Annotated in this window: 42 protein-coding genes and 1 pseudogene; 22 read left to right on the forward strand and 21 right to left on the reverse strand. The window is 69.4% G+C overall.

Translation table 11 applies throughout. From position 1 onward, the window contains the following. Window positions 1-61: 61 nt before the first annotated feature. The 3 genes from ACFYPC_RS25950 (at window position 62) to ACFYPC_RS25960 (ending at window position 2,641) form a co-directional block, all read left to right on the forward strand. Window positions 62-1,321 carry a permease gene (locus tag ACFYPC_RS25950; protein ID WP_388680565.1) on the forward strand — a complete coding sequence of 420 codons (1,260 nt, stop codon included), beginning with the start codon at window positions 62-64 and terminating at the stop codon, window positions 1,319-1,321. A 9-nt stretch (window positions 1,322-1,330) separates the two neighbouring features. Continuing rightward, window positions 1,331-2,029, forward strand: a complete 699-nt coding sequence (locus ACFYPC_RS25955) for a maleylpyruvate isomerase family mycothiol-dependent enzyme (protein ID WP_388680567.1) — start codon at window positions 1,331-1,333, stop codon at window positions 2,027-2,029. A gap of 165 nt (window positions 2,030-2,194) precedes the next feature. Then, complete coding sequence (locus tag ACFYPC_RS25960) at window positions 2,195-2,641, forward strand: NUDIX domain-containing protein (RefSeq protein WP_388680690.1); 447 nt, start codon at window positions 2,195-2,197, stop codon at window positions 2,639-2,641. On the opposite strand, the gene ACFYPC_RS25965 is transcribed toward ACFYPC_RS25960, so the two are convergent. After that, window positions 2,638-3,105: an ATP-binding protein gene (locus ACFYPC_RS25965; RefSeq protein ID WP_388680570.1), complete on the reverse strand. Its 468-nt coding sequence runs from the start codon at window positions 3,103-3,105 to the stop codon at window positions 2,638-2,640. The genes ACFYPC_RS25960 and ACFYPC_RS25965 overlap by 4 nt on opposite strands. Window positions 3,106-3,277: 172 nt before the next feature. Here ACFYPC_RS25965 and ACFYPC_RS25970 point away from each other — a divergent pair, with 172 nt between their 5' ends. The 5 genes from ACFYPC_RS25970 (at window position 3,278) to ACFYPC_RS25990 (ending at window position 6,600) form a co-directional block, all read left to right on the forward strand. Then, window positions 3,278-4,192, forward strand: a complete 915-nt coding sequence (locus ACFYPC_RS25970) for a Scr1 family TA system antitoxin-like transcriptional regulator (RefSeq protein ID WP_388680692.1) — start codon at window positions 3,278-3,280, stop codon at window positions 4,190-4,192. Then, a complete protein-coding gene (locus ACFYPC_RS25975; protein WP_388680695.1) occupies window positions 4,155-4,283 on the forward strand; it encodes a DUF397 domain-containing protein in 129 nt (42 codons plus the stop codon). Before ACFYPC_RS25970 ends, ACFYPC_RS25975 begins: the two co-directional genes overlap by 38 nt. 286 nt (window positions 4,284-4,569) lie before the next feature. Then, window positions 4,570-5,451 (forward strand): hypothetical protein, encoded by an 882-nt coding sequence (locus ACFYPC_RS25980; protein ID WP_388680573.1) that lies wholly within the window; start codon window positions 4,570-4,572, stop codon window positions 5,449-5,451. A gap of 116 nt (window positions 5,452-5,567) precedes the next feature. Beyond that, on the forward strand, window positions 5,568-6,224 hold the full coding sequence (locus tag ACFYPC_RS25985; RefSeq protein ID WP_388680575.1) for a DUF433 domain-containing protein: 657 nt from the start codon (window positions 5,568-5,570) through the stop codon (window positions 6,222-6,224). Then, a complete protein-coding gene (locus ACFYPC_RS25990; RefSeq protein WP_388680578.1) occupies window positions 6,214-6,600 on the forward strand; it encodes a toxin-antitoxin system, toxin component, PIN family protein in 387 nt (128 codons plus the stop codon). Before ACFYPC_RS25985 ends, ACFYPC_RS25990 begins: the two co-directional genes overlap by 11 nt. Before the next feature lie 86 nt (window positions 6,601-6,686). Here the strand turns inward: ACFYPC_RS25990 and ACFYPC_RS25995 are convergent, their stop codons facing one another. The 6 genes from ACFYPC_RS25995 to ACFYPC_RS26020 all read right to left on the reverse strand — a co-directional run bounded on the left by ACFYPC_RS25995 (window position 6,687) and on the right by ACFYPC_RS26020 (window position 12,859). Beyond that, a complete protein-coding gene (locus ACFYPC_RS25995; protein WP_388680581.1) occupies window positions 6,687-7,241 on the reverse strand; it encodes an HPP family protein in 555 nt (184 codons plus the stop codon). 265 nt (window positions 7,242-7,506) lie between these two features. Then, window positions 7,507-8,970, reverse strand: a complete 1,464-nt coding sequence (locus ACFYPC_RS26000; protein ID WP_388680584.1) for an acyltransferase family protein — start codon at window positions 8,968-8,970, stop codon at window positions 7,507-7,509. Window positions 8,971-9,113: 143 nt separating this feature from the next. Beyond that, complete coding sequence (locus ACFYPC_RS26005) at window positions 9,114-10,934, reverse strand: APC family permease (RefSeq protein WP_388680587.1); 1,821 nt, start codon at window positions 10,932-10,934, stop codon at window positions 9,114-9,116. Window positions 10,935-11,084: 150 nt separating this feature from the next. Next, the gene (locus ACFYPC_RS26010) at window positions 11,085-11,825 is read right to left on the reverse strand and encodes a cation transporter (RefSeq protein ID WP_388680589.1); all 741 of its coding nucleotides are present in this window, start codon (window positions 11,823-11,825) and stop codon (window positions 11,085-11,087) included. After that, window positions 11,825-12,160 (reverse strand): ArsR/SmtB family transcription factor, encoded by a 336-nt coding sequence (locus ACFYPC_RS26015; protein WP_388680591.1) that lies wholly within the window; start codon window positions 12,158-12,160, stop codon window positions 11,825-11,827. Before ACFYPC_RS26015 ends, ACFYPC_RS26010 begins: the two co-directional genes overlap by 1 nt. 201 nt (window positions 12,161-12,361) lie before the next feature. Further along, window positions 12,362-12,859 (reverse strand): MarR family transcriptional regulator, encoded by a 498-nt coding sequence (locus tag ACFYPC_RS26020; protein ID WP_388680594.1) that lies wholly within the window; start codon window positions 12,857-12,859, stop codon window positions 12,362-12,364. A gap of 96 nt (window positions 12,860-12,955) precedes the next feature. Here ACFYPC_RS26020 and ACFYPC_RS26025 point away from each other — a divergent pair, with 96 nt between their 5' ends. The 5 genes and pseudogenes from ACFYPC_RS26025 to ACFYPC_RS26045 all read left to right on the forward strand — a co-directional run bounded on the left by ACFYPC_RS26025 (window position 12,956) and on the right by ACFYPC_RS26045 (window position 18,837). Next, window positions 12,956-13,330 (forward strand): HGxxPAAW family protein, encoded by a 375-nt coding sequence (locus ACFYPC_RS26025; protein ID WP_388680596.1) that lies wholly within the window; start codon window positions 12,956-12,958, stop codon window positions 13,328-13,330. 467 nt (window positions 13,331-13,797) lie between these two features. Then, window positions 13,798-14,532 (forward strand): annotated as a pseudogene (locus ACFYPC_RS26030) (response regulator transcription factor); the annotation flags it as partial. A gap of 197 nt (window positions 14,533-14,729) precedes the next feature. Beyond that, window positions 14,730-16,289, forward strand: coding sequence for an ATP-binding protein (locus tag ACFYPC_RS26035; RefSeq protein ID WP_388680599.1), 1,560 nt, complete (start codon window positions 14,730-14,732; stop codon window positions 16,287-16,289). Between the two features lie 211 nt (window positions 16,290-16,500). Further along, window positions 16,501-17,703 (forward strand): acyltransferase family protein, encoded by a 1,203-nt coding sequence (locus tag ACFYPC_RS26040; RefSeq protein WP_388680601.1) that lies wholly within the window; start codon window positions 16,501-16,503, stop codon window positions 17,701-17,703. A gap of 51 nt (window positions 17,704-17,754) precedes the next feature. Next, window positions 17,755-18,837, forward strand: coding sequence for a protein kinase family protein (locus ACFYPC_RS26045; RefSeq protein WP_388680603.1), 1,083 nt, complete (start codon window positions 17,755-17,757; stop codon window positions 18,835-18,837). 20 nt (window positions 18,838-18,857) lie between these two features. Here the strand turns inward: ACFYPC_RS26045 and ACFYPC_RS26050 are convergent, their stop codons facing one another. The 6 genes from ACFYPC_RS26050 to ACFYPC_RS26075 form a co-directional block, all read right to left on the reverse strand. Beyond that, window positions 18,858-19,472: an SMI1/KNR4 family protein gene (locus ACFYPC_RS26050; RefSeq protein WP_388680605.1), complete on the reverse strand. Its 615-nt coding sequence runs from the start codon at window positions 19,470-19,472 to the stop codon at window positions 18,858-18,860. Between the two features lie 129 nt (window positions 19,473-19,601). Next, on the reverse strand, window positions 19,602-20,315 hold the full coding sequence (locus ACFYPC_RS26055; protein ID WP_388680608.1) for a potassium-transporting ATPase subunit C: 714 nt from the start codon (window positions 20,313-20,315) through the stop codon (window positions 19,602-19,604). 25 nt (window positions 20,316-20,340) lie between these two features. Continuing rightward, complete coding sequence (kdpB, locus tag ACFYPC_RS26060) at window positions 20,341-22,437, reverse strand: potassium-transporting ATPase subunit KdpB (protein ID WP_388680611.1); 2,097 nt, start codon at window positions 22,435-22,437, stop codon at window positions 20,341-20,343. 110 nt (window positions 22,438-22,547) lie between these two features. After that, on the reverse strand, window positions 22,548-24,212 hold the full coding sequence (gene kdpA / locus ACFYPC_RS26065) for a potassium-transporting ATPase subunit KdpA (protein WP_388680613.1): 1,665 nt from the start codon (window positions 24,210-24,212) through the stop codon (window positions 22,548-22,550). Window positions 24,213-24,220: 8 nt separating this feature from the next. Beyond that, window positions 24,221-24,310, reverse strand: a complete 90-nt coding sequence (gene kdpF, locus ACFYPC_RS26070; RefSeq protein ID WP_388680616.1) for a K(+)-transporting ATPase subunit F — start codon at window positions 24,308-24,310, stop codon at window positions 24,221-24,223. Window positions 24,311-24,407: 97 nt separating this feature from the next. Further along, on the reverse strand, window positions 24,408-24,608 hold the full coding sequence (locus ACFYPC_RS26075) for a hypothetical protein (protein ID WP_388680619.1): 201 nt from the start codon (window positions 24,606-24,608) through the stop codon (window positions 24,408-24,410). Window positions 24,609-24,890: 282 nt separating this feature from the next. Here ACFYPC_RS26075 and ACFYPC_RS26080 point away from each other — a divergent pair, with 282 nt between their 5' ends. After that, window positions 24,891-25,382, forward strand: coding sequence for a peptidylprolyl isomerase (locus ACFYPC_RS26080; protein ID WP_388680622.1), 492 nt, complete (start codon window positions 24,891-24,893; stop codon window positions 25,380-25,382). 318 nt (window positions 25,383-25,700) lie between these two features. Next, the gene (locus tag ACFYPC_RS26085; protein ID WP_388680624.1) at window positions 25,701-27,659 is read left to right on the forward strand and encodes an amino acid transporter; all 1,959 of its coding nucleotides are present in this window, start codon (window positions 25,701-25,703) and stop codon (window positions 27,657-27,659) included. A 153-nt stretch (window positions 27,660-27,812) separates the two neighbouring features. On the opposite strand, the gene ACFYPC_RS26090 is transcribed toward ACFYPC_RS26085, so the two are convergent. Further along, the gene (locus tag ACFYPC_RS26090) at window positions 27,813-29,267 is read right to left on the reverse strand and encodes an ATP-binding protein (protein WP_388680698.1); all 1,455 of its coding nucleotides are present in this window, start codon (window positions 29,265-29,267) and stop codon (window positions 27,813-27,815) included. Between the two features lie 94 nt (window positions 29,268-29,361). After that, entirely contained in the window at window positions 29,362-30,087 is a 726-nt protein-coding gene (locus ACFYPC_RS26095) for a response regulator transcription factor (RefSeq protein ID WP_388680701.1), read from the reverse strand. A 209-nt stretch (window positions 30,088-30,296) separates the two neighbouring features. Here ACFYPC_RS26095 and ACFYPC_RS26100 point away from each other — a divergent pair, with 209 nt between their 5' ends. After that, window positions 30,297-30,782 carry a hypothetical protein gene (locus ACFYPC_RS26100; protein ID WP_388680627.1) on the forward strand — a complete coding sequence of 162 codons (486 nt, stop codon included), beginning with the start codon at window positions 30,297-30,299 and terminating at the stop codon, window positions 30,780-30,782. Between the two features lie 10 nt (window positions 30,783-30,792). Here the strand turns inward: ACFYPC_RS26100 and ACFYPC_RS26105 are convergent, their stop codons facing one another. The 3 genes from ACFYPC_RS26105 to ACFYPC_RS26115 all read right to left on the reverse strand — a co-directional run bounded on the left by ACFYPC_RS26105 (window position 30,793) and on the right by ACFYPC_RS26115 (window position 33,283). Next, window positions 30,793-31,449, reverse strand: coding sequence for an FMN reductase (locus ACFYPC_RS26105; protein WP_388680630.1), 657 nt, complete (start codon window positions 31,447-31,449; stop codon window positions 30,793-30,795). Then, window positions 31,446-32,549: an LLM class flavin-dependent oxidoreductase gene (locus ACFYPC_RS26110; protein ID WP_388680633.1), complete on the reverse strand. Its 1,104-nt coding sequence runs from the start codon at window positions 32,547-32,549 to the stop codon at window positions 31,446-31,448. The genes ACFYPC_RS26105 and ACFYPC_RS26110 overlap by 4 nt, the downstream gene beginning before the upstream one ends. A 251-nt stretch (window positions 32,550-32,800) precedes the next feature. Beyond that, on the reverse strand, window positions 32,801-33,283 hold the full coding sequence (locus tag ACFYPC_RS26115) for a hypothetical protein (RefSeq protein WP_388680703.1): 483 nt from the start codon (window positions 33,281-33,283) through the stop codon (window positions 32,801-32,803). A 159-nt stretch (window positions 33,284-33,442) separates the two neighbouring features. On the opposite strand from ACFYPC_RS26115, the gene ACFYPC_RS26120 reads away from it, so the two are divergent. Beyond that, entirely contained in the window at window positions 33,443-33,778 is a 336-nt protein-coding gene (locus ACFYPC_RS26120) for a YnfA family protein (protein WP_388680636.1), read from the forward strand. A 73-nt stretch (window positions 33,779-33,851) separates the two neighbouring features. Here ACFYPC_RS26120 and ACFYPC_RS26125 read toward each other — a convergent pair whose 3' ends face one another. Continuing rightward, on the reverse strand, window positions 33,852-34,286 hold the full coding sequence (locus ACFYPC_RS26125) for an ester cyclase (protein ID WP_388680638.1): 435 nt from the start codon (window positions 34,284-34,286) through the stop codon (window positions 33,852-33,854). Between the two features lie 163 nt (window positions 34,287-34,449). Here ACFYPC_RS26125 and ACFYPC_RS26130 point away from each other — a divergent pair, with 163 nt between their 5' ends. Both ACFYPC_RS26130 and ACFYPC_RS26135 read left to right on the forward strand, forming a co-directional pair. Next, window positions 34,450-35,217: an SDR family NAD(P)-dependent oxidoreductase gene (locus ACFYPC_RS26130; protein WP_388680640.1), complete on the forward strand. Its 768-nt coding sequence runs from the start codon at window positions 34,450-34,452 to the stop codon at window positions 35,215-35,217. Further along, complete coding sequence (locus ACFYPC_RS26135) at window positions 35,214-35,375, forward strand: hypothetical protein (RefSeq protein WP_388680643.1); 162 nt, start codon at window positions 35,214-35,216, stop codon at window positions 35,373-35,375. Before ACFYPC_RS26130 ends, ACFYPC_RS26135 begins: the two co-directional genes overlap by 4 nt. A gap of 81 nt (window positions 35,376-35,456) precedes the next feature. Here the strand turns inward: ACFYPC_RS26135 and ACFYPC_RS26140 are convergent, their stop codons facing one another. Together ACFYPC_RS26140 and ACFYPC_RS26145 are read right to left on the reverse strand one after the other, a co-directional pair. Next, window positions 35,457-35,642 carry a hypothetical protein gene (locus tag ACFYPC_RS26140; RefSeq protein ID WP_388680645.1) on the reverse strand — a complete coding sequence of 62 codons (186 nt, stop codon included), beginning with the start codon at window positions 35,640-35,642 and terminating at the stop codon, window positions 35,457-35,459. Window positions 35,643-35,788: 146 nt separating this feature from the next. Then, window positions 35,789-36,982, reverse strand: a complete 1,194-nt coding sequence (locus tag ACFYPC_RS26145) for an RtcB family protein (protein ID WP_388680648.1) — start codon at window positions 36,980-36,982, stop codon at window positions 35,789-35,791. Between the two features lie 203 nt (window positions 36,983-37,185). On the opposite strand from ACFYPC_RS26145, the gene ACFYPC_RS26150 reads away from it, so the two are divergent. The 3 genes from ACFYPC_RS26150 (at window position 37,186) to ACFYPC_RS26160 (ending at window position 40,598) form a co-directional block, all read left to right on the forward strand. Continuing rightward, a complete protein-coding gene (locus ACFYPC_RS26150) occupies window positions 37,186-38,022 on the forward strand; it encodes a DUF3558 domain-containing protein (protein ID WP_388680651.1) in 837 nt (278 codons plus the stop codon). Window positions 38,023-38,179: 157 nt separating this feature from the next. Further along, window positions 38,180-39,049, forward strand: coding sequence for a DUF3558 domain-containing protein (locus ACFYPC_RS26155; RefSeq protein ID WP_388680653.1), 870 nt, complete (start codon window positions 38,180-38,182; stop codon window positions 39,047-39,049). 169 nt (window positions 39,050-39,218) lie between these two features. Then, window positions 39,219-40,598: a DUF2637 domain-containing protein gene (locus ACFYPC_RS26160; RefSeq protein ID WP_388680655.1), complete on the forward strand. Its 1,380-nt coding sequence runs from the start codon at window positions 39,219-39,221 to the stop codon at window positions 40,596-40,598. The last annotated feature ends 146 nt before the right edge of the window (window positions 40,599-40,744 follow it).

Raw genomic sequence — 40,744 nt, forward strand, 5'->3', positions numbered from 1 at the left:
TACCCCCTAGGGGGATACTCGCCGGAGGCAACCGCCGCCACCTCGGGAAGGGTGCATCTTCGTGGACGCCATCGGGCATGCCTTGTCCATCGCAGGGTCGATGACCTGGGAGGTCACCTGGGCACTGATTCTCGGGTTCACGCTGTCCGCCGTCGTGCAGGCCGTGGTGCGCCGCTCCACCGTCGTACGGCTCCTCGGCGACGACCGGCCGCGCACGCTCGCCGTGTCCGCCGGGCTCGGGGCGGCCTCGTCCTCCTGCTCTTACGCCGCCGTGGCCCTCGCCCGCTCGCTCTTCCGCAAGGGCGCGGACTTCACGGCGGCGATGGCCTTCGAGATCGCCTCCACCAACCTGGTGATCGAACTCGGCGTGATTCTGGCCCTGTTGATGGGCTGGCAGTTCACGGCGGCCGAGTTCGTCGGCGGCCCGATCATGATCGTCGTACTCGCCGTGCTGTTCCGGGTGTTCCTGCGCGAGGGGCTCCTGCGCCAGGCCCGTGAGCAGGCCGAGCGCGGGGTGGCCGGGTCGATGGAGGGCCACGCGGCGATGGACATGTCCGTGGGTGGTGAGGGCGGCTTCGCGCGCCGACTGTTCTCCCGGGACGGCTTTACGTCCGTGTCGCACATCTTCGTCATGGAGTGGGCGGCCATCCTGCGCGACCTGGTGGCCGGGCTGCTGATCGCCGGTGCGATCGCCGCCTGGGTGCCGGACGAGTTCTGGCAGGCGTTCTTCCTGGCGGACCATCCGCTCGCCGCCAAACTGATCGGACCGCTCGTCGGGCCGCTGGTGGCGATCGCGACGTTCGTCTGCTCCATCGGCAACGTGCCGCTGGCGGTGGTGCTCTGGAAGGGCGGGATCAGTTTCGGCGGGGTGATCGCCTTCATCTACGCCGACCTTCTGATCCTCCCGATCCTGAACATCTACCGGAAGTACTACGGCGCCCGCATGGCCGCCTTCCTGCTGGTCACGTTCTTCGCGGCGATGGCTGTCGCCGGGTACGTCGTCGAGTTCGCATTCGGCGGCCTGGGACTGATTCCGGACCAGGCCGATGCCACGATCCCGGAGGAAGGCATCACCTGGAACTACACGACCTGGCTCAACATCGTCTTCCTGCTGCTGGCGGCGTCCCTGCTCGTACGGTTCTGGCGCACCGGCGGCCCGGCGATGATGCGGATGATGGGCGGCGCACCCGATCAGCCCGATCAGCCCGATCAGCCCGATCAGCCCGATCAGCCCGATCAGCCGGATCAGCCCGATCAGCCGGACCAACGGGACCAGCTGGACCCGCCGGACCACTCTCACCACCCCGATCGGTCGGGATAGGTTCGCGGTATGGATTCCGCGTCTCTACTCCTCCATCTACGCCGCGAGTTGGACGGCTTTCGAGCCTGCCTGGACGGCGATCTCGCCGCACGGGTCGAGCACTGTGGCGACTGGACGCTGTACGACCTGGCGGACCATCTGGGCGGCCAGAACCTCTGGGCGGCCGCCGCCGTCACCGAGGGACACGGTGACTTCAAAGCGGCGGCGGCGCCGCGGGAGCCGGCGGCACTGGGGCGATGGTTCGACGACACGTCCGAGACCCTGCTCGCGGCCCTGGACACCGATCCGTCCACCGCGGCCTGGACGTTCCATCCGCCACACACGGTCGGGTTCTGGCAGCGAAGGCGTTGCATGGAAACGCTCGTGCACCGGTGGGACGCCGAGAGCGCCCTCGGGGTACCCGGGCCGCCGCTCAACGCCGAGCTGGTCGACGACGGGGTGTCCGAGGTCTTCGACACCATGGCCCTGCGGATGATCTCGCGCGGCCTGGCGGTCCCGCCCACGGTCGCTCTCCGGCTCGAAGCCACGGACACCGGCTCGACCTGGACGTACGGTCCGGGAGACCCGGTCGCCGTGCTCTCCGGCACGGCGGAGAATCTGCTGCTGACGCTGTGGGGGCGGCGGCTGCCGCGTGCCGAAGACGGGTTGACATGGGAGGGCGACCGGCCGGCCGGGCAATGGGTGTTGGACGGTCCGCTGGTTCCCTGACACGTCACTCATCCCCCGCCCGACGAACGGATCACCGTGGCTCAGCCGCACTCCAACGCCCAGCCCGACGCCCAGGCCAACGTCCAGCCCAACGTCCAGTCCGAGGTCCAGTCCGAGGTCCAGTCCGACGCCCAGCCCGACGTCCTCAAGCCCGCCCTCGGCTCCATGACCGTCCTGGTCGCCGCCGTCATCGTCCACGACCGGGCCACCGACCGCGTCGTCCTCCTCCAGCGCGGTGAGAACGCCAAGTTCGGCCAGGGGATGTGGGACCTCCCCCTCGGCAAGAGCGAGCCCGGCGAGCCGATCACCGGAACCGCCGTACGCGAGCTGTACGAGGAGACGGGTCTCACGGTGAAGGCGGAGTCGCTGAAGTTCGTGCACGTCATCCACGGGGCGTCGGGCGTCCAAGCACCGAACGGTTTTCTCACCGTCGTCTTCGCCGCCCACGAATGGAGCGGCGAACCCGTGAACCGCGAGCCGCTCAAGCACGCCCAGGTGCGCTGGACCGACATCGGCGACCTCCCCGTTCCCTTCGTGAAATCCAGCGCCGGCGCCCTCCGCCGATACCTCACCGCCGACACTCCCGAAGTCTCGCTCCACGGCTGGACCTAGAGCCGGTGCGGCGGGTCCGCCACCACCTCCGCCCACACCGTCTTCCCGACGGGCATACGGGGCGCCGTCCCCCAGCGTGCGGCGAGCACCGCCACGAGGAGCAGGCCTCGCCCCGACTCGTCCTCCGGCCCCGCGACGGTTTCCGAGCCGAAGCGTGGCTGGTCCGTGGAGGCGTCCGCGACCTCGATACGGATCAGTTGCGTGCGTACGTCGAGGGCGATCCGGAGGTGGAAGTCCCGGCCCGGCGTCCGGCCGTGCTGTACGGCGTTGGTGGCCAGTTCCGCGACCAGCAGGGAGACCGTGCCGGAGGCGTCCGAGGCAGGCGGATAGCCCCACTCCGCCATACGGCGCACCGTCAGATGCCGGGCGAGCCGGGCTCCCCGGGGTGACGACGTGAACTGCATGGTGAACACGAGGCTTTCGGTCGCCGCTGGTTCCTGTTCCTTCGACGCAGTGCCGTCCATCGCATCCCTTTCGTCGCCGCGAGCACGACCAGCACTTCGTGTGTGAGTCGTGACGTTCCGTACACAAGGGTCGTCATGCGGGCCTACGCTCAAAAGGTGATCGAGCCTTACCGTTCGGACCGTAAGGAATGGAAGTAGCGCCTTGGCCAAGGAAATTGACCCGGGATCATCGATGGCAGCGCTCTTCGGATCACGCGTTCGCAGACTCCGTACGGCGGCGGGGCTGACCCAGGCGGAACTGGGCGAGAAGGCTCATGTGGTCGCCTCGCGGATCACGCAGGTCGAGCGCGCGTCGGGAGCGAAGCCGACCCTGGAACTGGCCCGCATTCTTGATGAAGTCCTGGGCGCGGACGGGCTGTTGGTGGAGCTGTGGCCGTACGTCTACCGGGAGGCATTCCCGGACTGGTCACGGGCGTTCATCGCGTACTCGGAGAGGGCGGTATCAATCCGGCAGTACTCGGCGCACCTCGTGCCCGGCCTCTTACAGACGGAGGATTACGCACGTGCGGTGCTGCGCGTCGGGCTGTCCCTCCAAAGCGAGGAACATCTGGAGGAACGCGTGTCGGCGCGACTCGGTCGCCAATCGAGGCTCACCGCTACCGACCGCCCCGAGCTGTGGGTCGTACTGGACGAGGCGGTGCTACGACGGCCGGTCGGCGGATGGACAGTCATGCACGGCCAATTTGCGCGGGTGCTGGATGCCGCCTCCGACCGTCACATCACCGTGCAGGTGCTGCCGTTCGAACAGGGCGAGCACGACGTGATGGGCGGGTCGCTGACCATCCTGGAGCTGCCGGACGGCAGCGAGGTCGCCTATACCGAAGGCGCCCACTACGGCCAACTCGTCGAGGATCCGGCCGAAGTCAAGCGCTTCAGTCTGTTTTACGATCGGCTCCGGGCAGCAGCCCTGCCCCCGCTCATGTCGCTCGACATGATCCGATCAGCGATGGAGGGCATCCACCATGGCGCGAACATCCCATCCCGAACTGAACGGCGCCGTCTGGCGCAAGAGCAGCTACAGCAATCAGGAGGGAGGCGACTGCGTGGAGGTGGCGGACGGAATCACCGACCTCGTCCCCGTCCGTGACAGCAAAGCCCCCGATGGCCCGGCGCTGGCCTTCGCCGCAGCCTCCTGGGCCTTGTTCATAGGCGAGTTGAAAACCCGTCACCGCAGCTGAGCCGACCGAATCCGAGCCGACCAGGTACCGGCCGCGGACGGCGTTCCAGATCCACCGGGCCCTCGTCTGCGACGGCCCGGTGGGCCACGGCCCTCCCCCAAGGACTTTAAGGAAAGAACCAACTACCCACCTCCTCCCACCCGTTCACCCTCAGGAGTGACCCGGTTGCGGAAGGTAGCGACAGGGAGTTACCTTCGCCGCGACAACCCACACAACAGAAGACGGCCCCCGCCAGGACGGCAATCCTGAACGAGGGCCTGACCAAGCAGGAAGAACCCGCTTCCCGATGGCTCAACCGCAGTCTAACGCGCCCTCGCGCGCCGGAACCGGCGCTCCGACCTCCGGCGTGATCCACGTCCGCACCCGCCTCACCGCCAACTTCACCGTGATCGCCAACGCCCTTGCGCAGCGGCGCGGAAGCGCGGTCACCGTCGGCGTCGCGGCCTACATCCTCTCGTTGCCCGACGGCTCGATCGTCAGCATCGCCGCACTCTGCGCCCACTTCGACGAGGGCGAGATCCTGATCTCGCGGGCGCTGAGGGAGTTGGAGGCCGCCGGGTACCTGGTGCGGCGGCGCGAGCGCGGGCCGGACGGCCAGGTCCGCACGCGGACGTTCTTCTACGACGTACCGCACGGTGAGGAACAGCCCACCCCGCCGTCCAACACGCCCAACCGGCCTGCCCAGTCACGGAAGTCCGCAGAGAGAGCCGCTCCGGCACCTTCACCCGCCGAACCACCGTCACCATCACCGTCACCCGAGGCCGAGGCCGCGCACCCGTCACCCCCTCCTCCACTCCAGCTCGACGACGCCGACCCTCAGGCCGTCGTCATCCTCGCCTCCCTCCGGATCGCCGACCGTAGGCTGATCCTGTCCCGCCGCGAGGTCGCCGAACTGGCCCCGCACGTCAGCGAATGGCTCGCGCGAGGTCTCCGACCCGAGGAGATCACCGGCCTGCTCACCGCCGGACTCCCCCCACACTTCCGCTCCCGCCCAGCGCGTGTCCTCGCGCACCGACTCCGCGAAGTCCCCCTCCCGGCGCCACCAACCCCGTACACACCGCCTACACAGCGTTCCGTCGTCCTGCCCTGGCAAACCTGCGACGGCTGCGAGCGCGCCTTCCGGGCCCCGGAGCCGTCCTCCTGCCGCGACTGCCGGGAGGCGGCCTGATGCCTCAGAAGGCCCGCGCTCAAGCACGGCACGCTACAGAGGCACGCGGTCGCGGTACGCAAGCGACGAGCCGCGTATGCGAGCATGCGAAACCTGGGAACAGCGGGAGGAGGGTCATGGTCGACCGGTTCAATGACGGGCTTCTGACGCCCACAGAGACGGCTTCGCACCTTGAGGTCCCGTTGTCGACGCTCACCAGTTGGCTGAAGGGGACGGCGGCCGGCGCACCGCTCGTGCACCGGGTGGAGCCGGTACGCAGCGGGCAGCCGTCGGTTCCCTTCATCGCCGTGGCCGAGGCTCATGTCCTGCGTTCTCTTCGCTCGCTCGGTCTGCGCATGAGTGAGATCCGGGAGGCTGCGGCGGCCGTACGAAAGGCGTTCGACACGCCCTACGGCCTGGTCTCGAAGCGCATCGCCACCGACGGGGTGGACATCTTCGTCGAGCACGGATTCGGGGATCTGCGCAGGGCCCGGGACGGTCAGGCCCCCATCCAGGAAGTAGTGGCCGGCTACCTCCGATACCTGAACTGGGAGGGCGACGACGACTACCCGGCGAGCCTGCGGCTGAGGCAGTACGGGGAATCGGTTCCCGTCGTCATCGACCCGCGGTTCGGTCACGGACTTCCCGTCATCGCCACCAACCGTGTCTCGGTGAAGGCGGTCACCGACCTCTGGGAGGCCGGGGAGAGCGTCGAGGACATCGCCTACGAGTACGGCATGACACCCGAGCAGGTCGACGCACTCTGTCACGCAGTGGTGCGCCTTGCCGCCTGAGTTCTTCCTCGATCGGAACCTGGGGCGCCGTGTAGCGGAGGAACTCAGAGATCGCGGCTGGGCGGTACACCGGATCGTCGATGTCTTCCCGGAGGACGCGCAGGACATCCCCGACGAAGAGTGGATCTCGTACGGACTCGACCGTTCGTGGGTTCCGCTGTCGAAGGACGGCCGCATCAAGACACGGGACCTGGAGATCCAGCCTGTCCTCGACCGCTGCGCTGTGCTCTTCTACCTCGACAACCAGCAGCTCCGCAGCCTGGAGATGGTGGATCGCCTGGATGCCCACCGCAGCGCGATCCACCGAGCCGTCGAGAAGGGCGGTCCGGCCGCCTACGCCGTACGACAGGGCGGCCTCGACCGCACCTGGCCATGACAGCCCGCTTCGGAGCCGAGAGGAACGTGCAAGGACTCGCGAGTTTCGTCAGAGCTTCCGCGCGCCCCTCGGACACAGACGGCGGCTCACCACCACGACGTGGGATACACCTGCCGCTGAAGGCGGGCCGAGACCATCTGTATCGCGATGAGCAGTGCCGCGCCGAGGGCGAGGAGGGGTACGAAGTGGGTGGCCGGGGGGCGGGTGAGCGTGATCATGACGGCGGTGGCCATGGCCGGTGGGTGGGCCGCTTTGAGGAGGAGTACGAGTCCACAGGCGATGCCGGCGGCCACTGCGGCGCCCCAGGGGCCGTGCCAGCCGAGGGCGAGTACGGCGTAGGCGACCAGGCAGGACAGCAGGTGGCCGCCGATGACGTGGCGGGGCTGTGCGAGAGGTGATTGGGGGGTCGCGGTGACGATGGCCATCGTGGCGGCGAGCGGTGGTACGAGCGCCGTCTGGTGGGTGAGTGCCCCCACGGCCGCCAGCACGGCCAGCCCGAGCGTCGTGGTGATGGCCGACGATGCGACGGTGCGGCGGGGTGGCCGGGGCTCGTCGGGTTTCCACCAGCGGTTCGTGGGCGGTTTCGCCGGGTGAGCCTGGACGTCCACGACTTCCGGTATCCCGGGCGCGTCAGAGGCCATGAAGGCGAGATTCTGCTCGGGCGGTGGGGTTGACGGCGGCAGAGCGGCCCGGCTCAGGCGGGTCGCACAGGGTCAGGGCGCGCGGAAGCAGCACAGGAACTCCTCGGAGGGTCCCCGCTTCCGGCCCACGGCGGCTCGTCGTCCGTGAAGACGGGGATCATCCCTGGCATCCTGACCTTGCCGGGCAAAGACCGTCCAAGACCGCCTCCCTATCGCCCGATCGAGGGCCTCTATCGAAACCCGCCTCCCCGTTGACCGACGGGGTTCAGGACTGGGCCGTTCCCGGGCCCCGGCTCGCGCGCATCCCGAAAAGGAAACGGGTCAGCCTCGTCCGCCGTACGAGGAGTTCGTACGCGGCCAGGGTCAGGGACAGGGAAGCGGCCACGATCAGGACGTACTTGACCGGGATCGGGGCGTCCAGGCCGACCACCGCGTACGCGACCGCCACGACGATCGGCTGGTGCAGGACGTACAACGGCAGTGCGCCGACGGCCAGGTAGCCGAACAGACGACGGCGCCCGCCAACCGATGCCGTGGCCGGCGGCACGGGAGGCCGGTCACGGCGGTCCAGCAGCCCCACGATGCCCACGATCCAGCACCAGCCCGCCGCCCCGTACAGCGCGCGCGAGACCGTCGCGAGGGCCGTCGGGTCCGTGAAGGCGTCGTCCGCCGTCATGAAGCCGGGCGCGCAGGCGGCGAAGAGGAGGGGGCCGAGGACGGCCGCCACCGCCGCATCCCGGCGTATCGCCGCGCGGAGGCGGTCGTCGATGGCCACGACGAAGCCGTAGAGGAAGAAGAGGAGGTACGCCCAGCGGCCCCAGCCCCCGTAGTCCTCCTCCAGGCCGCTCAGCGCGCTCATCGCGGCGAGCGGCAGGGCGGGGAGCAGCACCACGCCACGCCGCTCGCACGCCCTCGCGAGAGCGTCGCGGAGGCGCTGGGCGTGCGCTGCCGGAAGCCATCGGGCCAGCGGCACCAGGAACAGCGAGAACGTGAGCAGCAGCACCACGAACCACAGGTGACCCGTCTCGAAGTACTCGCCCTGCACGACGAACGGGAACGCGGAAAGGTCCAGGTGGACGTCGAAGAAGCGGGGCAGGAAGCGGAGGTAGGACTCGTCGTGGCCGCGGTCGGCGGCCCGCTCGCGCAGCCACTGCGGCAGCGGCAGCAGGGCGGCTGTCGCGAAGAGCAGCGGTACGCCGAGCCGCAGCAGCCGTTCCGTGGCGAAGCCGCCGGGGCCGCGGCGGCGCAGCGAGTGCCAGGAGCCGAGCCCCGCGACGAAGAACAGCATCGGCATCGCCCACACCACGCCGAACCCGGCGATGACCAGGATCGCGTCGGTGGTGTCCCGGTTCTCGACGTAGAAGTCGGTGTCCGTGGCGAAGACCAGCGCCGAGTGGAAGAAGACCAGCCCGATGACGACGAGGATGCGGATCGCGTCCAGCTCGGTACGCCGTCCGGACGGGGCGCTCGCGGGCTTCGCGCCTTCCCCGGACGCGTAGCCGGAGCCCGCGGCGTTCCCTGACGCGAAGCCGGAGCCCGTGACTTCCCCCGACGCGGAGCCGGAGCCCGTGACTTCCCCTGACGCGGAGCCGGAGCCCGTGACTTCCCCCGACGCGTAGCCGGAGCACGCGCCTTCCCCTGACGCGGAGCCGGTTACTTCCCCTGATCCTGGGACCCCTCCCGGCCCGGCACGCCTCCCCGGGCCCGGCGCGGTTTCCGGCTCCGTCATGCCGCCTCCCCCATGGCGTGTGGCATGTCGCTCGTGGCGGCACCAGTGTCCGGCCTCCGAAGCGGTGACGCCAGGCGTACGCCCGGCCGGGCCTCACTCGGGGCGGCACCGTGAGCATCGCATCGGCCCGCAGTCGGGGCTCGTCACAGGCTCAGCCTGTACGGCACCACGCACACGACGACATCGGTACGAGCCCTCAGCGCGGCCGCGAGCAGCAGGCCGCGCTGGTTCTGGAGGATCTGGTAGCGGCGGTGGAGGGGCTCCACCTCGGGGATGAGGACGGCGATCTGCCGGCCGCCCTCCGCCGCCCGCTGGACGTAGTCGACGATGGGTTCGACCAGGGAGCGCTTCGGGCTGTCGATGATGTCGAGCCGTACGCCGGGATCCCAGCGGTCCCAACTCTCCTTCAGGGCCTGGGCCCTTTCCTGGTTTCCGTGTACGGCGACGGCGACGACCTCCGCCGAGCCGAGGGCGCGGGCGGCCGTCAGCGCGTGCTGTGCGAGTCTGCTGACCTCGCCGACCGGCACGATGACGAGGGAGCCTGCGATGGCGCGCACCGGCGGCGGGATCTCGCCGAGCCCCAACTCCCGGCCCACTTCGGCGTAGTAGCGCTGGACGCGGGCGAAGAGCAGCATCAGCAGCGGAACCGCGACGACGACCACCCAGGCGCCCTCGGTGAACTTGCCGGCCAGCAGCACCACGCACGCCACGCTCGTCAGCACCGCGCCGAACCCGTTGAGCACCGCGCGCTGCAGCCAGCCGGGCGGCCGCTCTTTCGCCCAGTGCCGTACGAGTCCGGCCTGGCTGATGGTGAACCCGATGAAGACACCGATCGCGAACAGCGGGAGCAGGCGGTGGGTGTCGGCGTCCACGGCGGCCAGCAGCAGCGCGGCGAGCAGGGCGAGGGCCACAACTCCCCAGCGGTACACGGGGCGTTCGGTGCGCAGCGCGAACAGGTGCGGCAGCCGGTTGTCCTTGGCGAGCAGGCTCATCAGCACCGGGAGGCCGCCGAAGCTGGTGTTGGCGGCGAAGAGGAGGACCGTCGTGACGATGAGGTTGGTCGCGTAGTACGCCCACCCCGTCCCGTACGAGCCCGCCGTGAGCTGCGCCAGCACGGTCACGCCGCCGCGCGGGGCGACATGGTCGCGCTGGATCAGCACGGCAAGGCCGATCAGCATCACCCCGAGCAGTCCGCCGAGCATCAGCTCGGTGCGCTGGGCCCGCTTCACGCGCGGCTCACGGAACGCGGGGACTCCGTTGGCGATGGCCTCCACCCCGGTCAGCGCGGAGCAGCCGGAGGCGAACGCCTTCAGGAGCAGCACCACTCCCAACGCCTCGGTGGCTTCGACGGGTTGGGCGGTCCCGACGACCGCGGCCGGGTGGCCGCGCAGCAGCCCGAGCACGATGATGCCGAAGATGCTCACGATGAACAGCAGGGTCGGCAGCATCAGCACCCGCGCGCTCTCCGCGACGCCCCGCAGGTTCACGGCGGTGAGCAGGGCCAGCCCGACTAGGCAGATCTCCAGCAGATGCGAGCCGAGGGAGGGGAACGCGGACGCGAGACTGGCCGCGCCCGCCGCCAGACTGACCGCAACGGTCAGCACGTAGTCCACGACGAGACTGGCCGCCGCGAGCAGGCTGACCCGCGGCCCGAGATCCTTCTTGGCCACGGCGTACGCGCCACCGCCGTCCGGATGGACGGCGATCACCTGCCCGTACGACACCACGAGCACCGCGAGCAGCGCGGCGATGACCAGCGTCACGGGGAGCGTCGCGGTCAGCGCCCCGGTGCCGGCGACGATCAGCACCAGCACGATCGCCTCGGGGCCGTACGCCACCGAGCTCAACGCGTCCAGCGACAGCGCGGCCAGCCCTTCGAGACTGGTCAGATGCTGTTTGTCGCCCTCCCCGTGACGCAACGGAACTCTCGGCTTCAGTTCGCGGCGGGCCAGTCCGTACGCCATGGGGGACCTCGCGGGGCAGGGTGCGTGGGCGAGGTCAGTGTGACCGGCATGCGGTACCGGGAGGGGTCAAGGACGCGCCAAGGCGGGGCGGGCTTGGGCAAAGAGTGGCGGGGTGGGTGGAAGGTCTGGGGGGAAGAAGGGTGTGGTGGGTCAGGCGCAGCAGTCGCAGCCAGGCTTGCAGCCACAGGCATCCGCCTTGGCTTCGGCGGGCGTCGGCGTGCCCTCGGCTTCACCTGCCGTGGGCAGGGCGGCGGACGCCGGAGCGCAGCATCCCTCCCCCCGCCACGCGTCACACCCCTCCTTGACCGCTACGGCCGCGATCACAAGGGCGGCGACCGGGTCGGCCCACGACCAGCCGAGGGTGGCGTTGGCGACGAGACCGACCAGCAGTACGGCCGACAGGTAAGTGCACAGCAGCGTCTGCTTGGAGTCGGCCACCGCGGAGGCCGACCCGAGCTCTCGCCCGGCGCGACGCTGCGCGGCCGACAGGAACGGCATGACCGCCAGCGACAGCGCCGCCAGCACGATCCCGGGTACGGAGGGCTCCGCTTCCCCGCCCTGCACCAGACCACGTACGGCGTCGACGGCGACGTACGCCGCGAGTACGAAGAACGACCCCGCGATGATCCGCAGCGTGGCCCTCTCCCTGGCCTCCCGCACGGCGTGCTCCCGCGCGGAGAACTGCCAGGCGACGGCGGCGGCGGACGACACCTCGATCACGGAGTCGAGCCCGAACCCGATGAGCGCGCTGGAAGAGGCGAGCGTCCCCGCGATGATCGCCACGACGGCCTCGACGACGTTGTAGGCGATCGTCGCGGTGACCAACAGCCGTATCCGCCGGGCCAGCGCATCCCGGCGGCCGGACGACGGCCCAAGGGATATCGAGACCATCAGCAGCAGCCCTTCTCGTCGGCGTCCGGGCAGTTGCGGTCCGCTTCGACGGCCACCACGGCCGCACGCAGGTCGTCGATCGCGTGACCGAGCCGCGGGTCCGCCAGCTCGTACCGCGTACGGCGCCCGACCGGCACCGCGACCACGAGGCCGCAGTCCCTCAGACAGGCGAGGTGGTTCGACAACCGGGTCCGCGAGATCCCCAACCGGTCGGCAAGGTCGGCCGGGTGCGCCGGGGCCTCGCGCAGTTCGAGCAGGAGGCGGCAGCGGATCGGGTCGGCGAGGGCCCGGCCGAAGCGGGTGAGGGCGTCGAGATCGGTTGCGAGCTTCAGCATGAACCTGAGAGTACAGATTTTCCTGAATCCAGGGAATCATGAATCCAGGGAATCATGAATGCAGGCGGCAAGCGTGAATCCAGAGATTCAAACCGGAGAGGCATGCACCGGGAGACGGGAGAAGGGCGTTCCGGCGTTACTGCCACACAGGGCTCCGGCCGAGCCGCCACCCGGGCTCAAGAGCCCCAGGCGCATGAGTGGTCACGCCTCACCTTCCGCGCCACCCTGGCGGATCTCGTCCAACGACTCCTGCAGCACCCCCTTCGCGCGGGCGAACCAATCCGCCAGCACAGCGATCTCGTCCGGGGTGTAGTCGGCGAACAGAGCACCGATCCGCTCGTAGAACGGGCCGTAGACCTCGAGGATGCGGGCCTGGGCGGAGGTCTCCATCACCACTCGCACCCGGCGGCGGTCCCCGGGATCAGCCTGCCGATGGGCGTAACCGGCCTTCTCCAGCCGATTGAGCACGCCGGTCACCGCGCCGGTGGTGAGACGTGCCCGGTCTGCGAGGTCGCCGGCGGCGAGCGGCTCACCGGCCAGGGCGGCCTCGATGACGAAGCCGAGGCAGGTGAGGTCGGTGGGGTTGAGCCCGAGCCGGTTCGCGATGTCCTGCTGCCCGAAGTGGGCGAGCGCGATCATCCGGTCCATCGCGTACAGCGCCTGTTCGGCCGTCGCCTCCGGGCGCGCCTTGCCGTCCACCAAAAATCCCCTTACGATCTAAACTACTTAGACGCTAAGACATCTCGGCCCGAGTCCACGTCGGCCGATGAACCCATCGCACCCCGAGGGGCCGACATGAGTGCACACGGCGACCATGACATGGGCCACACCGCCGCCGGCTGGACCGGCACCGCCATGGCTACCACGGGAAGCACCATCCTGGGCGTGGCGTTGGCCGCCGGATCACCGGCCGGACTGTGGTCAGGTGGGGCCCTCGTCATTCTCGCCGTGCTCACCACCTGGTTGCTGCACCTGGCGGGCTGGGGCAAGGCCGGCGGACCACGCCCGGTCGGCCGCCGCCATTGGCGCACCCGCGACGCCGCCGCCCGGCGGGGCCACCCCGGCTGCCTCGGCTGCCGCCTGGCCGGCCGCAGGCCGGGCAGTACCGTGGCCGCCCCGGCGACCACCCCCGTCCGCGCCGAAACGGCGCCTGCGGATCAGACGGCCTGACCAGGACCCGGCGATTGGGCACGATTGGCAGGTCTGTCCCAGGCGCCATGGCCGTGAGCAGGCATTACCAGGGCCTCTGCTGGTACGGATCTGCCAATCGCCGCGGTGCCGCCCGATCCGCCGGGGTTCAGCCTCACGTACAGGGCGTCCACATCGATCTCTCAGCAGTCGTCCCGGGGACTCCCAGATGGCCTGCCTACCGTACGAGGGACCGCGTGGAGCCACGTCTCTTGCAGAGCGGGGTCTCAGTCAGACACGAGGTGGCCTCGGACTCCCTCAGTGGAGGAGTCCGGGGTCTTTCATCACGGGCGGGCCTTTCGTCAAGGGCGCGCGCCTTTCATCATCGGCGGGCCTTTCATCATCGGCGGGCCTTTCGTCGCGGGCGGGTCTTTCGTCATGGGCGGCTCTCAGCCAACCCCCAGCTTTCCCCAAGCCGACGCTCATGAAGAGGGTGGAGAGTCGGCGTCATGGCCGAGCACCCCGAGCCCCACGCCCCCCACAGGCTCCTCGTCGTCGAGGACGAGCCGAGCATCCGTGCCCTGCTGGAGTCCACGCTGCGGCTCAGTGGCTACTCGGTGAGCAGTGCGGAGTCCGGCGGTGCCGCGCTGCTGGAGATCGAGAGGTTCTGCCCCGATCTGGTGCTGCTCGACGTGATGCTGCCGGACCTGGACGGCTTCGAGGTGACCCGTGCGATGCGGGCGGGCGGCAAGAAGACCCCCGTACTCTTCCTGACCGCGCGCACCGACCTGTCCGACCGTATCGACGGGCTGCGGGCCGGCGGCGACGACTACGTCACCAAGCCCTTCAGCCTCGAAGAGGTGCTGCTGCGGATCCAGGCGATCCTGCGCCGCACCGGCGTCGCGGAAACGCCCTCCGACCAGGCGGCCGAGGACGACGAGAGCATCCTGCTCTTCGCCGACCTGCGGCTCGACGAGCGAGCGTACGAGGTGCACCGCGCGGAGCGGTACGTGCCGCTGTCGCCCACCGAGTTCCATCTGCTCACCTACCTGATGCAGAACGCCAACCGGGTACTGACCAGGGCGCAGATCGTGCAGCGCGTCTGGGGGTATGACTTCGCCGGTGACGTGCGCATCGTCGAGACGTACGTGAAGTACCTGCGCAAGAAGATCGACTGCGTCGAGCCACCGCTGATCCACACGGTGCGCGGGATCGGCTATTCGCTGCGGCTGCCGCGCGAGCACGAGCGCGACCATGCCGTCGTCCCCCAGACCGGCGAGCGCGACCATGCCGTCGTCCCCCAGACCAGCGAACGCGACCATGCCGTCGTCCCCCAGACCAGCGAACGCGACCATGCCGTCGTCCCCCAGACCAGCGAACGCGACCATGCCATCCCTCAGACCGGCGAGCGGGCCGAAGCCGCCGAACGGTGAAACGGCCCGTGCCTTTGCGCGGCCGGCCCCTGCCCCTGCGCGGCCGGCCCGTCTCCCTGCGGGGCCGGCTCGTCCTCGGTCTCGCGGTTGTCGCCACCACCGCGGTACTGGCCGCCGAGGTCGCCGGCTTCGTCGTACTGCGGGCCTGGCTGATGGACGGACTCGACGAGCAGCTCGCGCACTTCAGCATGCCCAGGAGGGCGTACCAGGACGCGGTGAGCGAGGAGGGGTTCCCGAGCAGGTTCACCACCCCCGGGGCGCTGCCCTCCGACTTCCGGGTCTACTTCTACGACGCCGACGGCCACCTCCTGAGCGCCTCGCTCGGAGACTACGACCAGGCCACCGGGCCCGAGCTGGCGTCCACCGCCGACGCCCTCGGCCTGACCGCGGGCCATCCCGCCACGGTGCCCGCCACCTCGGGCGACACCCGCTGGCGGATCGTCCTGCGCAAGGGCACCGACGGCATGAAGGCGGTCGTCGCGCTGCCCCTCGCCACCATCGACGGCGCCACCTCCAAGATCCTCTACCTGGACGGCACCGTGCTCGCCCTCACGGTCACCGGCGTCGTGCTCTTCGGCCGCTGGGTCGTACGCCTCGGGCTGCTCCCCCTCACCCGCATGGAACGCACCGCCCAGGGCATCACCGACGGCGATCTCGACCTGCGGCTGCCGGACACCGACGCGCGCACCGAGACCGGGAGGCTCGGCCGGGTCCTCAACACGATGCTCGAACGGCTCCAGGGCGCCCTGCGCGAGCGTGAGACCTCCGAGGCCCGGCTGCGCCGCTTCGTCGCCGACGCCGGCCACGAACTGCGTACGCCGCTCACCGCGATCCAGGGCTTCGCCGAACTGGCGCTCCGCCACGAGCAGCAGTCCGCCGCGGGCCGCCGCGAGGCGAACCGGCTCATCGCCCAGAACGCCGGACGCATGGGCCTGCTCGTGGACGACCTCCAGCTCCTCGCCAAACTCGACCACGAGCCGTCGTACGGCTGTGAACCCGTCGATCTGCTGTCCCTGGCCGCCGACGCGGTGAGCGCGGCCGCGCTGGGTGACTCCGGCCGCCTGATCGACCTGGAGCCGTTGCGTACTTCGAAGGCCGACGAGGGAGCGGAGGAACTGGAGCTGGTGGAGGCCCTCGGCGACCCGCACCGGCTACGGCAGGTCGTCGAGAACCTGCTGTCCAACGCGCGCATCCACACTCCCCCGGGAACCCCGATCCACGTCCGCGTGGGCACCGCTCTGGTCGCCCCGGACACCGGCGGCGCGAACCGTCCCGGACGTACCAGCGCCTCCCCGCCCCTCGCCCACGGCACCGCCGTCGGCGTCCTGGAGATCGCCGACGGCGGTCCGGGGCTGGCTCCCGAAGAGGCCCAGCGGGTCTTCGAGCGCTTCTACCGCGTGGACCGCTCCCGGTCCCGCTCCCACGCCCATGACCAGGGCGGAAGCGGACTCGGACTCGCCATCGCCGCGGCCATCGTGCAGGGGCACGGGGGCCGTCTGGAGCTGGACACCGCGCCCGGGGAGGGCTGCACGTTCCGGATGGTGCTCCCGGGGTCGGGCCGTGCTTGAGGGTTTTACGACGTGATTGCAGGGCAGACGCGGTAATTCCGAGACCGGCGGCAGGTGAAGAGCGATCCTTTTCATGACGAGTACTACGACGAGTGCGGCGAATTCCACGGCTACGGCTACAGCCAGCGCGACGGCTACGGCTACGACTACAGCGAGCGCCGGGACCACCGCGGGCCGGGGTTTCCCCTCCGCGGTGCAGCGTGCCGGCCGCGTGAACGGGCTCGACGGGCTGCGCACCCTCGCCGTGGCCATGGTGCTCGTCTACCACGTGCGACCCGACATACTGCCCGGCGGCTCGGTCGGGGTCGACGTCTTCTTCACCATCAGCGGCTTCGTGATCACCCGCCTGCTGCTCGCCGAGTACGCCCGCACCGGGACCGTCGGCATGTCCGCGTTCTACCGGCGGCGCTGGCGGCGGCTGGTTCCGGCGCTGTTCGCCCTGTGCGCGGTGTGTGCGGTGCTGGCGCTCACCACGTCGTTGCGGAGCTTCGACGGCCACCTGCTGGCCGTCCTGCTGGCGGCGACGTTCGTGATGAACATCGTGCGGGGCGCGCAGCCCGGCGTGTACTCCGACGTGACGGGGCCGCTGGCGCACACCTGGTCGCTGGGGGTGGAGGAGCAGTTCTACCTGGTCTGGCCGCCGGTGATGATCCTGCTGCTGAAGCGGCTTCGGGCGCGCACGGTGCTGATCGCCACGGCGGTGCTCTGTGCCCTGCCGGTGGTGTGGCGCCTCTCCCTGTGGGACCCGGACGCCGCGCACCACATCTACAACGGCACCGACACCCGCGCCGACCAACTGCTCGCCGGAGCCCTGGTGGCCGTGGTGCTGGCCCGGCTGCCCGCGGGCGACCCCCGGCTGGAGCGCCTGCGCCTCTGGGCGGGACGGCTGGCCTGGCCCGCCCTCGCGGCACTGGCCCTGACCGCCTGGCAGGTCCCGATCACCGGCGACGCGGGCTGGTGGACGCCGGCCTGGTACACCGTCGGATTCCTGGCCGTGGCGGTGGCGTCGGCCGCCCTGGTCGCGGGACTCGAACTGCGCCCCCACGGAACGCTGTCCAGACTCCTGTCCCTGCCCCCACTCGCCTGGACGGGCCGCAACCTCAGCTACGGCATGTATCTCTGGCACTACCCCATCGCCCGCATCCTGGGCCTGCTCGGCGTGGACACCTGGCAACTCCCCGCCACCGCCGCCCTGACCATCGTGGCCGCCCTGCTCTCGTACTACGCCATCGAACGCCCCTTCCTGCGCCGCGGCCAGAAGAAGCCGGCGGCCGTCTCTGCCCCTGCCGCCGACCCGGCCGTCGCGACTTCTCCGGCTTCCCCTGCTTCCCCGGCTTCCCCGGCTTCCCCGGCTTCCCCTGCTTCCCCTGCTTCCCCTGCTTCCCCTGCTTCCCCAGCCACTCCGGCCGGATAACTCCTGCCATCATCAACAGCAGTTCGTCCTGACGACAGGCTGGAGCCGCCGATGCACGCGACCGAGTCAGGGCATGCCCGGCGAGTGTCCGCCTACGCGGCGGTGGGTGCACGGCTGTCCCTGCTCAGCGATCGTCGGCTTGAGGATGCGGTGGCCGCCGCACAGAGTCTCGGTTCCGGGATCGGTGGCAGGTCGGCGGAGATGGAAGTCGAGGGAACTCGCGTCTTCGTCAAGCGGATTCCGCTGACGGACCTCGAGTTGCAGCCGGAGCATGTGCGCTCGACAGCCAACCTGTTCGAGCTTCCCCTCTTCTACCAGTACGGGGTGGGGTCGGCCGGGTTCGGTGCCTGGCGTGAGCTGGCCGCACACATCATGACCACGGGCTGGGTATTGCAGGACGAGTACGCGGGTTTCCCGCTCCTCTACCACTGGCGGGTTCTGCCTGACAGTCCCCCCGACGGTTTCGCCGACTTCTTCGGAGGTGTTGAGGGGGCCGTCGCGCATTGGGACGGTTCGCCGGCCGTGCGCCGCCGGCTGGAGGCCATCGGAAAGTCCTCCTTCAGCCTGGTTCTCTTCCTGCAGCATGTGCCCCAGACGCTCGCCGCGTGGCTCGGCGAAACCCGGGATGCCGCCTGCCGGGAGCCGGGAGGCAAGTCGCCCTACCGGTGGGTCGAGGACGCGCTGCTGCGGGGAACGGAGTTCATGAGCGCACGTGGACTGGTCCACTTCGACGCACACTTCGAGAACCTGCTCACCGACGGCCGGCAGGTGTACTTCGCGGACTTCGGGCTTGCGTCGAGCCGCGGCTTCGAACTCGCGGCAGAGGAAGGCACCTTCCTCGACGACCACCTCCTGTACGACCGCAGCTACGCACCGACCCACCTGCTCCGCCACCACCTGCCCGACGGCGTACGCGGTACCACCGAACTCCAGACGTTCCTGCGCCGATGGATCGAGGGCCACCGGCCCGAGCGCGTCCCACCCGACATCGCCGCGCTCCTCGACCGCCACGCCCCGCACGCGGTCGTACTCGACGACTTCCACCATCGCCTGCTCACCCAGAGCAAACGCACGCCATTCCCCGGAGCCGAGATCGAGCGGGCCCTGGCCGGCCCACCGACGCCGGACGAGTAGGAGCCCGGCGCCGCGCTCGGCTATCTGTGCTGCCAGTCGAGGCTGCCGTTCGTGACGATGAAGCGTCGATGCGCCAGGTGGGTTCCCGGTGCCTCACCGTGCTCCAGCACGTCCGCCATGGGGCGCAGGAGATCGCCCAGTGACGCCAAGTGCGGTGCCGGGTAATAGGCTTCGGCGAACCTCAGTACGGGAGCCGCCTCGCCGGGCTGCCCCGCGTCCAGGATGAATCCGTACGGTGCGTCGGACAGGGCGACCACAGGCAGCCACGCCGGCTTCCAGTAGTCCTCGTCGTTCATGCCGCGGGCGAGGTGAAGGTACTCGCCGTGCTCGCGGGCGATCTCCTCGCATCCGTGGAAAACCATGCCTCCCGGGAAGAGCCCGGAATCGGCGTGAGGAATCCGTGTGACACCGCCTCCGGGAATCGGCCGCGTGGTGTCCTTCGCGGTGCTGCCGTTGTTCATGCGGAGCCATGCCTTCAGGACCTCGGGGACTTCGAAGCCGAGGCGCTCGTTCAGGCTGCTGATGTCCTCGCTCGTAGCCGCGGGACGGAGCGCCTGGGCGCTGGCCGGAGCGTGTTCCTCCAGCCAACGGACGATGCGCTCCCACGCCGATGTGACCTCGTCCACCTGGGACATGACCCCTCCCCCTACGCAACGCGGCCGATGACAGCCGCTACCGCACACCAGTACCCCTCAGCCTCAACCTTAGAGATCTCCGGCTCCGGGACGCGGGCCCGCCAACTCCCGCCTGACGCCGTCAAGTCATCAGCTCTTGGCCACAAGCTCCTTGAGCGCGATGTTCAGTTCGAGGACGTTGACGGTGGGCTCGCCGATGAAGCCGAGCGTGCGGCCCTCGGTGTGCTCGTCCACGAGCTTCTGCACCTCGGCGACGGGAAGGTTGTTCTTCTCCGCGACGCGGTGCACCTGGATGTCGGCGTAGTCGGGGGAGATCGCCGGGTCCAGGCCGGAGCCGGAGGACGTCACCGCGTCGGCGGGTACGTCGGAGGCCTTGACCGTGTAGCCGGGCACCGAGTTGTCCTTGATGACCGCGGCCTTGGCCGACTCGACCCAGTAGCAGAGGGTGTTCTCGGCCACCTTGCCCAGCGGCGGGCAGACGCCGTCGACCGCGCCGTTGTCACCGGAGCGGTTGGTGGCGCCGGACAGGATCAGCTTGTACTGCGTGTTGACCGAGTTCGTACCCAGACCGTTCTGCGGGCGGCCCTGGAACCACTTCAGGTCGGGCTCCGGGGTCTCCTGGCCCTTCTTCAGCGGCAGGTTGTACGCCTGGCCGATCAGGGACGAGCCGACGACCTTGCCGTCCGACGTGATCTCCGAGCCGTTCGCCTTGTCGTTGAAGAGGCCCTGGGCGACTCCGGTGATGGCGAGCGGGTAGATGACGCCCGTCACCAGTGTCAGGACGAGCAGGGCTCGCAGGCCGGCCCAGAGCAACCGGGCAGTGTTCGTAACCGAGTTGTTCATAGCTGATCAGCACGCTTTCAAAAAATTACAGCCCGGGGATGAGGGAGATGAGCAGGTCGATGATCTTGATGCCGATGAAGGGCACGACGAGTCCGCCCAGTCCGTAGATCCCGAGGTTGCGGCGGAGCAACCTGTCCGCGCTCACCGGCCGGTACTGCACGCCTCGCAGGGCGAGCGGCACCAGCGCGATGATGACCAGCGCGTTGAAGATGACCGCGGACAGGATCGCGGAGTCGGGCGAGGACAGGTGCATGATGTTGAGCTTGTCCAGGCCCGGGTAGACCGCCGCGAACAGCGCCGGGATGATCGCGAAGTACTTCGCGACGTCGTTGGCGATCGAGAACGTCGTCAACGCGCCCCGGGTGATCAGGAGTTGCTTGCCGATCTCCACGATCTCGATGAGCTTGGTGGGGTTGGAGTCCAGGTCCACCATGTTCCCGGCCTCCTTGGCGGCCGAGGTACCGGTGTTCATGGCCACGCCCACGTCGGCCTGCGCCAGCGCCGGAGCGTCGTTCGTACCGTCACCGGTCATCGCGACGAGTTTGCCGCCTGCCTGCTCCCGCTTGATGAGCGCCATCTTGTCCTCGGGAGTCGCCTCCGCGAGGAAGTCGTCGACGCCCGCCTCGTCCGCGATCGCCTTGGCCGTCAGCGGGTTGTCGCCGGTGATCATGATGGTCTTGATGCCCATGCGACGCAGCTCGTCGAACCGCTCGCGCATGCCGTCCTTGACGACGTCCTTGAGGTGGATGACACCCAGGACACGCGCACCCTGCGTGTCCTGGACGGCCACCAGCAGCGGCGTGCCGCCCGCCTGGGAGATCCGGCCGGCGAGGGTGTCGGCGTCGGCGGGGATCTCGCCGCCCTGCTCCCGCACCCAGGCGATGACCGAACCGGCCGCGCCCTTGCGGATCCTGCGCCCGTCGACGTCCACACCCGACATCCGGGTCTGGGCGGTGAAGGCGATCCACTCGGCACCGGCCAGCTCCCCCTGGTGCCGCTCGCGGAGCCCGTACTTCTCCTTCGCCAGTACGACGATGGAGCGGCCCTCGGGCGTCTCGTCGGCCAGCGAGGAGAGCTGGGCCGCGTCGGCGACCTCGGCCTCGGTGGTGCCGGTCACCGGCACGAACTCCGAAGCCTGGCGGTTGCCGAGGGTGATGGTGCCGGTCTTGTCCAGCAACAGCGTCGACACGTCGCCGGCCGCCTCGACTGCCCGCCCGGACATGGCCAGTACGTTCCTCTGCACCAGGCGGTCCATGCCCGCGATACCGATCGCGGAGAGCAGCGCCCCGATGGTGGTCGGGATCAGACAGACCAGGAGAGCCACCAGGACGACCATGCTGAGGTGCGTACCCGCGTAGTCCGCGAACGGCGGCAGGGTCGCGACAGCGAGCAGGAAGACGATCGTCAGCGAGGCGAGCAGGATGTTCAGCGCGATCTCGTTGGGCGTCTTCTGCCGTGCGGCGCCCTCGACCAGGGCGATCATGCGGTCGATGAAGGTCTCGCCCGGCTTCGTCGTGATCTTGATGACGATGCGGTCGGAGAGGACCTTCGTACCGCCGGTGACAGCGCTGCGGTCGCCGCCGGACTCGCGGATGACGGGGGCCGACTCGCCGGTGATGGCCGACTCGTCGACGCTCGCGACACCCTCGACGACGTCACCGTCGCCGGGGATGATGTCGCCCGCCTCGCAGACCACCAGGTCGCCGACGCGCAGCTCGGTGCCGGGCACCGGCTCTTCCACGGTGCCGTTCAGGCGCCGGGCGACCGTGTCGGTCTTGGCCTTGCGCAGGGTGTCCGCCTGCGCCTTGCCTCGTCCCTCGGCCACCGCCTCCGCGAGGTTGGCGAAGATCACGGTCAGCCACAGCCAGGCGCTGATCGTCCAGCCGAACCAGTCGCTCGGGTCCGTGAAGGAGAATCCGGTCGTCAGCACCGAGCCGACAAGCACCACGAACATGACGGGCGACTTGATCATCACCCGCGGGTCGAGCTTGCGACAGGCGTCGGGCAGCGACTTGAGCAGCTGCTTCGCGTCGAAGAGCCCGGCGCCGACACGGCCTTCGTCGGTCTTGTGGCCGGTCGGCACATCGCTGTGCGGGGCCCGGGAAGGAGTGGCTGTGGACATCGAGCCCTCTTCTTTACGCGACGTCTGTATCCGGTCTTTACGCGACTTCTGTAGCCGGTCTCTACGCGACTTCCGTAGCCGGTCTCCACGCGACTTCTGTATCCGGGTGCTCATGACGCCAGCCCCTCGGCCAGCGGCCCCAACGCCAGTGCCGGGAAGTAGGTCAGACCGGTGATGATCAGGATCGCGCCCACCAACAGACCGGTGAACAGCGGCTTCTCGGTGCGCAGCGTGCCCGCGGTCGCGGGCACCGGCTTCTGCTCGGCCAGCGAACCGGCGAGGGCCAGCACGAACACCATGGGCAGGAAGCGGCCCAGGAGCATGCAGAGTCCCAGGGTGCTGTTGAACCACTGCGTGTCCGCGTTCAGACCGGCGAAGGCCGAGCCGTTGTTGTTGGCCGCGGAGGTGTAGGCGTACAGGATCTCGGAGAAGCCGTGTGCCCCGCTGTTGGTCATCGAGTTGCCCGGGGTGGGCAGGGCCATCGCGACGGCGGCGAAGACGAGCACCAGGGCCGGGGTGATGAGGATGTAGCAGGCGGCGAGTTTGATCTCGCGGGTGCCGATCTTCTTGCCCAGGTACTCGGGGGTGCGGCCGACCATCAGACCGGCGATGAACACGGCGATGATCGCCATGATCAGCATGCCGTAGAGGCCGGATCCGGTACCACCGGGTGCGATCTCGCCGAGCTGCATGCCCAGCATGGTGATGCCGCCGCCGAGGCCGGTGAACGAGGAGTGGAAGGAGTTGACCGCACCTGTCGAGGTCAGAGTGGTCGACACCGCGAAGATCGACGAGGCGCCGATGCCGAAGCGGGTCTCCTTGCCCTCCATCGCACCGCCCGCGATCTGGAACGCCGGGCCGTGGTGGGCGAACTCGGTCCACATCATCAGGGCGACGAAGCCGACCCAGATGGTGACCATCGTGGCGAGGATCGCGTAGCCCTGGCGCAGCGAGCCGACCATCCGGCCGAAGGTCCGGGTGAGCGCGAACGGGATCAGCAGGAGCAGGAAGATCTCGAAGAGGTCGGAGAACGGAGTGGGGTTCTCGAAGGGGTGGGCCGAGTTGGCGTTGAAGTAACCGCCGCCGTTGGTGCCCAGCTCCTTGATGGCCTCCTGGGAGGCGACCGCGCCACCGTTCCACTGCTGCGAGCCGCCCATGAACTGGCCGACCTCGTGGATGCCGGCGAAGTTCTGGATGGTGCCGCACGCGACCAGGACGATCGCGGCGACCACCGCGATGGGCAGCAGGATGCGGATGACACCGCGCACCATGTCGGCCCAGAAGTTGCCGAGCTCACCGGTGCGAGAGCGCGCGAAGCCCCGTACGAGCGCCACCGCGACGGCGATGCCGACCGCGGCGGAGACGAAGTTCTGCACCGCGAGGCCGCCGGTCTGCAGGACATGGCCCATGGCCTGCTCGCCGTAGTACGACTGCCAGTTGGTGTTCGACACGAAGGACGCGGCGGTGTTGAAGGCCTGGTCCGGGTCGATGGAGGAGAAGCCGAGCGAGCCGGGCAGGATGCCCTGGACGCGCTGCAGCAGGTAGAGGAAGAGGACGCCGACGGCCGAGAAGGCGAGGACGCTGCGCAGGTACGCGGGCCAGCGCATCTCGGCGTTCGGGTTGGCGCCGATGCCCTTGTAGATCCACTTCTCGACGCGCCAGTGCCTGTCGGAGGAGTAGACCTTGGCCATGTAGTCGCCGAGGGGGCGGTAGGCGAGTGCCAGTGCCGCTATGAGCGCGACCATCTGCAGCACACCGGCGAGGACGGGTCCCATATCAGTGCTCAGAACCTCTCCGGGAAGACCAGGGCAAGGATGAGATAGCCCAGCAGGGAGACGGCCACGATCAGGCCGACGATGTTCTCGGCGGTCACAGCGACACCTTCTGGCGCCCGGGGGCGAGGACGACACGGCCCAGCCGGGTGGCGGACACCACGAAGCCGACGCCACCGATGAATGCAGCCTCGGCGGTCACAGCTTCGTCACCCCCTTGGCGACGAGGGCCACCAGCGCGAACACCGCGATCGTGGTGACGACGAAGACCACGTCGGCCATGGCGAGCTCCTGGATGAGGTTCGGGATTGAGCGGACCAGTAGAGGTAAGCGCCTCTCCGGCCGTTTTCGGCCACCGTTGACGGGTCCCTTACGGGGCGCGCTACGGCTTTGACGCATCCCTTACGGGGTGTTTCGGGTGGGGTCTCAGGCACGTCTCACCTGGACCTCAACACGGCGACCTCGGTGCCGGGCTGGTCGGCGGCGATATGACTCACGTAGGACGCTATGGGGCGACCCACGGCCCGGCGCTCGGAGCCGAGCCGAACGAGTGGGGCCCGGGGTTCCACTCGTCCCACTCGTCTCACTCGTCCCAGGCGCGCTCCAGGCGCGCTCCAGGGCGCCGCGACCTCCACAGGCCCGTGGGCGGCCGGCCCGCACGGGGATGCCAGACTGGGAGGCATGACGACAAAGGTTTACTTCGACATCAGCATCGGCGGCGAGCCCGCGGGACGGATCGTCTTCGATCTGTACGACGACGTGGTTCCCAAGACCACGGAGAACTTCCGCGCGCTGGCGACCGGCGAGCACGGCTACGGCTACGCCGGTTCCAAGTTCCACCGGATCATCCCCCAGTTCATGCTCCAGGGCGGTGACTTCACCAGGGGTGACGGCACCGGCGGCAAGAGCATCTACGGCGAGAAGTTCGCCGACGAGAACTTCACGCTCAAGCACACCAAGCCCGGCCTGCTGTCGATGGCCAACGCGGGACGCAACACCAACGGCTCGCAGTTCTTCATCACCACGATCGTGACGGACTGGCTGGACGGCAAGCACGTGGTCTTCGGCGAGGTCACCGAGGGCTTCGACCTGGTCAAGAAGATCGAGGGCTACGGCAGCCGCAGCGGCACGCCGAGCACCAGCGTCGTTATCGAGAGCAGCGGGGTTCTCTGACACCAGCTGTCACCCACGCCGGGGACCGTCACACGTGCCGACACCGACACGGGGACGGTCCCCTGCCGGTTGCCGGGACCGCCACCCCGGCGCCGACTGCTCCTCGCGCCGCTCCGGAGGAGGCGGACACTGCCCTCACGAACAGCGGTCCAGCGCGGGCAAATCCCGGTCGGCGCCAACAAGCCGTGACGTCCGGGAGAGGTTCCTCTCAACATGCGGGAGGCCCTGGGCCTGTGGATCACTGGTTGCATACGCTGGCCCGGCCGTCCATGTCATGGCCGGAAACCCCCCACTTGGCAGCACGTCAGGAGCACCCCGATGGCCACCGCAGACAAGGACGCCCGTACGAGCCGTCTGCGTACGTGGATGCTGCAGGGCCTGTCCGAGATGGCCAAGACCCCGCAGCCGGGCCCGCACACCCCGCCCACCGCCCCCGCGCACGAGGGCCAGCCCTGGTGGCGGGTGATGTGTCTGACCGGCGTCGACTACTTCTCCACCCTGGGCTACCAGCCGGGCATCGCGGCGCTGGCCGCCGGCCTGCTCTCGCCCGTGGCCACCATCGTGCTCGTGATCGTCACCCTCGCGGGCGCACTCCCCGTCTACCGCCGAGTGGCCGAGGAGAGCCCGCACGGGCAGGGGTCGATCGCGATGCTGGAGCGGCTGCTGACGTTCTGGAAGGGCAAGCTGTTCGTCCTCACCCTGCTCGGCTTCGCCGCCACCGACTTCCTGATCACCATCACTCTGTCGGCGGCGGACGCCTCCACCCACCTGGTGGAGAACCCGCACCTCACCGCGACCCTGCACGACAAGCAGCTGATCATCACCCTCATCCTGGTCGCCCTGCTCGGCGCGGTGTTCCTCAAGGGCTTCCTGGAGGCGATCGGCGTCGCGGTCGTCCTGGTGGGCCTCTACCTGGGGCTGAACGTCGTGGTCACCGTCGTCGGCCTCTGGCACGTGATCACCGAGGGCCATGTCATCACCGACTGGTCCACCGCCCTCACCGCCGAGCACGGCAACGTCTTCGCGATGGTCGGCGTGGCCCTGCTGGTCTTCCCCAAGCTGGCCCTCGGCCTCTCCGGCTTCGAGACCGGCGTGGCGGTCATGCCGCACGTCGAGGGCGAACCGGGCGACACCGAGGAGAAGCCGGCCGGCCGCATCCGCGGCACGAAGAAGCTGCTCACGGTCGCCGCCGTGATCATGAGCGTGTTCCTGATCGCGACCAGCTTCATCACCACCCTGCTCATCCCGGAGAAGGAGTTCGAGCCGGGCGGCGACGCCAACGGCCGCGCGCTCGCCTTCCTGGCGCACGAGTACCTGGGCAGCACCTTCGGCACGATCTACGACGTCTCCACCATCGCGATCCTCTGGTTCGCCGGCGCCTCCGCCATGGCCGGCCTGCTCAACCTGATGCCCCGCTACCTCCCCCGCTACGGCATGGCCCCGCACTGGGCCCGCGCGGTCCGTCCCATGGTGATCGTCTTCACCCTGGTCGCGTTCCTGGTCACCTGGATCTTCGACGCCAACGTCGACGCCCAGGGCGGCGCGTACGCCACCGGTGTCCTCGTCCTCATCAGCTCCGCCGCCGTCGCCGTCACCATCGCCGCCCGCAAGGCCGGCCAGCGCAACTGGACCATCGCCTTCGCCGTCATCTCGGCGGTCTTTCTCTACACGACCGTCGTGAACGTCATCGAGCGCCCCGACGGCGTCAAGATCGGCGCCTGCTTCATCGCCGCGATCATCCTCGTCTCGCTCCTCTCCCGGCTCGCCCGCGCCTTCGAACTGCGCGTCACCAGCCTGACCATGGACCCCATGGCGGAACGGTTCGTACGGGACATCGCGAGCCGCCGGGCCCGCTTCATCGCCAACGAGCCCGACAACCGCGACATCACCGAGTACCGCGAGAAGATCGAGCAGATCCGCGCCGACAACGACGTACCCACCCAGGAGGACTTCGTCTTCGTCGAGGTCACCGTCCTGGACGCCTCGGAGTTCGAGGCGGGTCTGAACGTACGCGGCGAGGTCATGCACGGCCGCTACCGCGTCCTGACCCTGGAGTCCTCCTCCATCCCCAACGCCCTCGCGGCCCTCCTCCTGTACGTCCGCGACGCCACCGGCCAGACCCCGCACATCTACTTCGAGTGGACCGAGGGCAACCCCTTCACCAACTTCCTCCGCTTCTTCCTCTTCGGCCAGGGCGAGGTCGCTCCGGTGACCCGCGAGGTCCTGCGCGAGGCGGAGCCCGACCGCGCACGCCGCCCCCGGGTGCACGTCGGGTAGGACCTGGCCGCGGATCAGGTCGGAGGGCAGCTGCGGTGCCGAAGCCGTCTGCCGATCACGTCAGAGGACAGCTGCGGCGCCAAACTGTCTGCCGATCACGTCAGAGGACGGCCGCGGTGCCGAAGCAGTGCAGGTGAGCGGGGCTCGGTGCGTCTAACGCCCGCCCTCCTCACCCGCCCCCTCCTCGTCCCCCACCGTGAACCCGATCACCAGGCCGCCCCCGTCCCGCCGATGGGCGAACGGCGCGCCCCCGTGCCCCACCGCCACCTCCCGCACGATGGACAGGCCGAGCCCCGACCCGGGCAGGCTGCGGGCATCGGCGGCCCGGTAGAAACGGTCGAAGGCCCGCTCCAGATCCCCGTCGCCGATTCCGGGCCCCCGGTCGAGCACCTCGACGCGCACACCCCCGGTACGGCCACCCGGCACGGCCCCGGTCACGACGACCTCGATCGCCGCCCTGCCGCCCCGGTCGAACTTGACCGCGTTCTCCACCAGGTTGGACACCGCCCGCTGCAGCGCGGTGGGCCGCCCGTCGACCGCCGTGTCCCCACTCACCCGCACGACGATGTCCCGCCCGCTACGCCGCCGGGCAACGGTGGCGACGTCCTCGGCCAGCTCCCCCAGATCGACCCGCCGCACCGGCTCGGTGTCGGACCGCCCCGCCGCGAGCGCCACCAGCTCGTTGACGAGGTCGGTCAGCTCACGGGACTCCAGCGCCAGATCGGCGACGAGTTCCTCGCGTACGGCAGGCGGCAGTTCGTCGATGCGCCGGAGCATGGAGATGTTCGTACGCAGCGAGGTCAGCGGCGTACGGAGCTCGTGCCCCGCGTCCTGGACCAGCCGCCGCTGGTCCTCCTCGGACTGCGCGAGCCGCCCGAGCATCCGGTCGAAGGACCGCCCGAGCCGGGCCACCTCGTCATACCCCGCGACCGGCACCTGGATCCCGAGCCGCCCGGTCCGCGCCACGTCCTCCGCGGCCCCCGCGAGCCGCACCAGCCGCCGGGTGATCCGCCGGGCCAGCCACCAGCCGAACAGCCCCGAGGCGATGACGACGGCCGCGACGAGCAGCACGGTCCGCTGCTGGAGTTCGTTCAGCAGGTCCTCCGTATCGCTGAACTCCTGCGCGACCTGCACCGCCCCCCGCCCGCCGCCGAGCGCGACGGTCGCCACCCGGAACCAGCTGTCGCCGACCTCGACCTCCTTGTGCTGCGCGAGCCTGCCGGCCGCCGAGGCGTCCGCGGCCTGCCGGTCGGCGGCGGCGACGGGCAGCGGAGGATGCCCGGGGCCGACCACCGCGCCACCGGGTCCGAGCACCTGTACGTCCGTCCGACTGGGCCGCACGATCCTGTCGAGCGCCCCACCGTGGTCGGTGCCGGACGAGGTGAAATCCGCCGGGCCCAGCTCCTGCTGCCGCACCTCGCCCTGCAGATCCTGCACGACTCCGGCGAAGACGGTCTGCTGGTCCACACGTACGAGCCGGGCGGCGGCGTCGTAGCTGAGAAACCCGACGAGAACGGTGACGACAGCGGCGACGGTCGCGAAGGACACCGTGAAGGTCGCCCGCAGCGAGGAGACCCGCCGAAGCCGCACCCGGGACAGCCGCTTCAGGAATCCCTCGGGAAGCCGGGACAGCCGCTTCAGGGCTTCCTCGGGAAGCCGGGACAGTCCTTGCGGGAATCGCTCGGGGAATCTCGGGGGCACCTCAGTCCTCCCTCAGGACATACCCCACACCCCGCACCGTATGGATCAGCCCCGACGCCCCCGGCTCGTCGAGCTTGCGCCGCAGATACCCCACGTACACGGCGAGGTTCTTCGACCCGGGGCCGAAGTCGTACCCCCAGATCCGGTCGTAGATCGTGGAGTGGTCGAGGACGATGCCCGCGTTCCGCACGAGCAGCTCGAGCAGCTCGAACTCGGTCCGCGTCAGCTCCACCTCCCGCTCCCCACGCCAGACCCGCCGGGCCTGGGTGTCCATCCGCACCCCGGCCGCCGCGACCCGCCCCGCCACAACGGGCAGTTCCCGGGCCCTCACCCCGACCACATCGGCTACGTCATCGGGGGCGACGTCTCCGCCACCCGTGCGACGCAGCAGCGCCCGCAGCCGGGCGAAGACCTCCTCCACGTCGAACGGCTTGACCACGTAGTCGTCGGCCCCCGCGTCGAGCCCCGCGATCCGGTCGGCGGTCTCCACCAGCGCGGTGAGCATCAGAATCGGCGTCCGGTTCCCCTCCGCCCGCAGCACCCGGCACACCTGCAATCCGTCGATGCCGGGCATCATCACATCAAGGACCACCACGTCCGGCGGCGTCCGGTGGGCCTGGGCCAGCGCGGCCACCCCGTCAGCGACGGCCGTCACCTCATAACCCTCCAGCGTGAGCGCCCTCTCCAGCGCATGACGAATGGCACGGTCGTCCTCGGCAAGCAGCACATTCTGGGGCACCCCACCAGTCTGCCTGGCCCCCGCCACGTACCACCTGATGAACGAGGGTCCGGTCACCCTTCTTACCCGCCTCTCACCGCGAGCCGGGTCCGGCACCGGCCACCGGGACACCGGGACACCGATGAGTTCGCCCGTTCGCGCCGGTCTGTACCGGCGAGGGGAATGAAGGCCCCGACGGGAGATGGAGAGTGATCGCCGTGACCGTGACCGTGAACAGAGCAGAAGCGCTGGCGCGCCTGGACGTCCTCGTAGGTGAGTGGACCTTGGAAGCCCGGTTCCCCGCTGACCGGGCGACACCGCCTCCCCCGACCGAGGGCGGGCCGGACGTGCGCAGCCGCTTCGAGTGGGCCCTGGACCGCCAGTTCCTGCTGCAGCACACGGAGATTCCGATCCCCGGGGCACCCGACAGCCTGACGATCATCAGCACGGACCTGGAGTCCGGCGCGTACACACAGCACTACTACGACTCCCGCGGCGTGGTGCGCCTGTACGCGATGACCCTCACCGACCGGGTGTGGACGCTCACCCGGGAGTCGCCCGACTTCACCCCGCTGGTCTTCCGGCAGCGTTTCACCGGCACGTTCAGCGAGGACGCGCGCACCATCGAGGGTGCCTGGGAGAAGTGCCAGGACGGCGACACCTGGGAGCGCGACTTCACCCTCATCTACCACAAGGTGAGCTGACGCCGCTCAACTACGCGCGCAGCGCGGCCAGTTGCTGCTCGAAGGGAACCACGTCGAAGCCGCCGTCCGCACCGGAGGAGGCCCGGGACAGGAAACCGTCCCCGGAATCACCCGCCACAGCGGCCTCCCCCCGTCGCGCATGCACATCGGCACCGGCCATCAGCCGCGCCAGTTCCCCCGCGGCCCTGTCGACGCGCGGGGCGAGCCCCTCCGCGCCCCAGTCCTCCGAAGCCGCGTACACACCGGTGGGCACGACCACGGCTCGCAGATAGGCGAACAGCGGACGGAGCGCGTGCTCCAGTACGAGCGAGTGCCGCGCCGAACCGCCGGTCGCCGCGATCAGCACCGGCTTCCCCGCGAGGGCGTCCTTGTCGCTGACGCTCAGCACGTCGAAGAAGGACTTGAACAGCCCGCTGTAGGAGGCGGAGAAGACGGGCGTCACGACGATGATCCCGTCCGCCGCCGACACCGCGTCGAACGCGGAAGCCAGCGCCCGCCCGGGGAACCCGTTCGTGAAGTTGTGGGCGATCTCGACGGCCAGGTCGCGCAGTTCGACGACCTGGACATCGGCGGAGGTCTCCCGGACCGTGGCGGCGGCCAGCCGGTCGGCAAGGAGCCGAGTGGACGACGGGGCACTCAGCCCCGCCGAGACGACGACGAGCTTCATGCGACGGTCACCCCTTCCGAAGTGCTCGAAGCGGCGGCGGCCAGCAGCGACTGGTGGGTCGGCGCGTCCGGCACCCCGGCCGGACGGCCCTTCGCGAACTCCTCACGCAGCACGGGCACGACCTCCTCGCCCAGCATGTCGAGCTGCTCGAGTACGGATTTCAGCGGCAGCCCGGCGTGGTCCACCAGGAACAACTGCCGCTGGTAGTCACCGGCGTACTCCCGGAAGGCCAGCGTCTTCTCGATCACCTGCTGCGGCGAACCCACGGTCAGCGGCGTCTGGTCGGTGAAGTCCTCGAGGGAGGGCCCGTGCCCGTACACCGGAGCGTTGTCGAAGTAGGGCCGGAACTCCCGTACCGCGTCCTGCGAGTTGTGCCGCATGAACACCTGCCCGCCGAGCCCGACGATCGCCTGCTCGGCCGTTCCGTGCCCGTAGTGCGCGTACCGCTCCCGGTACAGCTCCACCATCTTCTTCGTGTGGTCGGCAGGCCAGAAGATGTTGTTGTGGAAGAAGCCGTCGCCGTAGTACGCGGCCTGCTCGGCGATCTCCGGCGACCGGATGGACCCGTGCCAGACGAACGGCGGCACGCCGTCCAGCGGCCGGGGCGTCGACGTGAACGACTGCAACGGCGTACGGAACTTGCCCTCCCAGGTCACCACGTCCTCGCGCCAGAGCCGGTGCAGCAGCGCGTAGTTCTCGATGGCGAGGTTGATGCCCTGGCGGATGTCCTGTCCGAACCACGGGTAGACCGGGCCGGTGTTGCCGCGCCCCATCATCAGGTCGACCCTGCCGTCCGCCAGATGCTGGAGCATCGCGAAGTCCTCGGCGATCTTCACCGGGTCGTTGGTGGTGATGAGGGTGGTGGAGGTGGAGAGGACCAGCTTCTCGGTCCTCGCCGCGACATAGCCGAGCATGGTGGTCGGGGACGACGGCACGAACGGCGGGTTGTGGTGCTCGCCGGTCGCGAAGACGTCCAGGCCGACCTCCTCGGCCTTCTGCGCGATGGCGACCATGGCCTTGATGCGCTCGTGCTCGCTCGGCGCCCGTCCCGTCGTCGGGTCCGGTGTCACATCGCCGACGCTGAAGATCCCGAACTGCATGGCCGTTCACCCTCCGCAGGTTGTTTACGATTCAACTATACCCGCAAACGAGGACGCCGGCCTCCCTATTCCCTCCCACCCACGAGCGTCCGTGCCCGCCCTTACGATCCCGGCATGGCCGCCCCACCTGATCCGGCACTCCCCCCACCGGGCCGGTCGAGGGGAGCCCACCGCACCCCGGGGGCCCCAGCCCCCAGCCGCCGGCCCCCGTCCACCAGCCCCCGGCCACCACCCCCGCAAAAAGCGCCCCGCTAGAACACGTACGAGTCCCCCGTATCCAGCACCAACACCCGCTGCCGATCATTCGCCCGGTTGCCGTCCACCGCCCCACCACCCCACACCGTCTCGAACTCCAGCATCACCTCAGCCGGCGCCCCCCGCAGCCGTACCGCCAGCCTGATCTCCTCCCCCAGCCCGTCCGCCGCCAGCTCCCCGGTCCGGCACACCACCGCCCGCGCGTCGGCCCGCGCACACCCGCCCGGCAGACTCTGCCGGTCCGCCAACGCGACCGACCAGCGCAGCCGGACGGTCGCGTCCGTGACGGCGCTCGGGCCGTGGTTGCGCGGGGTCAGCCGTACGTCGACGCGGCCGTCGGCCATGGACACGTACCCGTGGTAGGCGAGATCGGCCTCGGGAGCGAGGGAAACGCCACCGGCGCCGGCAGGCGAACCCGCCCCCACCACCAGCCCCGCACCGGCAACCACCGCACACAACACCCGCATCAGCGTCCGCATCCCCATGAGGTCATTTCCTTCGCTAGACCGGCAGGTCATCGAGTCACCATCACGAGATGTATCCCACCCGGGGCCCCCGCCAGGCGCCGTCCATCAGGTGACAGACGCCGGCGCACCACACGTACCAACCACCAGAACCCCCCATGCAAAGGTGACCGCATGCTGATCGCCCGCTCCGCCGCCCTCTTCGTCCTCGCCGCCCTCTTCGAGATCGGCGGCGCCTGGCTGGTCTGGCAGGGCGTACGGGAGCACCGCGGCTGGCTGTGGATCGGCGCGGGCGTGATGGCGCTGGGCGTGTACGGCTTCGTGGCCACGCTCCAGCCGGACGCCGAGTTCGGCCGCATCCTCGCCGCGTACGGCGGCGTCTTCGTCGCGGGCTCCCTCGCCTGGGGAATGGTGGCGGACGGCTACCGCCCGGACCGCTGGGACATCACGGGCGCACTGATCTGCCTCGCGGGCATGGCAGTGATCATGTACGCGCCGCGAGGCAACTGAGGGCGCCGCCCCTCAGCGGCGCCGAGGCCTACCTCAGACCGCCTCCTGCGAGCGTTTCCTCAAGGAGTTCTCCTCAGGTCGTCTCCTCAGGCAGCAGCCCGAGCTGCCCCAGGAAATCCATCTGGTCGAAGTAGAGCCGATAGCTGACGATCCGCCCGTCCTCGACGGTCGCGATGTCGCAGCCACGGATCCTGACGCTCTTCCCGGTCGCGGGCAGCGTCTCCCCGGAGGGCAACGGCAGCGGACCCGTGTTCGTCCCAGTGTAGAAACCCTCGTCGATGGCGGTGTCGCCGGCCTCGGCCGCGTACACCGACTCGTACGAGGCGTCCGTGACCGCGTCCGTCATCTGACGCCAGTAGTCGACGATGTTGTCGCGCCCGTGGACCTCTCCGGCATCCGGTGTGACGGCGACCGCGTCCGCGGCGAACAGCTCGCCGACGGCCTTCAGATCCGGGGTCGAGGTGAGCGACTCGGTGAGCCGGTCCATGACCTCACGTGCCTGTCCCATGATCCACCTCCTGTACAGGGGATCACCCACTCCATGGTCCCACGCATGGTCCGCCCCGGCGCTCCCGGAGCAGCCGACAACCCCCCGCAATCGCACCCGGCCTATCCTGGCCAGGGCAGCCCGATCACCCCGCCCGCCAGGTCCCGCCCCGAGGAGAAGCCGCATGAGCCCCGCCGCCGCGTCCCGTATCGCCGTCGTCACCGGTGCCAGCAGCGGCATCGGAGCCGCGACGGCCCGGCAGCTGGCGGCCGCGGGCTACCGCGTCGTCCTGACCGCCCGCCGCAAGGACCGCATCGAGGCGCTCGCTGAGGAGCTGAACGCGACGGGCCACCAGGCGACCGCGTACGCCCTCGACGTCACCGACCGCGCGGCGGTCGACGAGTTCGCCGGCGCCTTCAAGACGATCGGCGTCCTGGTCAACAACGCCGGCGGCGCACTGGGCGCCGACCCCGTCGCGACGGGCGACCCTGCCGACTGGCGCCAGATGTACGAGACGAACGTCATCGGCACCCTGAACGTCACCCAGGCCCTGCTCCCCGCCCTCACCGCCAGCGGCGACGGAACGGTGGTCGTACTCTCCTCGACGGCCGGGTTCAGTACGTACGAGGGCGGCGGCGGTTATGTCGCCGCCAAGCACGCCGAACACGTCCTCGCCGAGACCCTCCGCCTGGAGATCGTCGGCACCCCGGTCCGCGTCATCGAGGTCGCGCCCGGCATGGTCAAGACGGACGAATTCGCGCTGACCCGCTTCGGCGGCGACGAGGAGAAGGCCGCCAAGGTGTACGCGGGCGTCGCCGAGCCCCTCACCGCCGAGGACGTGGCCGACACGATCACCTGGGCGATCACCCGCCCCAGCCACGTCAACATCGACCTCCTCGTGGTCCGCCCCCGCGCCCAGGCGTCGAACGCGAAGGTCCACCGGGAGCTGTGATTCCGGACGACCCCGCCAGGGACCGGGAACAGGAACAACGCCGCCTGGCCCAGGAGACGAAGGACGAACGTTACGTCTGGTGGTACCTCGCGTACTTCCTCTTCGGCATCCACATCGTGGCCTTCGTCATGATCTACGCGGTCATGCACGCGAAGTAGCGAGGCGGAGGTGCGCCGGTCTCCGGACTGCCGGACTGCCGGACCAGTACGGCATGCGCCGTCGAACTCGAAGTCATCGTGTCAGGAGCGAGTCTTCCGATGGGCCAGGAAGGCGAAGACCGCCAGAATCACTCCGCCTGCTGCTGCGATCACTCCGAGCACAATCGGCACGGTGTCGCCAGTAACTGTTCCTGCAATACACGCACATATTCCGCCGATGATCGAAATCACGGAAAAGGTTCGCACTCCCCTGATCGCATCATTCATCGACGCGTCCCTCCCTCGCATCCCAGCGCTCCTTCCGAATTCGCGGCCAACTGTTGGGTCAGGAGTCAATTCCCGACCCAACAGGGCCGCCGGACCAGTCAATTCGCGATGGGCGCGGCAAACGTCCGCCGCGCCCGTCGCCACGTCTAGCCCTTCACGCAGATGAACTGCTTCAGCTTCGCCACGACCTCCACGAGGTCACGCTGCTGCTCCATCACCTGCTCGATCGGCTTGTACGCACCCGGAATCTCATCCACGACGCCGGAGTCCTTACGGCACTCCACGCCACGCGTCTGCTCTTCCAGGTCCTTGGTCGTGAAGCGGCGCTTCGCAGCACTCCGGCTCATGCGCCGACCCGCCCCGTGCGACGCCGAATTGAAGGCCTTCTCGTTTCCGAGCCCCTTCACGATGTACGAACTGGTGCCCATCGACCCCGGAATAATCCCGTACTCACCGGAGCCCGCGCGAATCGCACCCTTGCGGGTGACCAGAAGGTCCACACCTTCGTATCGCTCCTCCGCCACGTAATTATGGTGGCAGGAAATCTCCGGCTCGAAGGTCGGCTTCGCCTTCTTGAACTCCTTGCGGATCACGTCCTTCAGGAGCGCCATCATGATCGTGCGGTTGTACTTCGCGTACTCCTGAGCCCAGAACAGATCGTTGCGGTACGCCGCCATTTGCGGAGTGTCGGCAACAAAGACAGCAAGGTCACGGTCAACGAGACCCTGATTGTGCGGGAGTTTCTGGGCCACACCGATGTGGTGTTCGGCCAGTTCCTTGCCGATGTTCCGGGACCCGGAGTGAAGCGTAAGCCACACCGAATCCTCAGAATCAAACAATAGTTCTATATAGTGGTTGCCGGCTCCAAGCGTCCCCATCTGCAAAGCAGCCCGCCCCCGCCGGAACTTCACCGCTTCAGCAACCCCGTCGAACCGCCCCCAGAACTCATCCCACCCCCCAGTGGCCAGCCCATGGAACCGCCTCGGCTCCACCGCCGACTCATGCATCCCCCGCCCCACCGGAATAGCCCGCTCAACCTCCGACCGCAGTCGCGAAAGATCCCCCGGCAGATCATTGGCAGTGAGCGACGTCTTGACGGCAGACATCCCGCAGCCGATGTCCACTCCCACCGCCGCAGGACACACCGCGTCCCGCATCGCGATGACGGACCCGACCGTCGCACCCTTCCCGTAATGCACATCCGGCATCACAGCAAGCCCCTTGATCCATGGCAGAGTCGCCACGTTCTGGAGCTGCCTCAGCGCCCCGTCCTCGACCGACGCCGGGTCGGCCCACATGCGGATGGGAACCTTGGCACCCGGCACCTCTACGTACGACATATCGTTCTCTTTCCCCCGGAAACGAACAGAAGGCTTGAAACGCAAAAACCAGCGCCAAGGTCGACGTATGGGACAACGGACCGGCGTTCACGGCTGTGCGTGCGATAGACATTGTCTCCAGGGGCCGCCCCCACGCGGCAACCGAATAACCACAGGACATCCCGGGCCTCAGGCCTTCGGGAAGGGCCGAGAGGAGCCTGACCGTGCAGCGGAAGGCGTATGTACCCGGCGTCGCCGTGCTCCTCGCGGCACTGCTGGCCGGCTGCACGGGCGGTTCGGGCGACGACGGCACGACGGACGACGCGAAACCCGGCGACCCCGGTACGACGGCACCCGCGGCGCCGCCCGGCAGGTATCGCACGCTCCCCGAGGCGTGCGCCGCCGTCGACCACGGCACCCTCGACTCGCTGCTGCCCGGCATCAGGCAGATCGCCGACGAGGAGCAGCGCACCACGGCGTACGAGGGCACACCGACCCTCACGTACGACACCGACCGGCGGGTCGGCTGCCGTTGGAAGGTGGAGTCCGAGAACGCCACCGACCACCTGTACGTCGATTTCGAGCGTGTGGTCTCGTACGAGAACGCGGTGAGCGACGACAGCAAGGCCTCGGCCCTCTACACGGGCAAGGAGACGGCAGCGGACCTGCCGGAGCCCACCAGTTCGGCGAGTGCGGACGCGGGCAGCTCCGCGTCCCCGTCGGACTCCCCCTCCGACAGCGAGAGCTCCACCCCTTCCGGTTCCGCGTCCCCCTCCGACTCCGCCTCCGCGTCCTCCTCCGCGAGCGCGACCCCCACCTCCCTGCAGCCCCGCACCCTCGACGGTCTCGGCGACGAGGCGTACCTGAACGACACGCTCAGCTCGGCCGGCTCGACGGCGCGACAGCGGACGGTGACTGTGGTGTTCCGCACGTCCAATGTGATCGTGACGATCGAGTACGACGAGCAGCCGGCGGTCACGGGCGAGGTGCCGGACAGCAAGGAAATGCAGGACAGGGCCCGGAATCTGGCCGCGAAGCTGGCTGACACGCTCAACGGTTAGAGGGCCCGGAGGGGGCTCGGAGGGGGCTCGGCGCCCTGGTGCAAAGCCCCCGAAGCAGGACCGCTCGCCCGTCTCACCGCGTACCGTGGCCCCTCGGACCCGACCGGTCGTACGTTCCATGTGCGGCCGTACCACGAGCGCCACGAGTGAAGGAACCATGCACCGACCAGTACAGCGAGTAGGCCGAGTACCGCGACTCACCCGCATCCTTGTCAGCGCAGCCGCCGTCCCGGTGATGCTTGTCGCCGCGGGCTGTTCCTCGGACTCCGGGTCCGATTCCGGCGCCGCCTCCAGTGACGCGAACAACAGCTCCGGTTCGAGTCCGGACGCGCAGGCGTCCGGGAGTGCTTCGGCGAACGCCGTGCAGGTGGCGGCGTATGCGACGTTGCCCGAGTCCTGTTCGGTGCTGTCGGACAAGACGCTGGGCGCACTGGTCCCGAAGGCGGGCAAGTCCGGCAAGAAGAGCTCGACGGACGAGGTGTCCGAGCGCGGCAACTGCTACTGGACGAGCCTCGACGACAACGGTGTGAAGGGCTCGCAGTACCGCTGGCTGAACGTTGCCCTGCTGCGTTTCGACTCGGACGCGCGTGGCACGGGCGACGAGCAGGCGCACACGTACTTCGAGAAGCAGGTCTCGGCTGCGAAGACGGTGACGGGCGCGAAGAACACGAAGTCGGCGCCGGTGTCCGGTACGGGCGACGAGGCGACGGCCGTGAGTTACGACCTGAAGAAGAAGGAAGGCGCCTTCAAGCAGCAGACGGTCGTGGCGCGCGTCGAGAACGTCGTCGTCACGCTCGACTACAACGGTGCCGGTCTGGCGGGCGAGAAGACCCCGTCCGCCGCCACTCTGCTGAAGGCGGCCGAGAAGGCCGCGAAGGAGGCGGTGGCCGCAGTGGCCGTCGCGAACGAGGGCGATGGCGATGGCGCCAAGTCGAGCGCCTCCCCGTCGGCGTCGGCCTCCAAGCCGGCCTCGAAGAGCGCGTCGCCGTCCGCGTCCGCTTCCGAATCGGCTACGAAGAAGAGCTGACCCGGACAGGGAGGAATCCGCGACTGCGGATGAACTCGTAGTCCCACCAGGCCATTTGCAGGAGCCCGGCCCCTACGGGGACCGGGCTCGTGCCGTACCGTGCGCCCGGGCACCGCACACATGTGCCACCCTGTTGCGCGCAACGACAAGTAAGGGGAGGGGAGTACGGGTGTCCGCGCCCATTCAGCTCACACGCACGCACCGCATTCTCATCGGCGTGGTCGTCGCCGGTGCGGTTGTCATCGCGGGCATCGGCTTCGCCGGCTCGTACGCGGCCGTCCGCGAGCTCGCGATCGAGAAGGGTTTCGGGAACTTCAGCTATGTGTTCCCGATCGGCATCGACGCGGGCATCTGCGTCCTGCTCGCCCTCGACCTGCTCCTGACCTGGATCAGGATCCCTTTCCCGCTGCTGCGCCAGACGGCCTGGCTGCTGACCATGGCGACGATCGCGTTCAACGGCGCGGCGGCCTGGCCGGACCCGCTGGGCGTGGGCATGCACGCCGTGATCCCGGTTCTCTTCGTGGTCTCGGTCGAGGCGGCCCGGCATGCGATCGGCCGGATCGCGGACATCACGGCGGACAAGCACATGGAGGGCGTCCGCATCACGCGGTGGCTGCTCTCCCCGGTCCCGACGTTCCTGCTGTGGCGCCGGATGAAGCTGTGGGAGCTGCGCTCCTACGAGCAGGTCATCAAGCTGGAACAGGACCGCCTCATCTACCAGGCGCGGCTCCAGTCCCGCTTCGGGCGCGCGTGGCGCCGTAAGGCTCCGGTGGAGTCCCTGATGCCGCTGCGCCTCGCGAAGTACGGGGTTCCGCTGGCGCAGACGGCCCCCTCGGGTCTCGCGGCGGCGGGCATCGAGCCCGTACTGCTGCCCCCCGCGCCGCAGTTGGAGGTGGCCCGCGAGCCGGAGCCCACGGCACCCGTCCTGCAGCACGACCCGGCGCCTGCCCGGGACCAGCTTCCCGCTCCCGAGGCCGACGAGCCCCCCGAGCAGCCGGAGGACCACGCCGAGCCGCAGAGTCCGTGGCTTCAGGCGCGGGACCCCCAGGCCGTCGCCTATCAGGGCGGCTACGACCCCACGTACGACCCGGCCTACGACCCGGAAGCCGCGTACGGGCAGTGGTTCGCGGAGCAGCAGCAGGCCGAGCAGTTCGAGGAACAGCAGCGGTTCCAGGCTCGGCAGCAGTTCGAGGAGCAGCAACAGTTCCAGGCTCAGCAGCCGTTCGAGCAGCAGCAGCCGTTCCCGCAGCAGTACGAGGAGCCGCCTGCGCCGGAGCCCTCTCCGGAGGACACCGGTACCTTCCCGATACCGGCGGGCCCGGGACGTACCCGTGAGATGGGTGCGGGCGGCGGCTCGGAGCCGACCGAGGACGACTACTACGTGGTCTTCAAGAAGTCGATAGACGGCAGTTACCCGACCTCGGGCCAGTTCAGGGGCGACGTGGAGGCCACGTACGGCATCACGCTTCCGCACCGCGACGCCGACCGGATGGTCAACCGCTTCACCAACCGCCACACGGCGGAGCTTCAGGAAGAGCACATCGCGTAAGCGGATCGCGGATCTCTTCTACGACGACGGGGGGGGGGGGGGGGGGGGGGGGCCCCGGGCGCCCCCCCCCCCCGGGGGGGGGGGGGGGGGAACCCCCCCGCGGGTGCACCCCCGAAAAACCCCCCCCCCCCGCCCCCGGGGGGGCG

It is taken from the genome of Streptomyces sp. NPDC005808 (assembly GCF_042871385.1).
Taxonomy (GTDB): domain Bacteria; phylum Actinomycetota; class Actinomycetes; order Streptomycetales; family Streptomycetaceae; genus Streptomyces.

Excerpts from the sequence above, each read along its gene's own strand:
- ACFYPC_RS26045 (WP_388680603.1), top strand. The coding sequence starts at position 17,755 with ATGCACGCGACCGAGTCAGGGCATGCCCGGCGAGTGTCCGCCTACGCG.
- ACFYPC_RS26010 (WP_388680589.1), bottom strand. The coding sequence starts at position 11,825 with ATGGTCTCGATATCCCTTGGGCCGTCGTCCGGCCGCCGGGATGCGCTG.
- kdpA (WP_388680613.1), bottom strand. The coding sequence starts at position 24,212 with ATGGGACCCGTCCTCGCCGGTGTGCTGCAGATGGTCGCGCTCATAGCG.
- ACFYPC_RS26000 (WP_388680584.1), bottom strand. The coding sequence starts at position 8,970 with ATGACGGAGCCGGAAACCGCGCCGGGCCCGGGGAGGCGTGCCGGGCCG.
- ACFYPC_RS25965 (WP_388680570.1), bottom strand. The coding sequence starts at position 3,105 with ATGGACGGCACTGCGTCGAAGGAACAGGAACCAGCGGCGACCGAAAGC.
- ACFYPC_RS25955 (WP_388680567.1), top strand. The coding sequence starts at position 1,331 with ATGGATTCCGCGTCTCTACTCCTCCATCTACGCCGCGAGTTGGACGGC.
- ACFYPC_RS26025 (WP_388680596.1), top strand. The coding sequence starts at position 12,956 with ATGAGTGCACACGGCGACCATGACATGGGCCACACCGCCGCCGGCTGG.
- ACFYPC_RS26080 (WP_388680622.1), top strand. The coding sequence starts at position 24,891 with ATGACGACAAAGGTTTACTTCGACATCAGCATCGGCGGCGAGCCCGCG.
- ACFYPC_RS26130 (WP_388680640.1), top strand. The coding sequence starts at position 34,450 with ATGAGCCCCGCCGCCGCGTCCCGTATCGCCGTCGTCACCGGTGCCAGC.
- ACFYPC_RS26155 (WP_388680653.1), top strand. The coding sequence starts at position 38,180 with ATGCACCGACCAGTACAGCGAGTAGGCCGAGTACCGCGACTCACCCGC.
- ACFYPC_RS26140 (WP_388680645.1), bottom strand. The coding sequence starts at position 35,642 with ATGAATGATGCGATCAGGGGAGTGCGAACCTTTTCCGTGATTTCGATC.
- ACFYPC_RS25985 (WP_388680575.1), top strand. The coding sequence starts at position 5,568 with ATGGTCGACCGGTTCAATGACGGGCTTCTGACGCCCACAGAGACGGCT.
- ACFYPC_RS26015 (WP_388680591.1), bottom strand. The coding sequence starts at position 12,160 with ATGCTGAAGCTCGCAACCGATCTCGACGCCCTCACCCGCTTCGGCCGG.
- ACFYPC_RS26120 (WP_388680636.1), top strand. The coding sequence starts at position 33,443 with ATGCTGATCGCCCGCTCCGCCGCCCTCTTCGTCCTCGCCGCCCTCTTC.
- ACFYPC_RS26085 (WP_388680624.1), top strand. The coding sequence starts at position 25,701 with ATGGCCACCGCAGACAAGGACGCCCGTACGAGCCGTCTGCGTACGTGG.
- kdpB (WP_388680611.1), bottom strand. The coding sequence starts at position 22,437 with ATGTCCACAGCCACTCCTTCCCGGGCCCCGCACAGCGATGTGCCGACC.
- ACFYPC_RS26105 (WP_388680630.1), bottom strand. The coding sequence starts at position 31,449 with ATGAAGCTCGTCGTCGTCTCGGCGGGGCTGAGTGCCCCGTCGTCCACT.
- ACFYPC_RS25995 (WP_388680581.1), bottom strand. The coding sequence starts at position 7,241 with ATGGCCTCTGACGCGCCCGGGATACCGGAAGTCGTGGACGTCCAGGCT.
- ACFYPC_RS26005 (WP_388680587.1), bottom strand. The coding sequence starts at position 10,934 with ATGGCGTACGGACTGGCCCGCCGCGAACTGAAGCCGAGAGTTCCGTTG.
- ACFYPC_RS26075 (WP_388680619.1), bottom strand. The coding sequence starts at position 24,608 with ATGCGTCAAAGCCGTAGCGCGCCCCGTAAGGGACCCGTCAACGGTGGC.
- ACFYPC_RS26055 (WP_388680608.1), bottom strand. The coding sequence starts at position 20,315 with ATGAACAACTCGGTTACGAACACTGCCCGGTTGCTCTGGGCCGGCCTG.
- ACFYPC_RS25970 (WP_388680692.1), top strand. The coding sequence starts at position 3,278 with ATGGCAGCGCTCTTCGGATCACGCGTTCGCAGACTCCGTACGGCGGCG.
- ACFYPC_RS26145 (WP_388680648.1), bottom strand. The coding sequence starts at position 36,982 with ATGTCGTACGTAGAGGTGCCGGGTGCCAAGGTTCCCATCCGCATGTGG.
- ACFYPC_RS26050 (WP_388680605.1), bottom strand. The coding sequence starts at position 19,472 with ATGTCCCAGGTGGACGAGGTCACATCGGCGTGGGAGCGCATCGTCCGT.
- ACFYPC_RS25980 (WP_388680573.1), top strand. The coding sequence starts at position 4,570 with ATGGCTCAACCGCAGTCTAACGCGCCCTCGCGCGCCGGAACCGGCGCT.
- ACFYPC_RS25960 (WP_388680690.1), top strand. The coding sequence starts at position 2,195 with ATGACCGTCCTGGTCGCCGCCGTCATCGTCCACGACCGGGCCACCGAC.
- ACFYPC_RS26110 (WP_388680633.1), bottom strand. The coding sequence starts at position 32,549 with ATGCAGTTCGGGATCTTCAGCGTCGGCGATGTGACACCGGACCCGACG.
- ACFYPC_RS26115 (WP_388680703.1), bottom strand. The coding sequence starts at position 33,283 with ATGCGGACGCTGATGCGGGTGTTGTGTGCGGTGGTTGCCGGTGCGGGG.
- ACFYPC_RS26125 (WP_388680638.1), bottom strand. The coding sequence starts at position 34,286 with ATGGGACAGGCACGTGAGGTCATGGACCGGCTCACCGAGTCGCTCACC.